We start from the raw sequence: 57,671 nt of genomic DNA, 5'->3' as shown, positions 1-57,671 counted from the left end.
AAGACGAAACATGAATTTGGAAAATCTATTAGTTGGAGTATTCCAATGCACAAAGCACACCTTGGGCATATGGGCTTAGGCAAATTGGTTGGGATGCCTGTTGCCGGAACCATGACTTCGGTTTGGTGGGAAGAATTGGATAAATAATACCAGGAGTCGAAGCCCAAAACTTCACTTTACCTCAATTGATTTGGGCTTCGTTCTCCTGATTTTATAAGTATAAAAACTTCCGGAAGCTGAATATTAATAAAACCAGAAATAGGGTTATTAACCTACCAGCGGAAGGAAGAATAGGGGTCTGTTTTCCAAGAAAACCATTTTCTGGTTTTTAAATAGACAATTCCCTGGCCGAAAATTGCACGGAAAATAGGGGCCGTTGTGATTTTCGGCTTTTTATTTTTTAAATATCAAGCATTACACAAAATTGGCGACCACCTCTTGAGACAAAATCATCAAAAACCTCTGAAAGCCCCGCGATGAGTAGCTACTTTATGCGATGAGCAGCTCCCAAGTGCGTAGAGGGCTTACTTTATGCGTAGAAATGGTTTCCAGAGGCGATGAGCGGGTAAAAAGTGCGTAGAGATGACTACTTAATGCGATGAGCAGCTCCCAAGTGCGTAGAATAGCTTACTTAATGCGTAGAAATGGTTTCCAGAAGCGATGAGCGGGTAAAAAGTGCGTAGAGATGACTACTTAATGCGCAGCAATAGTTTCTAAATACGCAGAGCCACTTATATTCATAAAACTGCATCTGATCATTTTAATTTAGATTTAAAGGCAAAATCTAAGCTATTCCGGGAAAGGAAAAAACAAAAATGCTACTTTTAGCAAATCCAAAAATCAAATTAAAGACTCATGCAATATACCATTGTAAAAGCTGATAAATTCGAAACCATTAATTGGTCTGGAGGAACCAGTACCCAACTCTATATCTATCCCGAAACAGCTAATTATCAGGCTCGGGATTTCGATTTCAGAATCAGTTCGGCCAAAGTAGAGATGGAGCAATCGAGCTTTACGTCCCTGCCGGGAATATCTCGTAAGATTATGATTTTAGAAGGAGAAATTACCATTGCACACCAGAATCATTACACAAAAAAACTGGAGCAATTTGATTTAGATGCCTTCGAGGGCGATTGGAAAACTACCTCGGTAGGTAAATGCACCGATTTTAATCTGATGACTGCCAGAAATGCCAGGGGAGAACTATCCTGCCAGCAGCTTTTAAAACAGGAATTGCTGGATTATGAGGTAGACAATAACTGGGAGATGGTCTTGATTTATGTGCATTCGGGAAAAATCAGCCTGTCCCATCCCAAAGGGAATCAACATCTGGAAAAGGATGACTTATTAGTGATTCACCAAATAAAATCGGAAAATATCCGACTAATCGCTGCCGAAGACAGTATGCTTATAATCTCGAAAATAAGCAGAAATTAAAAAGCCTGACAAATTTAATTTACGGATAGTAAATCAATCTGTCAGGCACCTAATCTATAACAATATTATTTTCCCAAACGCTCGGTTAGTTTGCTGATGATCTGTTTGGCATCTCCCACAATACCCAAGTCGGCAACCTGGAATATGGGAGCATATTTATCTTTATTTACAGCGATAATCAAATCAGAATCTTCCATTCCGGCAACATGCTGAATGGCTCCTGAAATACCAAATGCAAAATACAAGTCAGGACGAACGGTTTTACCTGTTTGCCCCACCTGGCGCTCGTGTCCGATGTAACCAGCATCCACCATAGCACGCGAAGCCGAAACTTCCGCCTCTAAGGTTTTAGCCAATCCGTCCATAGCAGCAAATCCCTCCTTATTACCAATACCACGTCCGCCGGAAACTAAAATTTTAGCTTCGGTAATATCGATCAAATCGTTTTCCTCCTTCACGGTCTCCAATAGTTTCACTCTAAACTTACTGGAATCAAATTTCACCTCGTAATTCACGATCTCCCCTTTGCGATTTGCATCTGCATCCATGGCAAATAGTACACCCGGACGCACAGTACCCATCTGCGGACGATGATTTTTACAAACGATAGTAGCCATCAAATTCCCACCAAAAGCAGGACGAGTCATCAACATTTCATTCTTTTCGCCAATCTCAATTTTTGTACAATCGGCAGTTAAACCAGTACCTACACGAGCCGATACTCTCGGTCCTAAATCGCGACCAATGGTAGTAGCACCAATCAATAAAGATTCTGGTTTTCTTTCGCGGATAATCTGGCAGATAGCCTGCGCATAAGGTTCTGTTGTGTAATCTTTCAATTCAGGAGCATCCACAAGCAACACCTCGTCTGCTCCATGAGCGATTAACGCCTTTGCTTTGTCTGCAATTTTATGACCAAATAGCATGGCGTAAACCTTATCATTAAGCTGATCAGCCAATTTTCTGGCCTGCCCTAATAATTCCAATGCTACATTCTGAATTTCGCCTTCCCGTTGTTCGATGAAAACGTATATGCCTTTATATTCTTCTAAGTTCATAGCCACCCCCTAATTAAGAATAAATTTCTCTTTTAATTTCTTGATGATGATACCCACAGCCTCGTCGGTTTCCACTTCGTACAATTCACCAGCAGGTTTCAGTCCACGAGCAAAAGCCTTATAAACACTTGTTGGTGATCCTTTCAGACCTAAATTAGCCTCATCCACCTCAATTTCGTTGAAGCCCCAAACTTCCACTTCTTTTTGATAAGCATCCACAATACCACCAACGCTCATGTATCTGGCCTTATTAGCCGATGAAAGTACGGTTACCACACAAGGAGCATCTACCTCAAGCATTTGGTATCCCTCTTCGATATGACGTTTCATGGTAAAGGTCTTTACCCCATCAAATTTCAAATCCTGTAGATAGGAAACCTGTGGTAAATCAAGATGCTCTGCAATTTGAGGACCCACCTGAGCAGTATCCCCATCAATCGCCTGGCGACCGGTAATCAACAAATCGAAATCTATTTTTCGTAATGCACCAGCCAAAGCATGCGAAGTTGCTAAGGTATCGGCACCTGCAAATTTCCTATCGGTAAGATGAATGGCACGATCAACCCCCATGGCATATGCTTCGCGAAGAATCAATTCGGCCTGAGGAGGTCCCATGGTAATCACTGTTACATGCGCTCCATATTCGTCTTTCAACTGCAATGCCATTTCCAAACCGCTTTTATCATCCGGATTCATGATACTTGGCACTCCATCACGAATCAAAGTTCCTGTTTTAGGATCTATTTTTATTTCAGTAGTATCCGGTACTTGTTTAATACAGACAACTATTTTCATTTTTCTTTCAGATTTTAGATATGAAACCTATTTCAACATATTTGCAGAAATCACCATTCTCTGAACTTCTGAAGTTCCTTCGTAGATCTCTGTAATTTTTGCATCACGCATCATACGTTCTACCGGATATTCTCTAGTATATCCATAACCACCATGAAGCTGAACTGCCTTATTGGTAACTTCCATTGCAGTTTCTGCAGCATACAATTTAGCCATAGCAGCATCCACAGAATAAGGCAATTTCTTATCCTTTTTATTGGCAGCTTTACGAACCAACATACGCGAAGCTTCGGTTTTGGTATTCATATCTGCTAATTGGAACTGTGTGTTCTGAAAACCTGAAATCGGACGACCGAATTGCTTTCTTTCCTTCACATACTTCACTGTTTCGCTGATAGCTCCCTGAGCAATTCCCAATGCCTGAGCAGCAATTCCAATACGACCGCCATCTAAAGTCTTCATGGCAATTCCGAAACCTTTATGCAATTTCCCCAGCAAATTCTCCTTTGGTATCACTACATTTTCGAAAATCAGCTCGCAAGTTGCAGAACCACGAATACCCATTTTCTTTTCTTTCTTACCGATAGAAAATCCCGGAGTATCCTTTTCGATGATAAAGGCAGAGATACCACGAGTACCTTTCGATTTATCAGTCATTGCAAAAATCACATAAACATGAGCAAATTCGGCATTGGTAATAAATATCTTACTTCCATTGATAATATAATTATCACCATCTTCTACTGCTATCGTCTGCTGTCCGGCAGCATCGGTACCAGCATTTGGCTCGGTTAATCCAAAAGCACCAACCCACTCGCCGGAAGCTAGTTTTGGTAAATATTTTTGTTTCTGAGCTTCGGTACCATTCTCCAATATAGGAGCAGCACACAAAGAAGTATGAGCAGATACAATTACACCGGTAGTTGCACAAACAACAGATAATTCCTCTACTGCCATAGCATACATTAAATTGTTTCCGCCGGCACCACCATATTGTTTTGGAATTGGAATACCCATAATTCCAATCTTGGCCATTTTCTCTACCGTTTCAATGGGAAATCTCTCCAGATCATCCACTTCTGCCGCCAAAGGTTTCACCTCATTTTCAGCAAAGTCCCTAATCATTTGCTGAAATAATTCTTGTTCGTTAGTTAGGCTAAAATCCATGTCTTTTATTAAAATAATATCAAGATATAAACAATAAGACTCAAGAAAACAGCTCTTGAGTCTTAATTAAATATTCAATTATCAGATACTTTAGTTCACATTTTTCAAAATGATGGCAGTCCCCATTCCGCCACCAATACATAAGGAAGCCAATCCGTATTCGTTACCACTTCTTTTCATTTCGTGTAGTAAGCTAACAGTAATACGAGTTCCCGAAGATCCAATTGGATGACCTAAAGCAATAGCTCCACCATTTTTATTAGATCTCTCCTTAAAGAATTCTGCATCCACGTTATGATCTTCACTTAATTGTTTGATCACACCTAAAGATTGAGCAGCAAATGCTTCATTCAGTTCCAATACTTCCATTTGCTCCAATTTCATACCCGATTTCTTCAATACATTGGCAACAGCAGGAACTGGTCCCATTCCCATGATTGCAGGATCCACACCACCTTGTCCGGTAGCTACGATTTCAGCCAATGGAGTTAAGTTATGCTCTTTCACAGCCTCTTCCGAAGCAAGTAAAACGAAAGCAGCACCATCATTAATTCCTGATGAATTTCCGGCAGTTACAGTACCATCTTTTTTAAAGGCAGGTCTTAAACCAGCAAGCTTTTCGGCACTGGTTCTACGATTAATAAACTCATCAGCATCGAATAGGATCGTTTCCTTACGGGTTTTGATCTCTACAGGAACGATTTCTGCTTTGAAGTTTCCCTTATCCTGAGCGGCCATTGCTTTTTGCTGAGAAGCAAGTGAGAATGCATCCAGCTCCTCACGAGTTATATTGTATTTTTCCACTATATTTTCAGCAGTAATTCCCATATGATATCCTCCGAAAGCATCGGTTAAGCCATCATAAACCATGTGGTCAACAGCTTTTAAATCCATCATTTTATGACCGGTACGAACCGTACCTGGCATCACAAAACCTGCATTCGACATATTTTCGGTACCACCGGCAAGAATCATTTTTGCTTCTCCGGCTTTAATGTTTGCATAGGCCAAATTGATGGCTTTCATTCCCGAGCCACAAATCATATTCACTCCATAAGCTGGCACTTCCTGAGGTACACCGCCCTTAATGGCAGCTTGACGAGCAACACCTTGTCCCTGACCAGCCATTAGAATATTTCCTACAACTACCTCATCAAGTTGAGCGGCATCAATACCAGTTTCTTCAATGATGTTTTTGATAACAGTAGCTCCCAAATCGGCAGGTTTCACAGGAGTTAATGTTCCTAAAAATTTTCCGATTGCAGTACGTTTGGCTGCAACAATATATACTTTGCTCATATCTTTATTTTTTAAGATTGATCATTAATAATCTATGGAATATTTAGCTATGACAAGGGATGTTCTGGCCTTGAATTTTCATTTCAATTAAATCCTCAGCAATGATTAATTTGGCATCAGTAGCATTCTGGATTTCTTCCAAGGTAAAGACCGGATTATATTCCTTCAAGAGAATTCCTTCCGGAATAATTTCCATAACACCCATTTCAGTAATAATCATATTCACCTGTCCGGCTGCTGTTAATGGAAGGTTACATTCCTTCATGATTTTATGGTTGCCACGGGCAGTATGTTCCATGGCAAGAATAACACGTTTTGCTCCTACAATAAGATCCATAGCACCTCCCATTCCAGGAGTTTTTTTACCCGGAATAATCCAGTTGGCAAGATTTCCCTTTTCATCCACCTGAAGAGCTCCTAAAACAGTAACATCTACATGTCCTCCTCTAATGATACTAAAAGAAACAGAACTATCGAAACTACTAGCTCCGGCCTTGCAAGTGATGTAACCACCACCAGCATTTACAAAATCAGGATCTTCCTCTCCTTCGGCAGGAGCAGCACCCATTCCGAGTAATCCATTCTCCGACTGAAGAATTACATTCACTTCCTCAGGAACGTAATTTGGAATAATTGTAGGTAAACCAATGCCTAGATTTACCACATCACCGTCTTTTAATTCGAGAGCAGCTCTTTTGGCAATCACCTCTCTGATTTCTTTCTTATCCATGTCTTATTAGTTATATCGGTCATTAGTCACTATTCAATAGCGAAACTATCAATGGCCATTGAATTCGGTAATATTTTAATGACCTGTAACAAGTGACTATATGCTATCCATTCAATCTTCTACTTAATTCCTGAGCCGCATAAGAAGCGACATCATCAGCATATTTATTCATTCCAAAACCTGCATCGTAACCAAGTTCTTTTGCAAGCTCATGAGAGATTCTAGGTCCACCACAAATCAAAATTACCTTATCGCGTAGTCCTTCTGCTTCCATTAATTCTACTAATTCAGTAAGATTTTTAATGTGAACATCTTTTTGAGTTACCGTTTGAGAAACCAATAAAACATCAGCTTTTAATTCAATTGCTTTAGCGATAAACTCTTCGTTTGGTACCTGACTACCCATATTTAAAGCCTCTATCATATCATATCTCTCCAAGCCATAGTGACCTGCAAATCCTTTCATGTTCATGATCGCATCAATTCCAACTGTATGAGCATCGCTCCCGGTACTCGCTCCAATCACACGAATAGAACGACCAATATTTTCCTTTATAAAATCGTCTGTTTCGTGCATATCCATAGTAGTAGATTCTACTTTTGGAACATCAATATCTGTAAAATCAACAGTGTGTGTGCAATTGCCATAGCAATTGAAAAATGTAAATCCTTCCATCAATTCCTGCACGTAAACAACCTGAGGATTCTCAAAACCCATTTTTCTCATCAATTGTTTAGCCGCTTCGATTGCTTCCTCTCCTTTAGTTACCGGAAGGGTAAAACTAAGCTGAGTTTTACCATCGTTCATGGTATCCCCGTAAGGTTTTATCTTAGTTAGATCCAGGGTTTTATCAAACTCATTTGATTCTGTTGAATAAAGACCTCCACTCATTTTTTTTGTCTCCTATATATTTAGATCTGAGGCCGGAAACATTTGATTGAATCGCTTGTTCCGATACTCAGCACTCTAGTCTAATAATCTATTTACCTAGCATTAATTCAATAAAAGGATTGAGGTAGTTGCTTCCTTTTTCTACAACTCCATCTAAACCTTTACCTCCATTTTTAGGACGTTTAATATCCGCAAAAATTCCTTTTTCAAGAGCATTAAATAATCCTTCTTTTTCGATGCTCTCCACCAAGGTAATTGCATCATCCAGAACCTTTGCAGCTCTCTTGCGAATGATTCCACCTTCTTTGAATTCCATCTCATCCCCAATGCTTTTCATATTATTGAAGATATATTTGGCATTCTCTATGGAAAGGTATCTGTCCGACATAAAAGGAGTATGAATTGCTTCGGTAAGCATTCCCAATAATTGAATTCCCTGTCCGGTCCAAATAGAAATCTGGTTAAATAAAGCATCCTGAATATTTCCTTTAAAGATATTCCCGGTCATAAATTTTGTTGGTGGCATATATTTCAAAGGCGCTTTCGGGAAAATCTCTCTGATCATCTGTGCCTGTGCCAGCTCATAAAGGAAACCATTTTCCAAATCAGGAGTCATCTCGAAAGCATGACCCAATCCCATCTGTTCTTCAGGTAATCCTGCTACTAATGCCAATTGCTCGTTAATAAAATCTGAAGCCAAAACGGTATGTGCCTCATCAAAAGCATCTGCAGTAGTAAGGTAATTGTCTTCGCCGGTATTGATAATAACACCTGCAAAACCATTCAATATTCTTGAAAAGTATTGATCTACAATGGTGCGTTGCATATTAATATCACGGAAAAGAATACCGTATAAGGCATCATTCAACATCACATCCAAACCTTCAATCGCACCCATGGCAGCAATCTCCGGCATACACAAGCCAGAACAATAGTTACATAAACGGATATAACGTTTTTCCTCTTCTCCAACTTTATCTAAAGCAGTACGCATGATATGGAAATTCTCCTGAGTAGCGACAGTACCACCAAAACCTTCGGTAGTTGCACCGTAAGGAACGTAATCCAACAAACTTTGTCCTGTGGTACGAATTACTGCAATAATATCTGCACCCTGACGAGCAGCAGCTTCCGCCTGTACCACATCTTCGTAGATATTACCAGTAGCTACAATTACGTATAAATATGGTTTACTTCCTTCTCCAATAGTATCCAGATAATTATCTCTTTTTGCCTTACGATCTTTGATCATCCGGATACTTTTCTCTACCAAAGGCTGAATTGTCTGATGAATTTCTTCTTTAGTATGTACCGGAATTTTAGTGATATCCAACTTCCCATTTGCAATTTTTTCTGCAATTTCCTGTGGATTTAATCCTGTTTCCAGAACAGCATTCCCTAAAAAGAACATTACGCCTTCGCTCAACACTCCTTTTTCCTTCAACTCATCCACCAATATATTGGGTAATGGCACCTCATTTTTGTCCACTCCATCAATACCTAAAAGACGACACAAAGTACGCTCAACAGCTACTGTTGAGTAATTGTCTACGAATTTTTGAACATCGTCAGCAATTCGCTTCGACACCTCTTTTGCATGTCCTATTTTTTCAAAATCAAGACCTAGTTTGCTCCTTTGCATTTCAATTTATTCTTTTTCCTGATAGATTTTAAGATCTAACATTTATTAATAACTAGCTTTCCATTCAATTGGTTCTGCGCTTTTTCTACAATTTCCTTATTGATTCCCAACAAGGAGGCAATGCGAAGCGCTTCGTGAGGAACTTCCCCATTGTAATCCTCTACCAATGAATAATCCATATAACTGTTAATATTTTTTTGGGTGATCAAATTATCTCCCAATTCCTTATCCAGACCAACTACCCGTAGTTTTCTGAAGTAAGGATTTAATCCACTATAATGAGTAGTAATTACACTACATATTTTATTTTGATGAAAAATATCAGCCACAGCATTAACTATTGCCAATCCTTCTACTGGATTTGTTGTTCTTGCCAATTCATCAATTAGGATCAGTACATTTTCATATTTTTGAGCGTCTTCAACCATCTCACTTACTTTTAGCATCTCCGAAGCAAAAGAAGAAAGTCCGTTTAGTTCACTCTGCTCATCCCCAATTGAAGTGCTTATTTTGTCAACAATTCTAATTTGAGCGGAATCTGCCGGCACAAAAAAACCAAATTGAAACAAATACTGACAAAGAGCCAGTGTTTTTAAAACTACTGTTTTGCCTGCCATATTCGCACCAGTAATCAAACAAACCGATTTCTCCAATTCAATATCTATTGCTTGATATTTTCTATCCTTATTTTCAAGTTCATTTTTTATCATTGGGTTGAACATTCCCTTATAATTTGTATTCTTTTCGGATATTTCTGCTTGATTCAAATTCAAATTCAAAACTTGAGCTGCCTTTGCAATCAATAAATCCAAATGTGCAAGCTGATTTAATGATTGTGCCAGATTATTACCAAACATCTTAATCTTCGCACAAAGATCTTCCCGAACCAAAGCTTCAATTTTTTGAACCTTATCAAAACACACTTCCACTTCTTTATCCGAAACCCCGTCCTTTGCTTTCGTTATCTTTAAAGCTTTACGAACGTTTGCCAATTCCTCAGAGTAGTTATCGTAAATATAAAAAGATGGGATTTTTGTATTCTGAGGATCAAGAATTCTTATTAATGGTTGAAGATCCGGGATTTCAAGAACAACATTCTTCAACTCTTTTTGCAATACTTTAATTTCCTGCGTAAGCAAAGCAAAAACTTTAATTTCGAAAAGCTCCACATCGTCCAACACCAAATTAGCTTGCAAATTATTTACGGTTCCTCTAATATCTCGCAACTGGCTTAACTTATGCTGAATTTTGGATAGGATCTCTGCATTTGGTTCGAAAGCCAGGAGTTGTACAAACTGATTTACCAAATTCAATTCTGCTGCAATTTCGAACTCCTCATACATCATTTTCGAATTCAGCAGAAATCTTCTTCCCAAAGAAGATTTCAGATCCAAATTCTCTACCAGAAATTGCAATCCGCTTGTGTTTAATATGGCTTCTCGAAATAACATGCTATATTCTTTTAATATCGTAAACCGGAATATCTAATTTACGCTCTAATGCCTCTTTTAACTCATCCGAATTTAAGGTATAACCATCAGGTGAAACTGGATTTATTGTAATAGCCAATAAATTTGTATGATTCAAAACACGAATACTTCCGCCCCTCTTTACAAATGCATAATAAGTTTCCGGACTCGCAAAAATACTGGTGAAATCCCGAACAATCAATTGAATTTCTGCAATCTGTTTTTGAATCTTCAGAAAACCCAAGAACTTATCCGTTACCGCTCCACTTACAAAAAAACGATGACCATACTTAAAAAGCTTATCCTTTTCCTTATCAATCAATAAAACCGAGCTAATTCCTATATCCTTTATATTCTCCTCTGCATCAACCGACCAAATTCCACTTCCCACTTCAGATAGCTTTGTTTTAAGCTTGCTGTTTATCTCCGGCAATTGAATTAAATCATACACATACTGTGTTTTGAAAACCAACTGTGAAATACTTACCGAAAGAGCTGCTCCTGTCGCCAAAATCATAGCCTCAGTTACAGCCGGAGAACCCAAGCTCTTGCGCGATAATGCTCCATCCACAATACTCAAATCAACCCCTTTATTTCTCAAGTCAGCTAAAAGTTCCTTTATGGCATGATTACTTGCAGGACCAGATAAAAGCACTTTCCCCTTACTTAAAACTTTGGCTGTCACTAATCGCCCTAAACTGGTAGATTGACGAGAAACATCCAATACTTCAGAAAGTAAATTTCGTTTCTGATAATGCAGTTCCGAAGTCACAAAAACCATCCCTTCACTCAATTCAATTTCTGGTTTATGCGTATGTGTAACCTGATCGCGGCTTTCCCCGTCAATACCAATCGAAGTAACAGCAATTTGTTTATGGCTGCCCCTTAAACGGGACAGCACATAATTCAAACACTCGGTCTTACCAGTATTTTTTTCAAGTCCTACAATCGAAAGACTGCTATAGCTCTCTATATTATTAAGAAACGGCATGCGTTTTTTTGTTCCTGTCTTTTCGTGCTAAATGATCCGGTTCAATAGATAAATTCTCCCCGTCTAAAAGAGAAGCAACACCTTCATTTTTATCCTGAATCAAACAATCCGGACAAGTACATTTATCCTCGTAATAGGTTGGTTCAGTATAGGTAGTTATCACCCCTTCAAAATTTCTCAAAACCACTTTATGAGGACTCTGAGAAATTACATATTGTGGCATAACAGGTATTTTTCCACCTCCACCCGGAGCATCCACTACAAAAGTAGGAACTGCAAATCCGGAAGTATGACCACGAAGACTTTCAATAATTTCGATACCTTTTGATACCGGAGTTCTGAAATGCTCTAATCCCATGGAAAGATCACACTGATAAATATAATACGGACGAACACGGTTCATCACCAAATTGTGCACCAGTTTTTTCATGATATGCACACAGTCATTCACTCCTTTTAACAATACTGATTGGTTTCCTAAAGGAATCCCAGCATTTGCCAAACGAGCCAAAGCAGCTTTTGCTTCTTCGGTCATCTCATCAGAATGATTGAAATGTGTATTTAACCAAATAGGATGATATTTTTTCAACATATTCACCAAATTCTCGGTAATACGCTGTGGTAATACCACTGGAGTACGACTACCAATACGAATAATTTCAACATGAGGTATGTCTCTCAATCGGCTAATGATATATTCTAATCTATCATCACTTACCAATAGAGCATCTCCTCCAGAAAGTACAACATCGCGCACCTGCGGTGTATTTGCAATATACTCGATGGCTTTTTCAACATTATCTTTTGGAGTAGAAGCATCCGACTGGCCTGCAAAACGACGACGAGTACAGTGACGACAATACATAGAACACATATCGGTAATCAAAAACAATACTCTGTCCGGATATCTGTGAGTCAATCCCGGAACTGGAGAATCCTCATCCTCGTGAAGTGGATCCAATAGATCAGCATCCGCTTGATGTACTTCCGCAGCTGTTGGAATAGCTTGCTTTCTAATCGGACAATTTGCATTATCCGGATCAATTAAAGTCAAATAATAAGGAGTTATTGCCATGCGAAGTGTTGCCAATGATCTTTTAACTCCTTCTTCTTCCTCTTCGGTAAGTTGAATATATTTTTTTAACTGATCTAAAGTTTCGATACGGTTGCGAACCTGCCATTTCCAGTCATTCCACTGTATGTCGGTTACCTCAGGAAACAATTCTTTGCGTCTGTTACTATTAGTCATTACACGTATAATTTTTCGAACAAATCTCTAATTCCTTCTGATTTTCTGATAATATCTAAAGTAAGATCGGCATGACCAAGAGCATAACCATTTCCTACAATCATATCCACATCCTTACCAACACCCTCAGCACCTAATGCTGCTTTGCTAAATGAGGTAGCCATGGAGAAGAAATAAACACATCCTCTATTTTTTGTAATCAGGATAGAAGTCATTTCTGTAGAAGGAACATTTACATTATTGATTACCACATCACAAGAATCTTCCCCCGTAATTTCAGTAACTCTGTTATAAACATCCATAACGTTAGTTGCATCACCAACCAAAACGTGAGTTGCCAATCCAAGTTCCTTGATTCGTCGCGCATTCTCTTCGGAATATTCTACAACGATCACTTTTCCGTTTGGACCAATCTTTTGCATTGCCTGATAGCAGCATAACATACCGGATTTTCCACCACCACCAATAATACAAACGGTATCGCCTTCTTTAACCAGGCGATCCACCTGAGCAGGTGCGCCCGCTACATCTAAAGCAGCCAAAGCCAATTTTTCAGGAATATCCGAAGGTAAAACCGCATACAAACCACTTGCAAAAAGAATTGCCTGTGCATCTGCATCCACCTGATCGTTAGACAAATTGATATTCTTGATTTTATTAATTTTTAACGGTGTTAAGGATAAAGAGACCAAAGTTGCAATCTTATCTCCCACCTTCAAATTCTGATTTGGAAAATTTGGACCAACCTCTTTAACTGTACCAATCAACATTCCTCCGGATCCGGTAACCGGATTTTGCATTTTTCCGCGTTCTCCAACAATAGAAAGAATCATCTCCTCCATTTTTGCAGTATCTGCATTGCAAGCACCTTTGATCTGTGTGAAACTTGCCGAATCGATATTTAAAGTCTGAACATCAATCAAAACTTCATTATCGTAAATCGACATTGTGTTATCCAGCTTTTGTGCTGGTTGTGGAAGAGTGCCTTTTGGTTCCAGCACTCTATGAGTTCCATATTTATTTCCTTTATTCATTTTACTATCTGATATCAAAAAGTAAGTATCTATTTAAAAGACTTACTTTTGTTTTAAACCCAATATTTTTCTAGCTTCAGCAGGAGTAGCAATTTCGCGTCCAAGTTCTTTTGCAATGCGCACCACTTTAGCCACTAACTCTCCATTTGATTTTGCAAGCACACCCTTAGCAAGCATTGTATTATCTTCGAATCCTACACGAACATGACCGCCATCAATAATAGCAGCAACCGCCAATGGAAATTCAAAACGACCAACACCAGCAACCGTATAAGTTGCATCCGCTGGAATACTTCCTCGTAGGAATACAAAATCACGAAGTGTTCCGGCAATACCACCATTCACACCCATCACAAAATCGAAATGCATGGGAGCTTTAATAAAGCCCTTCTTATTCAGACGAAGTGCCATATCAATCATTGACTTATCGAAAACCTCAAGTTCAGGCTTAATACCTCTCTCAATCATTCTTTCGCCAAAATACTTGATTGTATTCTCCGTATTCTCAAATATTTCGTCACCACCAAAATTTAGAGTTCCACAATCCAATGTTGCCATTTCCGGATTCAGCTCTGTTGGTTGTAGTCTTTCGTCATTAGTCATTCCTACAGCACCACCTGTTGAAGGCTGAACGATTACATCAGGATATTTTGCATGAATAGCATCCATTACCGCCTTAAAACGATTCTTATCCTGAGTAGGAGTTCCATCATCTGTTCTCACATGAAGATGAATGATGCTTGCTCCTGCTTCATATGCCAAACCAGCCTCACGAACACATTCTTCTACCGTATAAGGAACAGCAGGATTATGCTCTTTTGTTACTTCGGCGCCACATATCGCAGCTGTGATGATTAGTTTTTCCATAGCATTTTACTTATTTCGTTGACAATCCTTAGGAGTAACACATGTTCCTGAAGCTCTGCACACCACAATTGGCTCAGCCAAAACATCAGCAGCAGAATCAGAAATATCTGCACGAGGAACGATTACTTTTCTTGCTTCAAATGTCATCTTCCGACTAGAATTTCCTGCATGAGTAATTTCACCAACAGCCTCGATAAAATCACCGGCATAAACAGGTGCCATAAATTCAACCATATCATAAGCTTTAAACAATCCTTCATCCCCATCGTGACGAATCAGAAGCTCGGTTGCAACATCTCCAAATAATTGAAGCATTTTTGCTCCATCTACTAGATTACCACCATAATGCGCATCATGCGAACTCATTCTTACTCTAATAATTGCCTGTTCCATTTGTATCTGTTAGTTTAATTATTTACAATATAATCCACGAAAATTGAAGGTGTCTTAATTTCTTCTGGTTTAAGATCTCCTGCTTTAACCATTTCTTGTGCTTCCACAATTACCAAGTCGGCTGCGGTTGCCATTAATGGATTGAAATTCTGCGTGGTTCCACGATAAGTTAAATTACCAAGCGTGTCACTAATACTGGCACCAATCAAAGCAACATCAGCTCTCAAAGGTTTTTCCAACAAGAAATCTTTACCATCTACTGTTATAATTTCCTTTCCCTCTGCTACCATTGTTCCTAATCCGGTTGGTGTTAATACACCGCCCAAACCAGCTCCACCAGAACGCACACGCTCAGCCAAGGTGCCTTGAGGACTAAATTCTACAGTAATTTCACCGCTATTCATTTGCTCAATAGTAGCTGGATTTGTTCCGATATGAGAAGTAATGACCTTAGTAACCTGCTTATTCTCGATCAGCTTTCCAAGACCTTTGTCAGCAAAAGCTGTATCATTACAAATGATCGTTAAATTTTTAACATCAGAAGAAACGATTTGATCAATCATATTATTTGCAGTTCCTACCGAAAGAAATCCTCCGATCATGATGGTCATTCCATCTTCTAATTTTGCTACTGCCTCGCCAAGTGAGATTATCTTGTTCATTGAAAAAAATTTTATCTATCCATCGAAATACTCCTGTACTATTACCTTCAGAAGTTTTTGTTTAATTTTCGGAACAAAGATAATTTTTTTAATCAAGGATGAAAACGATTGCACTTTCCCATATAAAGATCAATTCTAAATGAATAAGGAAGACTTACAAGACATCTGTTTATCCATTCTAAATAGAGAGAATTATTAGGGTAAATCAGTTAAAAAAACAGAAATACTTGTTTTATTTTTAACTTTAGTTGAGATTATTCACAAATAAGTTTATTTGGAGATTATGTTTTTGTGTTGCAGAACATGTTCGTCCATTAAAATATTAGGCATGTTATACAGCACCAATAATCACTATTGAAGTTTTTATAGGATCATTCTTCTTTAATGGCTAGTAGTAAATTTGTCAAATGTGCTATAATATCGGCTATTTCGAAGGAATTCAAAAGATCTTTTGCTTTCTGCACCTTTACTGGAGCATCTCTGTCTTTTTTTGAAAATTCAAAACCTAGAATTTCCCTTAATTGATTTTGGAAATGGATACAAATTAGATTATTGCCTACATAATGAGAAATGAAAGCTTCTTCATCCTTATCGGGCAAATTCACAATGAAACAATCAAGCTTTCTTCCATAAATTCACCTGCCTAAATCCTAAAACAAATAATGCAATTAATTTTACGATTTCCATTCCAACATACAAGTGATGAGAGGAACTCTTCTCTGGTTCCATGCCTTGCATTATCAATATTGCATGATCATTCAACTCTGGTAATAGATAACCGGATTGGGCCACAATAAAAGTAAAAATAGTTAGTCCCGTTACAACTACGACCTTATCGGTATAATAGATAAACACATACACTAATAAAGCCGCAGCAAAAAAACGTTCCACTAGATTAAGCGCTCCAAAAACATGCACTCCTACATCCAAGCCTGTCGCAAAATCAAGAGAAGTAGCTCTAAATTTAACCCAAGCTTCCATAAAACTAATTGCAAGTAAAAACCCAGCCCACACAAAGGAGAGAACAAATCCGTATTTAGCAATTTTGCCCATATCAGTTATTTTTATTTTGAATGATTAAAAATAAGAAAAGAAAATGGAACTCAAAGTCCAATAGCTCCAAGAAGAAAAAATAAATTAGAAAGAAGAGCTGTAGACATTAATATTGTCTTCCAAATTCCGCACTGTACAAATTAAAATGAGCTCCCAAAAAAAGAAGCTCATCTAATTTGAACAAACTATGATAGACTTTGCAGAAATACTACGAAGATTCTGTTAATTCCTGCGTCCCATATATAACATCACATAATACAATAGGGTAGCCAAAGAAGCAAGTGCCGCGACAAAATAAGTATATGCTGCCCAACGCAACGCATCCTCTGCTTTTTGCTGCGATTCGTAATTGGTTATTCCGGTAGTTTTCAGCCATTTTATGGCACGCTGACTTGCATCCACTTCCACGGGTAAGGTAATAATACTGAACAATGTTGTTACTGCAAACATAACAATACCTGCCAACAGTAATTGAGGAAAGGTGTTCATCAATAAAATCCCGGCTAACAAAACCCATTGCATCCATTTCGAACTAAAACTTACAATTGGCACCAAAGCAGATCTCATATTTAGCCATGTATAAGCCTGAGCATGCTGAATAGCGTGACCTGTTTCGTGAGCCGCAACAGCTGCGGCAGCCACGTTTCTGCCAAAATAAACATCCTTACTCAAATTGATTGTTTTCTCAGCAGGGTTATAATGATCCGACAATTGTCCCTGAACAGAACCAATTCGAATACCCATAATCCCATGATCCCGAAGCATTTTTTCTGCCACCTCCTTACCACTCATGCCATTAGAGGTGGAAATATGAGAATATTTTTTAAACCTCGACTTTAATTGATTACTTACCAGCCAACTGATAAGCATAAAAACAATAAATATCAACCAAATACCAATCATATCTTTTCGCTTATTAATTTAGAATTTATTAGGAATCATCAACTCTTCACAAACAAATTCTTTGCCAATAGAATAATACTTCAAAAGAATGTCTAATTGGCAGCCTAAGAGCATCTATTCCAATCCTCAACATGTATTTTTCATCAACAAAAACCTATCAATAGAAATATTCAAATATTTGAATTTCAGTCAGATTAATAAACATTACTGGTAAAAAGTAATACGCATTCCTTAGACTTTCCATATAATTTGCGTATTTTTGGCACTCCTTAAAAAAACAAAATCAACCAAAGAATGATCACCGAATCAGATTTTGATGCCATTCGTCCGTACAAGGATTCCGAAGTAACTGGTGTTATTAAAAGACTGTTAACAGAAGAGGCATTTATTCGTTTTGCACAACAATTGTTTCCCGGATTTTCAAGAGAAATGATTGAAAAGGCAATAAGCGAAGTAAAGACCATCAATGATTTTCAAACCAAATTCATTGTTCTTTTAGCACAACACATTATCGATAATACCACCAAAGGAATAAGTATTGATGGGTTAGATAATTTAGATCCTAACGAAAGCTACCTCTTTATTTCAGATCATAGAGATATCATTTTGGATTCTGCACTTTTAAATGTGATGCTCCATAAGAATGGTTTCGATACTACTGAAATTGCAATAGGAAGTAATTTATTAATTCAACCATGGATTGAAGACTTGGTTAAATTAAACAAAAGCTTTGTAGTAAAAAGGAATGTTACTGTTCGGGAAATGCTAACTTGTTCCAAGTTGCTATCCGATTATATTTCGTATGCTTTAAATACGAAAAAATCATCGATCTGGATTGCACAAAGAGAAGGAAGAACCAAAGACGGGGATGATCGTACGCAACAAAGCCTGCTCAAAATGCTGCAAATGAGTGGCAAAAAAGAATTTGCAAAACACTTTAAGAGCCTGAGAATAGTTCCTGTTGCTATTTCATACGAATATGAACCATGCGATGCAATGAAATCATTGGAAGTCTATTTAAAAGAAAGCGACGAAGGTTTCCATAAAACCGCCAAGGATGATTTACGAAGTATGATTAAAGGTATAACCAATGAAAAAGGCAGGGTTCATTTTGCAATAGGTAATCCCATTTCTGAGATACTTGATGTAATTGAAGAAATGGATGATAGCAGAGATAAATTTAAAGCTTTAGCTGAAGTAATTGATTATAGAATTCATAAGAACTTTAAACTTTGGCCAGACAATTATATTGCCTTCGATATTATCAACAATTCCAATGAGTTTTCAGAGAAATACACTTCCGAGGAAAAAGAACTTTTCCTAAAGCACATGGAGAAAAAGCTGGGAACTGTCGAAGGCAATCGAAAAAGATTAGATGAGATTTATTTCGAAATATATGCCAATCCGGTTAAAAATCAATTGGAATTATCAAAACCTGATTTTATACCAGAATCATAAACTAAAAAGGCTTTCTATCGAAAGCCTTTTCTATGCAATAGACTTTCTGTTATATCCTGAAGAATACTTCGTTTAAAAAAGATGTTAATAAATTAATTGAAACGGATCAATTAGAGTCTCGGAAATATCAGTAAATTAAAACCATCAAAAAAATACAATAGCAATAGAATGAAACTTACTTGTATCGTTTAATATTTTAAAATATGAAACTTATAAAACTCCTTCTTATCCTGTCCACTTTTTTAATAATGGTGGCTGCAATTTTCAATCTATTAAATTCCTCGGCAGAAATACCTGATAGAACAGGAATTTACATCGAACTGGTTGTGATGTTTATACTTACTTTATCCATGGTATTATTAAGTAACCAAGAGAAGAAAATTAAAGAATTAGAGAAAAACAAAGAAGAGGAGCAAGAATAGCTCCTCTTTTTTATGCTATACAACGGTTACAAATCAGAAGGATAGTTGCTAAGATTCCAAATCGTAAAAAATGTTAAGGCTTGTTAATCTACTCCATAGTTTTCTCATTAATTAGTAGATTCGTACAAGAAGGTTTACAAACCCAACAAAAACAAACAAGATGCTTGAACAAACAAAAATCGTCCTTGCTAATGTGAGCTTCGATTTTGGGCTTTTCCGAAAAGAATTAGCAAAAGCCATCCAGTGGCTTAAGCCATCAGAAATTGAAGCCCTTAAAAACTGGTGCTACCAAAATTACTCCGGCAAGTTTAATGAAATTGCCTCGGAGCTATTAAATCCACAAGTTTCCTTATAAGAATACAGAATTATACATTATTTAAAATGAGAATCTTATCCCGATAAGGTTCTCTTTTTTTATATATCTAAAACCAAAGAATAGGTGCATTTATTTAAAAATTTGAATTAAATTCGCAGCGGAATAAAACGATTTAAGATGATAAAATTTAAACGCCATGTCAAAGTAGACGATCAGGTATTTGAAACCTGGTTTGGATTGGATATCAAGAAAAAAGGAGGCAGACCAAATGTAAGCATCTATTACTATACAGACGATCCAAACGAAGATGCCAGTGTTAACCAATTAATAAAAGCTAGTTTCACCAGCAAGGATGAAGCCGTTCGCTACGGAGTAAAATTCATGCGTACCATGTATAAGGAAATGATCAAAAGAGAAGCATCATTACCAAAAGAGGACGAGAAAACCGAAGAATAAACCATATTACTGCATAAAAAGAGGCTGTCTAAATCATTAGACAGCCTCTTTAAGTATTAGGATATTATCTTATTTTTTTCTGTAATCTAAGCCCAACTCAATCATTTGTTCTTCGGCAATAGTCGAAGGAGAATCAATCATTACATCACGACCGGAGTTATTTTTTGGGAAAGCAATAACATCACGAATCGAATCAATACCTGCAAACATAGATACCAAACGATCAAAACCAAAGGCAATTCCACCATGTGGAGGCGCACCAAATTGAAAAGCGTTCATTAAAAATCCAAATTGCTCTTTGGCTTCTTCTTCCGTAAATCCAAGATGCTTAAACATCTCTGCCTGTAAATTGGTATCATGAATACGAATAGAGCCACCACCAACTTCAACACCATTGATTACCAAATCGTAGGCATTGGCACGAACAGCTCCCGGATCAGTTTCCAACAAATGGAAATCCTCCTGTTTAGGAGAAGTAAACGGATGGTGCATAGCATGGAAACGTTGAGAATCTTCATCCCACTCCAAAAGAGGAAAATTCACCACCCAAAGTGGTTTGAATACATTCTTATCTCTTAAGCCAAGCTGCGATCCCATTTCCAAACGTAATTCGCCTAGCTGCGTTAGCGTAGCACTTTTATCGCCAACCAAAACCAAAATCAAATCACCAGGCTTGGCATTACAGGCATCAGCCCATTTCTGCAATTGCGCAGCGTCATAAAATTTATCTACCGATGATTTGAAAGAACCATCTTCATTATATTTTACGTAAACCAATCCTTTGGCCCCGATCTGTGGTTTTCTCACGAAATCAGTCAATTTATCTAATTGCTTACGAGTATAGTTTGCACAACCTTCGGCACAAATTGCTCCAATATATTCTGCCTCATCAAAAACTTTAAATCCGTTTCCTTTAGCAACAACGCTTAAATCAACGAATTTCATTTCGAAACGAATATCAGGCTTGTCGCTACCGTACAACTCCATCGCATCGGCATACTCCAATCTTGGAAAATTATAGTCGAATATAACATTTCTCAGTTTTTGAAACAGATGCCTGGTTAAACCTTCGAAAGTATCTAAGATATCCTCTTGTTCTACAAAGGCCATTTCACAATCAATCTGAGTAAATTCAGGCTGACGGTCGGCACGCAAATCTTCATCCCTAAAACATTTTACAATTTGATAATAACGATCGAAACCCGAGATCATCAACAATTGTTTAAATACCTGAGGCGACTGAGGCAAAGCGTAAAATTGTCCGGGATTCATTCTCGAAGGAACAATAAAATCACGAGCACCTTCCGGAGTTGACTTAATTAAAACAGGAGTTTCTGTTTCAATAAAATTCAATTGATCCAGATAATTACGTACTTCAATTCCCAACTTATGACGCAAAACCAAGTTCTCACGTACACAGCTACGACGCAAATCAAGGTAGCGATACTTCATACGCAACTCATCCCCGCCATCCGTATCATCTTCAATGGTGAAGGGAGGAATAGCTGATTTGCTGAGAATTTCCAATTTATCGGCAATGATCTCAATATTTCCGGTAGGAATTTTGTTGTTTTTACTTTGTCTCTCCGTAACCTTTCCGGTGATGGCAACAACAAATTCGCGTCCCAGTTTACGGGCTTTATCGCAAAGCTCAGCATTGGTTTCCATATTGAAAACAAATTGGGTAATGCCATAGCGATCGCGAAGATCGACAAAGGTCATTCCACCCAAATCGCGTGCTTTTTGCACCCATCCGCTTAATGTTACCGTTTGATTTATCTGCTCAATTCTTAATTCTCCACAAGTATGAGTTCTGTACATCTTTTACCTTTTAATGATTCCAACCAATAAGGTGATATTCCATCCCGTTTATCGGGATACTATCACCACAAAAAAACCATTGTAAATGATTAATAATCGGTATTATTCCTATTTTGTTAACTTTGCGAAAATACTAACAATTTGCGAAATTGAGTAGTGTTTTATTTAATAGATTGATAGATTCTTAGAATAGGAATGTGGATTTAGTTTAAATTAGTTCTAAATCAAATAATAAACAGCTGCACTAAGTCAAGTCTATCCCTAAATATCAAGCAATTGTTACAATCAGAATTTCTAAAATAATTACAAACCAAAAAATATGAACGAAGACGCGCCGATCTCCCCTTTTTCTGATGAATATTTTATGAAGCAAGCCATACAGGAAGCGCAAAAAGCTTTCGATGCTAATGAAATTCCCGTTGGCGCAGTAGTGGTCTGTAACAACCGTATAATTGCCCGTGCCCATAATCTTACCGAACGCTTAAACGATGTTACTGCCCATGCCGAGATGCAGGCAATTACGGCCGCAGCAAACTTTCTGGGAGGCAAATACCTTATCGATTGCACCCTTTACGTTACGCTCGAACCCTGTAATATGTGTGCCGGAGCGCTAGCCTGGGCGCAAATCACCAAAATAATTTACGGAGCAAAAGATGAGAAAAGAGGATTTACGCGATTTACTCCCAGTCCTTTGCATCCCAGAACCGAAGTTGTTTCGGGGATAATGAAAGAAGAAAGCAGCGAGTTAATCAAGGAATTTTTTACCAAGAAAAGAATGTCGCTATAACAGAAATAAAAGGCAATGAACATATTACTTTTGTTGTTTTTTGCCTTAATGTGATTAATTTCTTACTAGTCCTCAAGCCGGACAGGCTTTTCCTTTTTTATTCATCAAATTATTTTCACGGGCATTCATGAGCTCACTCCGTTCGGTTCTTAGATAAAAAAGGAAACAAAAAATCAAGCCAATCGGATGCTGTTCGGCATTTCATAGCAGCAGTATCTCCCGCATCTCGCCCGATTGGCGATACCCACATTAAGAGAATAGCTTAATTCAGTTTTTAAAGATATGTAGTTGTTTTGAGCAGGGATTTTCCCTGAGGAGGGAAGAATGCTGGTGTTAGGTTGGCATTCGGCGAGCCTGAAAGGCTCTAATCCCCTAACTAGGGGCATCGCCCCTAGTATAATAAAACTGTAAATCATTAGGCTGAAGGTCTGGAATATATCAGGCCTTCAGCCTGAATTAATCGTGACACATAAATACTAGGGGCGATGCCCCTAGTTCTAGTATATGAGCCCTTCAGGCTTCGGGATTAGCTGAATTGTGTGATGTTTTAGTCTGAAATGATTGTTCGCGACGGAATAGCGATTCTGTTCAGAGATAAAAATTGCAATTATAGTATTATTTCATTTAAAATATTATTTTTGCAATCAGTTGATCGATTTCGATTTGAAAAGTTTTATTAGGGGTAATTTTACTTTATCAAACAATCGCGATACCACTACCATCCAACCAATTTTATAATCCATTCTCTTTTTTATTTGAAACGAGTAAGCGTAATGCTTTCTGTGTCTTTATGCAGAAAACCATTATCTTTATTAGTCTATAATTAAAACAAAATATCATGAGTGCACACAACGAAGCCAAAATGGGCGACATTGCCGAAACTATTCTATTGCCAGGAGATCCTTTAAGAGCAAAATACATTGCCGATAACTTTCTTGAGGATGTTGTATGTTATAATAAAGTAAGAGGAATGTTAGGATTTACCGGAACCTACAAAGGCAAACGTATTTCGGTTCAGGGAACAGGTATGGGTGTACCATCCATTTCCATTTACACACACGAGCTAATCACTCAATATGGTGTTAAAAACCTTATCAGAATAGGAACCTGCGGATCGTTCAACCATGATGTTAATGTTCGCGATGTAATATTAGCGATGACATCCAGCACCGATTCCGGTATCAACAAAAATAAATTTAAAGGCATGGATTACGCACCATGTGCCGATTTTAAAATGTTATCCGATGCACATCAGGTAGCTACTTCCAAAGGCATTCATGTAAAGGCCGGAAATATATTAACCTCAGATGTGTTCTACCACGATTTGGAAAACAATCCGGAGCCATTTAAAATCTGGGCAGATTACGGTGTTTTAGCTGTTGAAATGGAAACAACCGCTTTATATACCATCGCTGCTCGTCAAAAAGCAAAAGCATTGTCCATTCTAACCGTAAGCGATCATATCCTTACCGGCGAAGCAACCAGTGCAGAAGAACGCCAAACCACCCTTCATACTATGATTGAATTGGGTTTGGAAACAGCAATAAGGCAATAATTTTAGATCAGATACATTTATGTAGGGAATGGAGGAAGTTTGCAAGCTTCCTCTTTCTTTTTTTATACAAGCTCCAATAAATTTCAGGGCGTGCCCCTCCCAAAACTCGGGTCAGGCTTTCCGCTGCTACTCCTCGCCCCCATCACACCACCCAAGCCTGCTGCGGGGTATCCGCTGCAATCCTTCACGCAGCCCGCTTCAATAAAACAGCCAATCTGGCAACAACACCTCACGATTCAACCAAACTCAGGTACATTTACATTATTACCTCAGCATATTTCAGTAAAAACTACCTTACATTTTAAAAGTTTGATGTACATCAAAATAAATTTTCACCTACATCATATTTATTTTTCATCTACATCAAAAATAATTAACTTGTACATGATAACTTTTACTTAAGCTTATCTTTTAATTAAAAGGTACTGTCCTTTTCAGGAAAACATCCTTAGCATTAACCCAAATCATCAGAACATGACCATAGAATACAAAGTAGTACAAATCAAAACCCCAATAAAAAAAGAAGGTGAAGACCATTTATTCTATCCAAGAGTATGCAATCGTGAAAAAATAAATTTGCGGGATATGGCCAAAAGAATAGCATCCATCTCAACCTTTAGCGAGATAGATGTTCAGGGAGTACTCACTGCTTTTGTAACAGAGATCCCCTATTTTTTGCTGGACAATCATAGCGTAGAATTAGGAGAGCTTGGCACCTTCTCCCTGCATATTACCGGCAAAGGAGTACAAAAACCCGAACAGATAAATACCCGCAATATCCATACGGTTAAAATGGCATTTCGTCCGGGAACCAGAATTAAGGAGGAATTAAAAAAAGCGGAGTTTAAAAAGAGAAGGAAATAAGCAGCTATATCCGAAAAAACAAACCCGTCCGATTTTTGAATCCCGACGGGTCGATAAGTGAATTAGACTTCTTTAATTTCGAAATCCAATTGTTTTAGTTGCTCCCAAAAATTGGGATAAGATTTTTTCACCACATCGGGCGAGTCGATAACAATATCAGCGCGAAGCATAGCTACAGGAGCAAAAGCCATTGCCATTCGGTGATCGTGATAGGTTTCGATTACAATATTTTCGGCAGCTTCTTTTCTTTCACCATCCCAAGCCAATTCGCCTTGCTGAGGCTCAAAAAGCACATATCCTAATTTTCCCAATTCGGTAATTAGCGCATAAATACGATCTGTTTCCTTAATCTTCAATGTTTCCAGTCCGGTAAAATGGAATGGAATTCCTTTTAGAGCAGCACATACAGCAAAAGTCTGTGCCAAATCGGGCATCTGATTAAAATCGAATCGCAGTTTTTTACAATCCGTATCCATTTTTTCGATAAACATCCCCCGCTTAGAGAATTGTGCCTTCACGCCAAGCTTTTCAAAAACGGGAAGCAAACCGGCATCTCCCTGGAAAGAATGTCGACGTAAACCATCCAAATACAACTTTCCTTCGCTAGCCAATGCCATAAATGCAAACCAGTATGATGCACCCGACCAATCGCCTTCAACGGTATAAGGCATTCGCTGATACTGCTGTTTGTCAACGAATATCTCCTGTCCTCTAAATTCCGATTTCACACCAAACTCTTTCATAATATTCAGTGTCATCTCGATATACGAGCGCGAAACAATTTTTCCTTTCAACTTAATTTTCAAACCACTCTCCAGAGTAGGAGCAATCAGTAATAAGGCAGTTATATATTGTGAGCTGGTATCACCAGCCAATTCCACCTCTTTACCTGTGATATTCGAGCCAAATATTTTTAAAGGAGGGTAGCCTTCCTTTTCCAGATAGGAGATTTGAGCACCAATAGAATTAAGTGCATCCACCAAAACACCTATTGGTCGTTGTTTCATTCTATCCGATCCGGTCAAAGTCCATTCCCCAACAATCTTAGCAAGATAAGCCGTTAAAAAACGCATACTTGTACCTGCATGCCCCACATCAAAAGTATTGGTATTCGAAAATAATATTTGCTGCATTACTTTCGAGTCGTCGCAATCCGACAGATTCTTAATCGGCTCAAAACTATTACTAAGTGCATTGATTATCTGCACCCTATTCGAAATACTTTTGGAAGCAGGTAATACCACTCTGCCATCCAGATGTTTTAATGATTTAGAAATGGAGTATTGCATGCTTGCTTAATTTTAATGGGAAAAATTAGGAATAGAACAAAACCAGCCAACAATGAAAACAGATATTGTTGGCCGATAATCAATATTTAAAATCTTTATTTAAAAATGAAATAAAGAATCTACCTCATATTTTGTATTCAATTTATTGCGCCCTTTCAGAAAATCCAATTCCACCAAAAAGTTCACAAAAACATTTTTCAGATGGAAACGATTCAATAAATCGATAGAAGCCTTTGCGGTTCCTCCGGTTGCCAATAAATCGTCGTGTAGCAACACTACATCGTCAGCAGTTAAAGCATCCTGATGGATAAAAATCTCATCCTCTCCATACTCAAGTGAATATTTTTCGGAGTAGGTAGGTGCAGGTAATTTACCAGGCTTACGAACAGGAACAAAACCAGCTCCTAATTTATAGGCAAGCACGGTTCCTAAAATAAAACCACGGCTTTCCAATCCCACCACTTTGGTAATTCCTTTTCCTTTATATTGTTGATATAATGTTTCCACCAAGGTATTCAAGTGTTTTTCACTTTTCAACATGGTGGTGATATCTTTAAAAACGATTCCCTCTTTCGGAAAATCAACTACATCTCTAATCGAATCTTTTGCTTCTTGAAGTCTTGCTTCCATCTTATTATATTTTTCTAAAAAGGTGTCTTACAACTCTCTAATAAACTTCCAAGCTATTGCTTTTAAAACGCAAAAACCCGGAAGAAGCGGGTCATTCACCTCTTCGTCGCTTAATTACTCAAAAAATTAACTTGATAACATGCGGGAAAATCCCCGGTAAAAATAGAAAAGTCTGCCTAAATAATCATTCTATATTAGAAATAATCTGGAAAGCTTTTTACCAGGTTCAAATTTCATGCTGCGAAAACGCCTTCAAAATAAATAAGACTACGAAACTAGTCGAGCCTTGATTGTCCAAATCAGCATTAGTTTCTACCTTTAGAGCATAAATTATAATTTTTGCCCCACAACCATGACTATTAACAATCAGAACAGAGCAGCCTGGATAAAGCTCTCCTATTATCTTGGTACATTTATCTACCTAAGCTTAACCATATTATTAATCTACTTAAGCATTCCCAACATCTATATTATTTTAGGAGCAATGAGCATACTATTCTTCACGCTTATAATATTTAGCCTATTCTTAAATTATAATTTTATCATCTTTCAGGAATCGGATGACTTTATTATCCTCCGATATTATCCGCTTCACCCGTTTCATGATAATTTTAAATCAATAGAAATCTCCAGAAATAGTCTTTCTCATTATGACTGGAAAAATAAAATATTTGGTTTAAGACCTGAGCTCACCTTATATCAGCAAACCACAAAGGGAGTTGCAAAATATCCGGCAGTAAGCCTTTCGGCAATTACAAAAGCAGACCGTAAGAAGGTTAAAGCCATTTTAAATAAAAATATTTTGACTCAAAAATAATATCCTGCAATACTATATATAACAACATTGCGTTATCATCAGAAATTAAAGTATTACAATCAATATTCCATTAAAAATGAAAAAGTACACATTACTCCTATCCATATTATTAGTATTTACTACAAGTATATTTGCACAACAGAACAACACCCGAATTAATATTGGTATCCCATTGGGAAAATACGGGAAATTTGATCACAATTTTGCCGGTTCAAACGAAACCAATTCTCCATCTCTGCTGGTTGAAGTGCAACAAAACTGGAAAAAGGATTTAAGCATTGGAGCCTACATTGGCTATGTGGGGCAAAAACAGGAATTCAATTTGGGCTTTAGTGAGGTGAAATATAATTACTATCGGTTTGGAACATCACTTACCTACGAATTAAATCACTGGCTATCGGGAATGAATATTTTTCCGGAATACGGAATTGAAATATATACCAATATGAAAGTTGGTTTTTCGATGGAGCACAAAAAAGCCTCCTCCACCGACCCGGATGCAAGCAACAATCCTATCTACAGAAGCAATAGCAGCAATGATTTGCTTTTAGATTTGGGAGTTCTCCTTGGAACACGTTATCATTTTACCGATCAATTTGGCATTTTCTCGGAATTTGGATGGGGCAATGGCGGATTTTTAACCATTGGTACTACGTTTACTTTATAAGTATTTTGTAAATTTATCTCCTTTCATGACCCAAAAATCATCTATGAAAGAGATATATAAAATCGCCTTTAGCTTTCTAAACGGTCTTGGCCCTGTAAACAGCAAAAAAGTAATCGCTTATACTGGCAGTCCGGAAGCTTTTTTTACTGAGAAAAAACAAAATCTACTGAAAATCCCAGGCATAGGCAATTCCTTTCTCAGTAAATTAGATCGTAGCAATGCACTTCTATTAGCCGAAAAGGAATTGGAATTTCTGAAAGATAACGATATAAAATACAGCTTTTACCTGGACAAAACTTATCCGCAACGCTTGCTTCATTGTGCCGACTCGCCTTGCATATTATATTATAAAGGAGAAACTGATTTTAATGCAGAAAGAACAATCAGTATTGTAGGCACCAGAAATGCCAGCGATTACGGCCGGGAGATGTGCAATAAATTAATACAAGACCTATCTGAAAAAGAAATTAAACCAACTATTATTAGCGGCTTAGCTTATGGTGTAGATATTTGTGCTCACAAAGCGGCATTACGCTACAACTTACCAACCATTGCCGCGCTAGGTCATGATTTGAACCAAATGTATCCTGCGCAGCACAAAAAATATGCAGCTGAGATTACCAATCATGGTGCCATTGTCAGCGAATTTACCTCAAAGAGTAAGTTTGATCCTAAAAATTTCGTTCGTCGCAACAGAATTATTGCTGGCATGGCAGATGCAACAATTGTCATAGAATCGGCTGCAAAAGGAGGTTCTCTGGTTACAGCTGATATAGCCAATTCCTACAATCGTGATGTGTTTGCCTTTCCCGGAAAAACTACTGATCGATTTTCAACAGGTTGTAACCAATTAATAAAAACCAATCAGGCTCATCTTATAGAGAGTGCAAAAGATTTAGAATACATTCTGGGATGGGAAAACAGGACACCTAAGAAGAAAGAAATCCAGACACAGCTTTTTGTAGAGCTTAGCAAAGAGGAAGAAATAATTGCGAATATACTCAAACAGGAAAACAAAACTCCTATCGATATTCTATGTATGAAAACATCCTTTCCCATGAGCAAAGTTTCCAGCCTTCTCTTAAAACTAGAATTTAATGGCATCGTTCAGTCGCACCCGGGTAAAATCTACTCTTTGAATTCATGAATTTTGTCATCTTTTCAAGTCTAATGTTATAAAGCAGATCTGTCATCATTATATAAGGTTGATTTTCCGCCACTTACGTTTTACGAAAACGTTATAAAATATTTACACTTTTAATTTGAGGTTTTAAAAAAATATATACATTTGACCCCAAGAACTAATTATTATAACACAACAAACAATTTTAATTTCATAACATATTTTGGATATGGAAGCAAAGATTAATGAATTCATGGATAGCCTTAAGGCTAAAACTCCTGGAGAAGCAGAATTCCATCAGGCAGTTCAAGAAGTAGTCGAAACAGTTTGGGAAACATACGATTCAAACCCAAAATATAAAGCTGCAAAAATTCTTGAAAAAATGTGTGAACCTGAACGTACTATCATGTTCCGGGTACCATGGATCAATGACAACGGTGAGGTAGAAATCAACCGTGGTTATCGTGTAGAATTTAATAGTGCAATTGGACCATACAAAGGTGGATTACGTTTTCACCCTTCAGTAACTCTAAGTGCTTTAAAATTCTTAGGATTCGAACAAACATTCAAAAACTCTTTAACTACTCTACCTATGGGTGGTGGTAAAGGAGGATCTGACTTTAACGCTAAAGGAAGATCAGACAATGAAATTATGCGTTTTTGTCAAAGTTTCATGACTGAGCTTTGCAAACACATTGGTCCTAACACAGATGTACCAGCTGGTGACATAGGTGTTGGTGGACGTGAAATAGGATATCTTTTCGGCCAATACAAAAGAATTCGTAATGAATTTACTGGCGTATTAACTGGTAAAGGTCTTGCATTTGGTGGTTCATTAGTTCGTCCGGAAGCTACTGGTTTTGGATCTGTTTATTTCGCTCAACATATGTTGGCTGAAAACAATCAAGATCTTAAAGGTAAAACTGTTGCACTTTCCGGATTCGGTAATGTAACTTGGGGTGCTGCTCTTAAATTAGAAGAACTAGGTGCTAAAGTAGTAACCATTTCTGGTCCTGACGGATATATCTACGACAAAGATGGTATTACTGGTGAAAAAGTTGAATACTTACTAGATCTTAGAGCAACAAACAATGATGTTGTTGCACCATATGCTGAGAAATTTGGTGCTCAATTCTTCGCTGGCAAAAAACCATGGGAACAAAAAGTTGATATTGCTTTCCCTTGCGCAATTCAGAATGAATTGAACCTAGACGATGCAAAACAATTAGTTGAGAACGGATGTAAATTTGTTGTTGAAACCTCTAATATGGGTTGTACTGCTGAAGCAGCTTTCTACTTGGTTGATGCTATTGCATTCGCTCCTGGAAAAGCAGCTAATGCTGGTGGTGTTGCAGTATCCGGATTGGAAATGTCTCAAAACTCTATGCGTTTCAATTGGTCTGCTGAAGAAGTAGATGAAAAATTGGGTCGCATCATGAAAGACATTCACGATACTTGTGTGCTTCACGGAAGAGAGAATGGACACATCAACTACATTAAAGGTGCTAATATTGGCGGTTTCGTAAAAGTTGCCGAAGCAATGCTAGCTCAAGGTTGCGTGTAATTAAATAAATGCCATATATTGAAAAAGCCGGCAATGCCGGCTTTTTTTTAGTTTCAATTTTATTCAAAAAAGCTTTTGACTATCGCTGTTCAATTACCTATGTTTGCAAAAAAAATAGAATAGTAATGAAATTAATTGACACACATTCCCACATCTACGTAGATGATTTTAAATCTGAAATAGAGGACATTATTTCCAGATCAAAAGAATGTGGCATAGATAAAATTCTCCTTCCTAACATTGACTCCAAATCCATCCCACAATTACACAATTTAGTGGACAACTTTTCGGAAACATGTATTCCCATGATGGGCTTGCATCCGACATCGGTAAAAGAAAATTACAAGGAGGAGTTACAATTATGCGAACAATGGCTTTCCAAAAAAAAATACATTGCAATTGGTGAAATAGGAATAGATTTATATTGGGATAAAACTTTCCTCGAACAACAAAAAGTTGCTTTTACAACACAAATTAATTGGGCCATTGAATTAGATTTACCAATTGTAATTCATTGCAGAGAATCATTTAATGAAATTTTTGAAATTCTGGATAATCATCCAATCAAGAAATATAAAGGAGTATTTCATAGTTTTACCGGTAATGAGGAACAAGCAAGGCACGCCATTGATTTAGGATTTCTTCTTGGAATTAATGGAATCGTTACTTTTAAAAATGCTGGTGTAGACAAAACCATATCTAAAATACCACTACAAAACCTTGTTCTGGAAACGGATTCACCTTATTTAGCACCAGTTCCCCACAGAGGGAAAAGGAATGAAAGCTCTTTTTTAATACATATAGCTCAAAAATTATCAGAAATATACAATATAAGTATAGAGGATATTGCAAAAGCCACAAGCCACAATGCTAAAACATTGTTTAATTTTTAAATAAACAACTATTAAATGACATCAAAGAAAACCTCCATATTAATACTATATACTGGTGGAACAATCGGCATGGTTAATGATCCGATAACAGGCTCTTTGAAACCGTTTGACTTTGATCATATCCTAAAACAGGTTCCCGAACTTAATGAATTTGGCTTTGATCTTCATTCCATTCCCTTTGAACCATTAATTGATTCTTCCAATCTTAACCCGCAAGTATGGGTGAAAATTGCAGAACTAATCAAGGATAACTATTCACTATATGATGGATTTGTTGTTCTACATGGAACCGATACAATGTCTTTTACAGCATCTGCACTAAGTTTCATGCTTGATGATTTACAAAAACCTATTATTCTTACAGGATCACAATTACCCATTGGTACGCTACGAACAGATGGTAAAGAAAATTTAATAACAGCAATAGAAATTGCAGCAGCAAGACAAAATAACCAGGCAATGGTTCCTGAAGTATGTATTGTCTTTGAAAATAAATTGTTCCGCGGTAATAGAACAACCAAACACAATGCAGAACATTTCAATGCATTTTATTCTTACAATTATCCTGATCTGGCAAAAATCGGAATTCATATTAATTACAATTACGCAGCAATACATTACCCAAGCCATCAAAAGAATCTGCAAATATCTACCAAGCTTGACACAAATATTGCTATTCTAAAATTATTTCCGGGCATCACAAAACAGGTAGTCGAATCAATATTGAATATCGAAGGTTTAAAAGGAGTGGTAATGGAAAGCTACGGGGCAGGGAATGCACCAACTGATATTTGGTTCATTGATGCTCTTAAAAAAGCTATATCTAAAGGAATAGTAATCTATAATATTACCCAATGTGCTGCCGGAAGTGTAGAAATGGGACTCTATGAAACTAGCCTTGAGTTACTAAAAGCAGGAGTGGTAAGTGGACACGATATAACCACAGAGGCTGCACTAACCAAACTAATGTATTTACTAGGAAAAAACCTATCGAAAGAACAAATAATATTGCTTTTAAATAAATCCCTTAAAGGTGAAATAAGCCAATAGAATATTTGTTTTTCACATTTTTTTTGTAATTTGGTGCACTGTTTAAGCCCCTCTGTATTACATAAGAAGGTGAGAGCCAAATAGGCAGGAAATCTGGTATTTCCCGTAAAAAAGTAAGAATTTAGAACAAACAAAAAATTATATTTTATTGTTAATTCACAATCGTTTAAATTTGTAAAAATAATTTCGTTAATTAAAATTTGAAAAACAGACTATGAAAAAGTTATTTGCATTTATAGCAGTTATTGGGATGCTAAACATTGGAGCATCATTTAATGTAGTTGCTCAAGATGAGACAGCAGAAGCTACTGTAGATACTACACAAGTTGACACAACTGCTACAGAAGAAGTTGCTCAGGAAACTGCTACACCTCCAGCATTTGAAGATGAAGCAATTGAAAGCACATCTTTCCATCAGGTAGTTAAAAAACAATTCATCCAAGGTGGTGCAATGTTTATGAGCTTTGTGTTATTAACACTTATTTTAGGTTTAGCTCTTTCTATCGAAAGAATTATTTACTTGAACTTATCTTCAACTAACACCAAAAAATTAATTGCAAGCCTTGAGGATGCATTAAACAATGGTGGTGTTGACGCGGCAAAAGAAGTTTGTAGAAATACTCGTGGTCCAATCGCAAGTATCTTCTATCAAGGTCTTGATCGTATTGATGAAGGTATTGAAGTTGTTGAAAAATCGGTAGTTTCTTACGGTTCTGTTCAGATGGGTCTTTTAGAAAAAGGTTTATCTTGGATTGGTTTGATGATTGGTTTGGCTCCAATGTTGGGTTTCATGGGTACTGTAATTGGTATGATTGACGCTTTTGACTCTATCCAATCAATGGGTACTATCTCTCCAGCAGCGGTAGCAGGTGGTATTAAAGTAGCATTGATTACAACAGTATCAGGTTTGATCGTAGCAATGATCCTTCAAGTTTTCTATAACTACTGTACTGCAAAAATTGATAGCATCGTGAATAACATGGAAGATTCATCAATCACGCTTATTGATATTTTAGTAAAATACAACCTAAAAAAATAATATTAGACTATGTCAAATACATTGAGTAAATATTTAGATATTCTCACCTATGTAATGATTGGTCTTACTGCAATTTTTGTGGCCATGTTTTACTTGGGTGGTGACATTCCAAATCAAGCATATGATACTCCAGTTTATACTGATCTTTTGATCAACTGGACCAAAGTATTGTTTATTGTTTCTGCAGGCTTAGCTGTTGTTTTTCCTATTATCCAATTAATAGTAAACCCTAAAGGTGCACTTAAAGGATTAATCGGATTGGTCGGACTAGGACTAATAATCCTTATCTCCTATTCATTGTCAGACGGTACTCTTTTAAATTTACCTGGATATACTGGTGTTGACAACAATCCTGGTTCATTGGAATTCGCTGATACCATTTTGTACACTATGTACATTTTAGGTATTGGAACTGTTGTTGCTATTGTAGTAACCGAAGTGATCAGAAAATTACGTTAGGAAAATGATCCGGTTCTAATGCCGGATCAAAATAAACTTAAGAAATAATACTATGGCAAGAAAAACACCAGAACTTAATGCGAGTTCGATGGCCGATATTGCATTCTTGTTGTTAATTTTCTTCCTCGTTTCTACAACAATGGATATTGATACTGGTATCTACAAAAAGTTACCTCCAATTCCAGAAGATGAAACACCAGAAAATGAACCAAAAGTTAAGCAACGTAATGTTTTAGCTATTTTGGTTAACCGTAACAACGAGTTGTTGGTTAATGGAGAACTTCTTGATATTTCACAATTGCGTGAAAAAACAAAAGAGTTTATCCTGAATCCTAAGAATGACAAGAACCTTCCTGAAAAGAACGTAAAAACCATCCCTTATTTTGGTGATGTTATGGTTTCGAAAGGATTGGTATCTTTGCAGAACGACCGTGGAACGAGTTATGAAACATACATTCGTGTTCAAGATGAGCTTGCAGCTGCATCTCGAGAACTGAAAGACGAGAAAGCAATGTTAAAATGGGGCAAAAAATTCAGAGACTTGAATGATGATCAACAAGCTGCTGTTAAAAAATACGTTCCAATGCAGATATCCGAAGCAGAACCTAAAAATGTAGGAGGAGGAAGATAATGTCAAAATTTAGAAAAGAAGGTGGAAAAGAAACACCTGCAATATCTACAGCTTCCCTTCCTGACATTGTATTCATGTTGCTATTTTTCTTCATGGTTAGTACAACCATGCGCGAAGTAGACTTGAATGTTAGTGTTTTGGTTCCGGAAGCAAAAGAAATCGTAAAATTGGAGAAGAAAGATCTTGTAAGCAACATTTATGTAGGTGTTCCTATGAGAAAATTCCAGAAAACATTTGGTACTGAACCAAAGATTCAGTTGAATGATCAATTTGCTACTGTAGACGATATTCAATCTTTTATTGCATCAGAAAGAGAAGCAAGAAAAGAAGAATTACGTAACAAACTAACGACATCTCTTAAAGTTGATCAATACACCAAAATGGGTGTTATTATTGACATTAAGCAGGAGTTAAGAAAAGCGAGTGCTTTAAAGCTTAACTATTCAACACGTCAAGCTGCGGAATAATATTCCAAACTCAGATAAAAAAAAGGAGTCCAGTTGGACTCCTTTTTTTATTTCCTAATTGACCATTTTAATAACTAAATAAGTGATACACTCATTTATAATTATTTCTTAGGCTCAATTAAATCAAAAAAAAATAGCCCGGAATATTATCCAGGCTATTTGTGATCCCGGCGGGATTCAAACCCACGACCTTCAGAACCGGAATCTGACGTTCTATTCAGCTGAACTACGGGACCAATTAGAGCTCAAATTTAAAAAAATAATTGGTTCCTAACCATGCATGCTTAGACTCAAATAATAAATAGTTGCGAACTACTCACCTAAACAGCTAGAATCCAATTTTTAATAAAAGTTCACTTCCCTTAAAATCAAAGGAAATATTTACAAAGTTTTACTAATTTTGCGATCTGAACGAAAGAAACAAGCATTTTTTATCGAAAATACCATGGAATACACATTTAAAGAAATAGAAACTAAGTGGCAAAAATATTGGCTCGAAAATAAAACTTATCAAGTGGAAGTTGATACAGCCAAGCCCAAATTTTATGTACTTGATATGTTTCCCTATCCTTCTGGAGCAGGATTACATGTTGGTCACCCTCTTGGCTATATTGCATCAGATATCTATTCCCGGTATAAAACGCTTCAAGGATTTAATGTGCTTCATCCAATGGGCTATGATGCCTATGGTCTGCCAGCAGAACAGTATGCTATCCAAACCGGACAGCACCCTGCTGTTACAACAGAAAAAAATATTAAACGGTATAAAGAGCAATTAGATAAAATTGGCTTTTCCTACGACTGGAATAGAGAAATTCGTACATGTAATCCGGATTATTATAAGTGGACTCAATGGGCATTCATACAAATGTTTAATCATTATTTCGATAACAATACAGAAAAAGCTGAACCAATCACAAGTCTAATAGAAGAATTTGAAATAAACGGAACCTCAAATATTAATGCTGCTTGCACTGAACTTTTAAGTTTTACAGCAAAAGATTGGAAGAATTATTCAGAGAAAGAACAACAATTGACTCTCCTTAATTATCGCTTGGCCTATTTAGCAGAGACAATGGTTAATTGGTGTCCTGAATTAGGTACAGTTCTCGCTAATGATGAGGTAAAAGAAGGCCTTTCGGTTCGTGGTGGTTTTCCTGTAGAACAAAAGAAAATGCGACAATGGTCATTGCGCGTTTCTGCTTATGCTAAAAGATTACTTGACGGATTAAATAATTTGGAATGGACTGAATCCTTAAAGGAAATTCAGAAAAACTGGATTGGACGTTCTGTTGGAGCTGAGGTTAATTTCGAAATCCAGAATTCCGAACAGAAAATGGAAATCTTCACCACCCGGCCTGACACAATATTTGGGGTGACTTTTATGGTACTCGCACCCGAAAGTGAATTGGTCCAGAGTATTACGACTCCTGATTGCAAAGAAAAAATTGAAACTTATATCGAAGCTACTAAAAAAAGAACTGAAAGAGAACGCTTGGCTGACGTAAAAACAATTAGTGGTGAATTTACAGGCGCTTATGCTATACATCCTTTCACAGGCGAAAAAATACCTGTATGGATTAGTGATTATGTTCTTGCAGGATATGGAACTGGTGCTATTATGGCTGTTCCTGCTCACGACAGCAGAGACTATGCCTTTGCAAAACATTTTGATCTTCCCATTATCCAAGTAGTATCCGGCGGAGATATATCAGAAGAATCTTACGATGCGAAAGAGGGAAATTCAATGAATTCTGATTTCTTAAACGGATTAGATGTTAAACATGCTATCGAAAAAGCAAATGAAGAAATTGAAGCAAGAGGATTAGGAAAACAAAAGATTAACTACAGATTAAGAGATGCAATATTCTCCCGCCAACGATATTGGGGCGAACCTTTCCCTGTATATTTTAAGGATGAGATCCCTTATGTATTGGAAGAAAATCAATTACCTCTGGAACTTCCGGAAATTGACAAATACCTACCAACCGAGAGCGGAGAACCACCATTAGGTCGTGCTACCAATTGGAAAACGGTTGACGGATATCCTTTAGAATTAAATACCATGCCTGGATTTGCTGGATCATCTGCTTATTATTTACGCTATATGGATCCCCAAAATAATAGTGCATTGGTTTCAAAAGAAGCGAACGAATACTGGCAGGATGTCGATTTATATATAGGTGGTACAGAGCATGCCACTGGTCACTTGATCTATTCCCGATTTTGGAACAAATTCCTTTATGATATCAATGAGGTTTGTAAGGATGAACCATTTAAGAAATTAATCAACCAAGGGATGATCCAAGGAAGATCAAACTTTGTTTATCGAATTAAGAATTCGAACAAGTATGTTTCCTATGGTTTGAGAAAGGACTATGAGACCACACCTATTCACGTAGATGTAAATATTGTGAAAAATGACATTTTGGATACCGTAGCCTTTAAAGAATGGCGCCCTGAATTCAGGGATGCTGATTTTATTTTAGAAGATGGCAAATATCATTGTGGATGGGTCGTTGAAAAAATGTCTAAATCCATGTTTAATGTTGTTAATCCTGATGTGATTGTGGACGAATATGGTGCGGATACTTTACGTTTGTATGAAATGTTTTTAGGGCCTTTAGAAGCACACAAGCCTTGGGATACAAACGGAATTGACGGTGTTTATAAATTCTTGAAAAAATTATGGAGACTATTCCATAATGAAGAAAATAAATTTTACATATCAAATAGTGAACCTACGAAAGAAGAATTGAAGGTTCTGCACAAGACTATTAAAAAAATTCAAGATGACATTGAAAGATTTTCTTTTAATACAGCCATTTCTGCTTTCATGATTTGTGTAAACGAATTGAACAGCTTAAAATGTAACAATAAGCAAGTTTTAGAAGAGTTATTGATTCTTTTGGCTCCATTTGCACCACATATTGCGGAGGAACTTTGGGCAAAGGCAGGAAATACAGCAAGTATTACAAAGACAAAATTTCCCGAATTTCAACAACGCTTTATACAAGAAGATACCCATGAATATCCAGTTTCTTTTAATGGTAAGATGAGATTTAAACTCAACTTGTCGCTAAACCTAAGCAAGGAGGAGATTGAACAAGCGGCTTTAAATTGTGAACAAGCTCAAAAATGGTTAGATGGTAAAAATCCCAAAAAAGTGATTGTGGTACCCAAGAAGATCATCAATATTGTAGTCTAAGAAATAAGTTCAACCTATAGCAAAAGAGCTTTAACTTCATTGACTATCAAGCAATGAAACTTAAAGCTCTTTTTGAATTAGGAAATTCTAATTACTATTCCTTCTCATTCTAAATCGCACAATTCAATTTTTCGTATTAACTCATTACTTCATTTTTAGATCAAATGAAAATAAATTATTCCGAAATCAAATCATTTGTAATTATAGCATTAGGTCTTGCCATTTACAGTTTTGGTTGGACAGCTTTTTTAATTCCATCCGGACTAATTGGAGGAGGAGTAAGTGGTATAGGTACTTTGATATTTTACGCTACAAATAAGCTGATACCTGTTGGATATTCTTTCTTTATCATTAATGTTTTTTTAATTCTGATAGCTCTAAAAATCTTAGGCAGTAAATTTGGAGTAAAAACCATTTTTGCAATTATTGTTGGTTCCATACTATTATCAACTTTTCAAAAATATATTACAACCCCTTTAGTACATGAAAAATTTATGGCTGCGATAATTGGAGGTATTTTAAGTGGCGTTGGAGTTGGAATAACAATATCACAAGGAGGAAGCTCTGGAGGGACAGACATTATCGCAATGATCATTAATAAATATAAAAACATTAGCCCCGGGCGAATCATATTATACATTGATATTTTCATTATTGCTTCCTCCTATATTGTATTTGAAGATATTCCAACTGTTGTTTACGGCTATGTTGTAATGTCTGTGGCATCCTACTCTATTGATATGATTATTTCCGGATCAAAACAATCAGCTCAAATGTTTATTATCTCTTCGGAATATGAAGAAATAGCTAACCAGATATGTTACGGATTAGGAAGAGGAGTTTCAGTAATTGACGCAACAGGATGGTACTCTAAAGATTCGCGAAAAATATTGATGGTTATTGTTCGTAAATTCGAAACACAATCCATTTTTAAGATTGTAAAACAGGTTGATTCAAATGCCTTTATATCCATGGGATCGGTAATGGGAGTTTATGGTTTTGGATTTGAAGAGATCAGAGCATAGATCGGCAAAAGATTCTAAATAATAATTTTTGAAATTTCTCGGAGTTTAGAAAGTTTCATCTGTCAGAAAATTTAAATAATATGAAAATAAACGTAAGCGAACTCAAGTCCTATTTAATCATCACATTAGGTCTACTAATTGGTTCATTGGCATGGACAGGATTTATAATTCCATCCGAAATAGTTGGATCCGGAGTAAGTGGAATAGCTACTATTATTTATTATACCACAGGATTTAAAGTTGGATATAGTGTATTTCTAATTAACACTCTATTTCTACTGGTATCCTTAAGAGTGTTAGGCTTTAGCTTTGGAATTAAAACCATTTATGGAATTACTGTACTTTCCTTTTTTCTTTGGTTATTTCAGACACTTATTACAGAACCTTTGGTTTCGGATAGGTTTATGTGTTCTATCATAGGAGGAATTCTTTCCGGTGCCAGTGCCGGAATGATATTATCAAGAGGTGGAAGTACTGGCGGCACTGATATTCTGGCAATGATGATTAATAAATACCACAATTACAGTCCAGGGCAATTGCTCCTTACTATTGATGTTGTTATTATCTCCTCCTCCTATTTTATTTCGAATTCCATTGAACAGGTAGTATATGGATTTGTAACCATGGGAGTTAGTGCCTACTGTGTTGATATGATTATTGAAGGAAGTAAACAGTCCGTTCAAGTAATCATATTTACAAAACACCCTGAACTAATTCGCAAAGAAGTTATCCATACATTAGATCAAGGAATCACAATGTTAAACGGTATTGGAGGATACAGTCAAGACAAGGTTAATGTAATGCTACTTTTGGCAAAGAAGAAAGAATCACAAGCAATTCTTCGAATGATTAAGTTAGTGGATCCTGAAGCCTTTATATCGATGGGAAGCGTTATGGGTGTTTACGGAAAAGGATTTGAGAAAATTAAATAAAAATTCCTTAAAAAATCATAAAAGTGCTACGCACATAACCTATAGGTTGGGTGAAGCTATAATATCTTCTACCTTTAAAGCTTTAAAATTTGATATGAAAAAATTACTCAACTATAATTTTCTTTTTCTAATTCTCACTATTTGCATTACGATTTTTGCACTAAAACATTCTGGTGATAAAAGAATAAATCCAGAATCAAATGAATTAGGCATAGTAGATTCAACAGAAAAAGAGCAAATCCATTTGAAATATGGTTTCCCAATCAATGACTTCGAAGTAGAAACTCATCGAGTAAAAAGAAATCAAAATTTGTCAAAACTACTTCGTAATTACCAAATACCCTTTTCTACTATAGATAAAATTGCAAGAAAAGCAAAAAAGGTATTTAACGTTCGACGAATAAAATCAAAACATGAATTTTCGGTCTTATTTTCGAAAGATAGCATTCGTGAACCAGAATACTTCATTTACGAAAACACACCTATTGAATATATTGTTTTTGATCTCCGCGACACTTTAAATGTTTACAAAAAACAAAAAGAAATTCAATACGTTCAAAAACAAATTGATGGCGTTATTGAATCTTCACTTTGGAATGCTATGGTACATTCTAATGCGGATCCATTGCTATCTATAGAACTATCGGAAATTTATGCATGGACTATCGATTTCTTTGGAGTTGGTAAAGGAGATAAATTTCATATAATTTACCGGGAAGCATTTGTTGATGACAAACCAATACACGATATAAAAGTTTTAGCAGCTAATTTTATTCATCGCAATACAAATAATTTTGCATTTGCTTTTAACCAAAAAGACAAGAAAGGCTACTTTGATGAAGATGGAAATAGTTTACAGAAAGCATTTTTAAAAGCTCCTCTAAGGTATTCCCGAATTAGTTCAAGATTTTCCAATAACCGATATCATCCTGTATTAAAAAGATACCGGGCACATCATGGTATTGATTATGCTGCACCAACAGGTACTCCTGTTCACACCATTGGAGATGGACTTATCATTAAGAAGGGCTATCAAAAAAATGGAGGTGGACGTTATCTTAAAATCAAACACAATAGTGTCTATACCACTACCTACATGCACTTTTCTCGTTTTGCAAAAGGAATGAAATCTGGAATTCGGGTCAAACAAGGTCAAACTATAGGTTATGTTGGCGCAAGTGGATTAGCAACAGGTCCACATTTAGATTTTAGGGTATATAAAAACAATACGCCTATTAACCCTTTAAAATTAAAATCTCCTCCTATAGCACCAGTGGAAACAGAGAATAAGCAAGCATTTGAAAAGTTGAAAGATTCTCTTCTGATTGAATTAGAAAAATCAGAAGAGACAAAATCTACAATAGTTGCTCAATAATTTTAGGGAAATACTCATATTCTAATTGATGTACTTTTTCAGCAACCTGTTCTGGAGTATCATCTGGATTCAATTTACATTTCGACTGAAAGATAACTTTCCCTTCGTCATAGTTTTCGTTCACTAAATGAATAGTAATACCACTTTCCTTTTCCTTATTCCGAACCACAGCCTCATGAACTTTCATGCCAAACATACCTTTACCGCCATACTTTGGTAAAAGAGCCGGGTGAATATTGAGAATTGAATCGGGGAATTTACGAAGTAAATTAATTGGAAGAAGCCATAAAAAGCCCGCTAAAACAATAAAATCTATCTCTTTTTCAGTCAAATATCGTATAATATCATCCGATTTATAAAATTCATTCCTCGAAAATATGTAACTTGGAATTTTTAAATCTTTTGCTCTGGAAAGCACGAAAGCATTGGGATTATTGGTCAAAATAACAGAAACTTCAACCTTAGAATTTCCCTCAAAATAACGTGCAATATTTTCAGCATTACTACCTGAACCTGAGGCGAATATGGCAATTTTTTTCATGTTTGCGGATAAAATAAAATGGAAGTACAAAGATATGCAAAAGGCAAAACGAAGAGAAATAATTTCGCAGGAAAAGGAAAAAGAATTACCTTTGACCGCAACTTTGTAAAAAAATTTGAATTTTTTCAAGTAAATGTATTTCTTTGCACAGTTGACAATTTATAAGTTTTAATATTAATCATTTAAAAATTTAAAGTTATGTCTGATATTGCATCTAGAGTAAAAGCTATCATAGTTGACAAGTTGGGTGTGGACGAAACTGAAGTAACTCCAGCAGCTAGCTTCACTAACGATCTTGGAGCTGACTCATTGGATACAGTTGAGCTAATCATGGAATTCGAAAAAGAATTTAACATCGCTATTCCTGACGATCAAGCAGAAAACATTGGTACAGTAGGTGACGCTATTTCTTACATCGGAGAAAACGCCAAGTAATTATTAACCAGAACCTTTTTTATGAAACTTAGAAGAGTAGTAGTAACTGGGCTTGGAACAATTAACCCAATCGGGAATAATATTGCCGAATTTTGGGATAATTTAGAGAAGGGAGTAAGTGGCTGTGATAAAATCACCCATTTCGACGCCTCTAAGTTCAAGACTCGGTTTGCTTGCGAAGTTAAAAATTTCGAGCCTAAAGATCATTTCGATCGAAAAGAGGCACGAAAATTAGATTTATATGCTCAATATGCTTTAGTTGCCTCAAAAGAAGCAATTGAAGATTCTAAGCTAGATCTTGAATCTGAAGATTTAACTAGAGCTGGAGTAATTTGGGGTTCTGGAATTGGCGGTATAAATACTTTCTTAGAAGAAGTAAAAGGATTTGCAAACGGGGATGGAACTCCTCGTTTCTCTCCTTTTTTTATTCCTAAGATGATTTCAAATATCGCTGCTGGCCATATTTCAATGAAATTTGGATTCCAAGGACCAAACTATAACACAGTATCGGCATGCGCCTCTTCTTCACAATCTATCATTGATGCGATGAATTATATCCGCTTGGGTAAAGCAGATTTATTTATCACGGGAGGATCCGAAGCATCAATAAATGAAGCAGGAGTTGGTGGTTTTAATTCCATGATGGCAATGTCAACTAATAATGAAGAATATAAAACTGCATCTCGTCCTTTCTGTAAAACTCGTGACGGTTTCGTTATGGGAGAAGGAAGTGGTTGTTTAATTCTTGAAGAATTAGAACACGCACAAAAACGAGGAGCAAAAATATATGCTGAAATTGTTGGTGGTGGAATGTCTGGTGATGCCTATCACCTTACAGCAACTCATCCAGAAGGAAGAGGTGCCATTAGTGCAATGAAAATGGCCTTACAGGACGCAAATTTAAATCCGGAAGATGTTGATTACATCAACGTTCACGGAACATCAACACCTGTTGGTGATATTCCTGAATTAAGAGCCCTTAAAGTTGTATTTGGAGAGCAGATATACAAATTGAATATTAGTTCAACAAAATCGATGACAGGTCACTTGTTAGGTGCTGCAGGTTCGATTGAAGCAATTGCTAGTATTTTAGCAATGAACAATCAAACCGTACCACCAACCATTAATCACACGGAGCAAGATCCTGAGATTGATGAAAAGTTGAACCTTACACTTCACAAAGCTCAAAAGCGCGAAATCAGAGCTGCATTGAGTAATACATTTGGTTTTGGAGGACACAATGCCTCTATAATTTTCAAATCATTCACCGAATAATTTGTGATTAAATCTATTTATCAATCCATAAAACTTTTAATCTTTCCTAGAAAGGAGTTTTATGGATTGTTATTTGACATTCTGGGATATTATCCCAACCGGACAGATTTATATGAATTGGCTCTAATTCATAAATCTGCCACCATTCAAAAAGACGGTCTTAGTCTCAATAATGAAAGACTGGAATATTTGGGTGATGCCATTTTGGGTGCCATCATTGCAGATATTCTATACAAATACTTCCCGAATAAGGACGAAGGTTTCCTCACTCAAATTCGTTCAAAAATCGTAAGCCGCGAATCCTTAAATAAACTTGCCATAAAAATTGGTTTAGACAAGCAACTTATTTCCAGCGTAAATCTGAATAATAATAAGCACATCTACGGAGATGCTTTTGAAGCTCTAATTGGAGCAATATATTTGGATCAGGGATACTTAAAAACAAAAATATTTCTTGAAGATCAGATATTCAAAAAGCACATCAATATAGAAGAGGTAGTTAATGTGGAGACTAACTTCAAGAGTAAATTGATTGAATGGGCACAAAAAAATAAGAAAGAAGTCTATTTTGACACCCACGAAGATGGTATGGACAAATCTTTACACTTGCCATTATTTAGTTCGGAAGTTGAAGTAGAAGAAGTAAAATTGGGAAAAGGATTGGGTACTTCAAAAAAGGAAGCCCAACAGAAAGCGGCCAGAGAAGCCTTAAAACGCATCAACCAAAGAGAACTTGCTTCCTAGCATAAACTCTCCGATAATCTAATTCTAATCTATAATAGTATTGATTCTGGTTTTGACTTCTCACGAAACAGAAGAAGAATGCACTTTTATCTCCTCCTACTCTTTTAGGCGTGTAAATTAGTAATACAAAATTCTAATTGTACTAAACGATTCCTTAAGATCATTTAAGTCGATCTCTTCAATTATTAAATTACGTTAATAAGCACAAAAAAAAAGGACGGTAACCACAACCGCCCTTTCATCTAACTATTAACCAAAATTTTTAATCAAGGAGATTGTCCCTTATAGATTCACTCTCCAGAGGCAAATATAGTATCAAATTATTAACTTCAAAGGCTTAAATGGTGAAAATTTGTTAAAAACAGACTTTTTTACCCTTAAATATATTTAATCTAGATATCTTTTAACTTATGTTATTTAAAGAGGTGTTTAGACAGCTAAAAAACAATATCTCTACTTGTGTTAAAGATTGTTAAGCGAGGATAGCAGGAATAGGTTTTTTTTATATTTGTGATATGAATCAAAAATATATTTGGCTTGTAACCATTGTCCTGTGTATATCCCTATTTGGATTAATTCTGGTACAGATTAAATACTACCAATCTGCTTCAAAAATAAAAGAAGAACAGTTTACACTTACAGTCAGTAAGGCCTTAGATCAAGTAGTTTCTAAACTTGTGACGGATGATTTGGAAGCAATGATTTTGCAGGGAGGATATACGCACAATTCAAATGGCCTTGTTTCAAGCAAGATAAATATTAAGGGATCAAGACTAAGTCTTGATATTCCTATGGATCCTACCCGTCACGAGAAGGTCAAACTAAGCGTATATTCTGAAAACAAACAATATAATATTGCAGAAGGTTATTTAAATCCGGAAGGATTAACAGGACTTTCAAAGCTTCAATCCCAATTCAATCAAAATTTAATTTCCGGCAATTCCCGTTTTGCACAAATCGCAAATCAGATGGCAAGAACACGCCTGCCTCTAAGCGAAAGAATAGACATGGAGCATCTCCCTAAATTAATTGCGGAGAAGTTAATTGATAATGGCATTAAGCTGAAGTTTGAGTATGCCGTAAAATCGGATAACAAGTTTGAACGAAGATCAAAAAATTATTTCCGCAATCCATCTTTCGAAAAATACAGCAAACAACTATTTCCTGAAGATTTATTTTCTAATTCTAATTTCCTATACATCTATTTTCCTGGCAAGGATAGATATATCATACAATCCTATTCCATGCTGGTGCCCTCGTTTATTTTAACTTTGATTTTAATATTGAGTAGTGCATTTACCATTTTTATCATTTTCCGGCAGAAGAAACTCTCGAAGATAAAAAATGATTTTATCAACAATATGACCCATGAGTTTAAAACGCCAATTTCAACCATTTCCTTAGCTTCACAGATGTTGAAAGATCATACCGTGACCACTACAGCATCTACCATCGATCATATTGCCAAGATAATAAATGATGAAAGCAGAAGACTAACTTTTCAGGTAGAAAAAGTTTTGCAAATGGCTGTTTTTAATGAAGTTCGGATGAAACTGAAATTGAGAGCAATTAACATTCATAAGATTATTCAGAATTTATTACCTAACTTTACTATTCGCGTGGAGGACAGGAATGGTAATATGTATCAAAATCTGGATGCGGATGAAGATTTGGTGTTTGCGGATGAAGTACACATCAGTAACGTCATCTCAAACCTATTGGATAATGCCATAAAATATTGCCAGGACGCGCCTGAAATAAGTATCAGTACAAGAAACAAAAACAAAGGAATTGTTATTGCCATTACCGACAATGGAATTGGAATCTCCAAAGAGGATCAAAAAATGGTTTTCGAAAGATTTTACCGGGTTCATACAGGTAATGTTCATGATGTAAAAGGCTTTGGGCTGGGCTTGTCGTATGTGAAGAAAGTATCAGATGCCCATAATGGCCAGGTGAGTGTGGAAAGCATTCCTAATAAAGGTTCTAAATTCGAAATATATCTTCCTCTTAAAAAATAAAAACAATGGAAAACATTAAGATCTTACTCGCAGAAGATGATGCAAATCTGGGACTTTTGCTTAAAGAATACTTAGTAGCCAAGAACTACAACACTACGCTTTGCGAAGATGGTGACAAAGCATATGACGAATTCTTAAAAAATCCATATGACATTTGTATTTTCGATATCATGATGCCTCATCGTGATGGATTTACTTTGGCAAAAGACATTCGCCTTATCAATAGTGAGATGCCAATTATTTTTCTTACTGCAAAATCGATGAAGGAAGATGTGCTGGAAGGCTTTAAGATTGGTGCCGACGATTACATGACCAAACCATTTAGCATGGAAGAACTTTTGGTACGTATCGAAGCTGTTTTGAGAAGAACCGGCGGTATCGGTTCTGAAAATACACAGGAAGAATTTAAATTAGGGAGATTAATATTCGACTCGAAAAAGCAATTCTTAAAGGATGGGGAAACATCTATTAAACTAACCACCAAAGAATCGGAACTTTTAAAATTACTTTGCAATAATGCAAACAAAGTATTGGAACGTAATTTAGCACTTCGCACGATCTGGTCGGACGACAACTATTTTAATGCCCGCAGTATGGATGTTTATATTACCAAACTGAGAAAGCACTTAAAATCGGAGCCGGATATCGAAATAATAAATGTACACGGAAGAGGTTACAAACTAATCATGTAAGTGTAGATTTGATATAAAAGCAAAAGAATGCCTCCCAATTGCGGAGGCATTTTTTATAAAGGAAGCTTACTTCTTTTTCCTGCGTTTTTCTTTTTTTACTTTATGCTCTTTGCCTGATTTCTGAAACATCAGGTAGCCGTGGCAATCCGTTCAAATACACTGCAATTAGCAGCAGATTGCCGCAGTCACTACCGTTCCTTCGCAATGACAGTCATTATTAAGTGTCATTACAATTAGCATAGTAATCGTAACTAAACAAGCTGTGTCTAAACAAAAAAGCTGTCCGAAAATCGAACAGCTCTTAATATTTTGTGATGAATTTGATTGCTACGAATACAAGTCATCCTATTTGCAGATCATCTTTAATCGAGTTTAAGAACAGCAAGGAATGCCTTTTGAGGAACCTCCACATTACCCACTTGTTTCATCCGTTTCTTACCCTTTTTTTGTTTTTCGAGCAATTTACGCTTACGGGTAATATCACCACCATAACATTTAGCCGTTACATCTTTACGAACAGCTTTTACCGTTTCGCGGGATATAATTTTAGCTCCGATAGCACCCTGAATAGCTATATCGAATTGCTGACGGGGAATTAGTTCCTTTAATTTCTCGCACATTCTACGACCAAAGGCTTGTGCATTATCAAAGTGAATCAAGGTAGATAGCGCATCCACTCCTTCTCCATTTAAAAGAATATCCAGTTTCACCAATTTACCAGGACGAAATCCAATCTGGAAATAATCAAAGGAGGCATACCCTTTCGAAATGCTCTTTAGCTTATCGTAGAAATCAAAAACGATCTCTCCCAAAGGCATCTCGTAAGTAAGCTCTACCCTATCGCTGGTAAGATATTGCTGATTGGTCATCACTCCCCGCTTACTCATGCAGAGTGTCATTAGCGGACCAATATATTCCGATTTGGTGATAATTTGAGCGCGAATATATGGTTCTTCGATATAATCCAAGGCATTGGGATCGGGCATATCCGAAGGATTATGCATCTCGAACTCGTCCCCTTTTTGGGTATGAGCAACGTAGGAAACGTTTGGTACGGTTGTAATCACATTCATATCAAACTCACGATCCAATCGTTCCTGCACAATTTCCATGTGTAACAGCCCCAGAAATCCGCAACGAAAACCAAAACCAAGTGCCAGCGAAGATTCCGGCTCAAAGGTAAGCGACGCATCATTCAGCTTCAATTTCTCCATAGCGGCACGCAAGTCTTCGTAATCTTCGGTATCAATCGGATAAACTCCGGCAAATACCATTGGTTTTACCTCCTCAAAACCATCAATACCAGCGGCGCAAGGATTTTCGACCTGTGTAATAGTATCTCCAACCTTTACTTCGGTAGAAGTTTTAATACCCGATATAATATAGCCAACATCACCGGTACTCAATACCTTTCTTGGCTCCTGAATCAATCGCAAAACACCAATCTCGTCAGCCTGATATTCCTTATCGGTATTCAAAAATTTAACCTTATCGCCCTTTCGAATCTCTCCATTCATAATACGGATATAGGTAATGATACCCCTAAACGAATTAAATTCGGAATCGAAAACCAAAGCCTGTAAAGGTGCATCCTTATCTCCTTCGGGAGCAGGAACACGATCGACAATAGCTTCCAGAATATCAGGCACACCTTCGCCTGTTTTTCCGCTGGCAGATAAAATATCATCCACATCGCAACCCAGTAAATCCACAATCTGATCCTTCACATCTTCAGGATTAGCATTTGGAAGGTCTATTTTATTCAGCACCGGAATAATCTCCAGATCATTCTCAATTGCCAAATACAGGTTAGATATGGTTTGAGCCTGAATTCCCTGCGTAGCGTCCACAATCAGCAAAGCACCCTCGCAGGCCGCAATCGAACGCGACACCTCATACGAGAAGTCAACATGACCGGGAGTATCAATCAGGTTCAGCACATATTTTTCTCCATTGCGGAGATAATCCATCTGTATGGCATGACTCTTAATGGTGATTCCCCGCTCGCGCTCCAGATCCATATCATCCAATACCTGCGCTTGCTTTTCGCGATCGGTAATGGTATGGGTAACATCTAATAAACGGTCGGCCAGGGTCGATTTCCCATGATCGATATGGGCTATGATGCAAAAATTTCGAATGTTCTTCATCAGTTAACTTCTAGTTTTGGTACTTATTGCGAAAAGCTTCCCTATTCCTTATTAAAAAACATTGTTTTTCAATTCCTTCACGCTTCCAAACAGGCGCTTTCGCATCAACTGACAAAGATATTTAATTCCGTTGAATAATTATAGGATTTAGATTTAAAGAAAAGAGCTGCCAAATCCGTTTTATCTGCGTGCTATCAGAAGAGACAAGGAGAAAAACACTCTCAGAACCCTCCCCTTAGCTCTTCACTAAGTGTGAATTGCCATTGATTTGGATATCCCTGACCTATTGGAAGTGTAATTCTAAATCGAGATTACCTGTAAGCTACAAAATTTTATTCCAAACTAATTTAGATTCAAATCCCCGATACTCAAGTTTGTCCGAAACCAATTTGGTTTAGCGTTCCTGTGCCTCTAATGAAGCCAATCGGATTGTAGAATTGGACAAACAACAATCCAATGGACCAAAACTAATTTAGTTTGGCAGTCCAGAGTCTCTAATGTAAGCATTCAAACAGCGGAATTGAACAAATGACAATCCAATGAAGTGAAACTAATTTTGCCTGGCGTTCCCGAGCCTCTAACAAAGCTGTTCTAATTGTAGAATTGTACAAACGACAAACTGCTGAGACAATATTCAACGACTTTACACAAACCTCATATTTGAAAAGAGGAGATTTAAAATCGTGAAACGCCCATCAGGAAAATAATTATTTCATTCCTGACAGAACCCAAATTAAGTTGAGTATGAAAATTACAAAAATAAATAATTTAGAATGATTATGAATACTTGCTGCAAGTTTGAATTTAACAGGGATTAGGAACATTACAATGCTTTTCATCCACGCAACAAATTAACATTAAATAGTTATTACGGTTGGATATTTGCCGCATTAATCCTAATTTAACTGTTCATAAATAAATTAACCTACATTTAAATTTTAAAAAAATGATTAATAAAATTAAATTCTACCTTATGCATTTAGCAGAGTATCTGCTATTATCCACTAAAGTTTCCAGTATTCTCAACAAATATGACGAAACTGAATTACAATTAACAGTAGCTAAAACGAAAGTGCAACAATCTTCGGATTATCTACAAAACAACATGAAGCTTGTAAAAGCTAATTTGCGAACCGAGGAAATGCTTAATTTAGATGCCAACCGCGACAATGCCTGGAAAAGTTTTAACTATTTCGTGCTTTCCCAAGCCTACTGCCTAAATGCAGAAAAGCGCGAGTATGCGAACAAATTACTAACGCTTATTCGCACACCGGAAATGCGTATTTATAAAATGGGCTATCAGGACGAAACAGCAAGTTTGATTAATTTTTTTAATCGCATAGATTCTAATCCTGAATTTGCAGAGGCCATTGAAAAAATATCGGCACAACAACGCTACACACAATTAAAAACTGCTCAAAAAGCTTTTACCGATAAAGAAGCCGAAAGAGTGGACGAGGAAGCGGATAAACCCAATGCCAAGGGGAAAGAAGCAGCCAGGCAAGTACGTGAATCTATCGAATCACTTAATCGCTTTTTAGCCGTAATGAAAGACATGACGGGCAAGGAAGAATACGATAAAATAGCTGCTGAAGTTAACGAAGTTGTAGTTGAAATTAATAGCCGGGTAAATTCCCGAACCACTCGCCACAGAAACGCTAAAGAGGAAGAGGAAGTAACAGAAAATTGATTTGTTTTATTTTAATTTTTGGGATTCTTAGAAGGATGGCTTTAACCGGGCATCCTTCTTTTTTTTCTGAAAATCTTTATTGTAGAGAGTTGCTAAGCAACTTTTAATATGAAATTATACTACTATTGGTGTTTCCATCTTAATCCTGAATGTTTTTATTTGTTACTCCTACTAAAACAATTAAAATGCAAACCTAATTCCGGCTTTTAAGTAAAAGTCATCAGTATCGAAAGTGGTTTTAATGGTTTGCATACCATTTTCGAAATACTTAACCGATGAATCACTTAGAGAAATATCAGTCTTTTTACGGGCGAAAATGAAACCCGATTTCTCACGTATAAATAACCTGTCTCTTTCCGACAAATTCAATTGATAAGCTCCTGATAAAAATATACTATAACCCCCATGCAATTTTGTTTTCAAACCTATATCGAGCGAAATACCCTGCTTCTTTTTACCTACAAACAATCCAATTTCATCTGCTCTTATTTTCTTACCTCCGGCACGAAAAGATCTCTCATTTTTAAAATCCCCTATATGATAACCTGAATTGAAAAAAAAGTAGTTTACACCACCCATCATCAGCAATTGTCTCCCCCTATTAATTATTGGGGTCTCGTAGGCAATACCAAAAGATTGCTTTTCGGATAAGTACTTCCCGATCGATTCTGAACTGTAATAATTAATATCCATTTTTCGATTCAACTTATATCCCATTTTCATACCGTAGGAAAAAGAATGCGATTCACTTATTTGTTTAGAATTAGCAAAATTGTGTTCCGCTGTTGGGGTATAGCTTAAATTTATATTAGACGGATGCGTTGTGCTTGTATATGCAAAATCTAAATCGAAATATGTTCTGAATAGAATATCTATAAGCTTCCGTTTAAAACGAATATTTTTGGGAATAGCATATTTTTTTTTCAACAAAGTATCGGCTTCTGTGGTGTTGTATGTCATTAATTTATTTACGGCACTATCGGCAACAAGTATTGTTTCATCTTTCCAATCGGTATCAGCATAATTTTTTGCTTCCAGATAAAAAACATCTCTCAATTGAACCTGTTCATCGTAATCTATTGGCTTCGCATTAGTATCTGAAATATCCTTTGTAAGATATTCATCAACACTTATTAAATCCTTGCCAATTCTACTATTGAATAGTTGTTCACGATAAGAGTTATATGCCAGGTAATATTTATTCCCATTTTTTAAATATTTCACTTTAAACTGTGTTGCCAAAGATTTTAATTCATTCAAGAATAGCTCCTTGTTTCGTTTTTTCTCGCCGTTTTTAGATCTGGAATAATCAAAATAGACATAAGCTAAGGTTTCCTCATCCAAATAAAATGCACCTTTATAACTTGCACCACTATCTTTTTGAGGAAGAAATTCAATTTTATAAGCTTTTCTCCCATCAATAACACTTTTACTGATGCTATACTTATAGTCTTTAAAAGCAACAGGAGAAATAAATTCTTTTCTTCTTTTTACAACATCCCCTCTTAACGAACGCAGTAAACCGCCATACCACATTATTCTGCTTAGAGAATCGTACATGGGATGCTTATTCATTCTGCTATTTAAGACTTTTACTTGTCCTGCCGAACTTGTTTTATAAGAGGTCTTAAAAATATCAAGCAATGCTTCCCCAAAATATAGATACTCTTTGCTATCAGCCAAAAAAAATGTTTCTCTGTAAAAGCCTTTCATTCGGGTATCCTCATCCAGATAATTATCTTTTATTTTTCGGTAAGCCCTTCGCAACAATGCCAGTAAAGTATCTTTGGGCATTACCAACACCTCATTCAAATCGCATGTGTCTTTTTGAAGATTTACCTTTAAAGAAGATTTTATTTTATCCAAGCTTACTTCTTTAGTTTTATATCCGATACTACTAAAACAAAGTTTACCAAAGCGATAATTCTCAGGAATTTTTATTCTAAAATCACCTTGGTTATTGGTTACAGTTCCCCAATAATTATCCTTAATAAAAACACTACTACCAGGCAATGCCTTATTGCTGCTTTTATCGGAAACTTTACCGGAGATTATTGTTTGGGAAAAAGCACTCGTTGCAAATAAAATAAAAAGTAGACTTATTAAACGCATATTTAAAATTGTCAATTTGTAGGAACGGGAGAATTCTTTTTAACCAGACATTCATCTTTTTTTTGATGCAAATCTTTATAAAACAGACTTGCTAAGCATCTTAAAGATGCTAAGCAACTTTTAATACGAGACGCGCATGTAAATTTAATCGATACATTTTGTTTGGGTAGGATGTCATGAGTGATATTCTTCTTTTTATTGTCTTTGCAAAATAATTACCCAATAGTTTGCCATTCAACTAATGCTCACATCAACAATTTTAAAACTAAAAATGAGACACCGATTCCATTAATTATAATATGAAATAAGACAGAATAAAAAAAGCCGAACCTCATTCTGATAAATCCTAAAATACTACCCAACACAATTTGCGGTGCTACTAGTAAGGGACTAATTAAAACGATCCAAAAATTGAAATTAGTAAATGTGAAATTTGAGATATGGAGGAATCCAAAACTCAGCATGAACAAATAAAAAATGTATGGGAAATACTTAATGAACTTACGTTGCAATTTAAACAAGAAATTTTTTCTCTTATACAGAAGAAGAAATGCAAATAATTCAATCGGCACTAAAACTATAAACAGAAAATATTTTCCTATTACTAACCAATAACCCAATAGCAGTAGGACGATAACACTAAAAAAAATCAGATTTTTTAATTTGGGTTTTAACAGTAATCGAAATAATACTTCCTCAACAAATGGACCCAATAACACAGCTTTAATCAATAATGTTTTCACACTCTCATTATTTACTGCATTTTCAAATTTTAGGAATATTGCAAGAACCCCAATAAAAATGGAAATTGATATTGACAATACTAAATAAAAGAAAACCAATAATACAAGTTCATTCCAATTGATTTTAGTCGCTCTTATGTAATGTGGATTTCTAATATAAATACTAATAAATTCTATATTCATAATAAAATAATGAGAACTATATTGAGATTAAATAAATCATTTAATTATTATTCTAGCCATAACGATAATTGCATATACGAATTATTCTTTTAATCTTAAATTACAATATAATAATAACGACATCATTCAAATTGCAAATAATGTCGTTATCTAGTTGTTATAGTAATGCGATTTAATTATAAAAAGCGCGCGAAAAGCCCAAAAAATCCAAACGCTTTTCTTACAATAGCTCCAGCTTCGTAACCAGCATCATATGCCTCTTGTTTAAACCCGCCATTAATTTCCTCTAATTCAACAATATTTAGCTCTATCATTTTTTTTTAATTTTAAAACATTATTTAATATTCAGAAATAAAACATAAAAAGAAATTTAAAATATTGTCCGAATAAATGTTTTTAAGTATAAAATATCCTCTTATTGGACTCCCCTTCGCTGCCGCACGAATCCTTTCGTGTGGCTTGTAACTTCTACAGAATTACGACAACCCCCTCCAACATACCTTTGTCACCTCGGTAATCTCTCGCACTGCTATACACATATTCTTCAGGGTAAGTAACCAATCCTTCTTCTACCGGATTATTATGGATGTAATTAATTTTTTCATCGATTACTTTGTTACTCCACAGTTCTATGGGGCGATTATCATGCCTCCAAAACTGATAATGCTTTACATTGGAAGATTGTTCTGCTGCTTTTTTAAACTTTTCAAGCAGCCATTCTTTTCTACTTTCCCGCGGATTTACTTTAATAGCTTTAACTAATTTATTGCTGGTGAATCGCTTTAAATCTCCCAATAACAGTTCCGGATTTTGACCATTTACACTTTTATATACCAAGTGAATATGATTAGTCATAATACACCATGCAAAAATTTCCATCCCTTTATGGTGTTGACAATAACGCAAACTATCAAGCAAAATTTCCTTGTATTCTAGCCTGGTAAATACATCTATCCATTCGACCACGGCAAAGCTTACAAAATAAACACCTTCGGGATTTTTAAATTTATAATTTCTACTCATAAGTAATAAAATAAATTACTAATGTAGAAAATTCGTATTGTTTAACAAGCAATTACAGTAACAAATATGAGATAGAAAGCCACACGAAAGGATTCGTGCGGCAGCGGGGTGGCCTCTCGTGTGGCTTAAACAAAAAAGGCAATTAAATTATTCATCATATGAATTGCTATAACAAACAATGTTGCAGATACTTTTCGTTTTTGTGCAACATAGTATGCTATTACGAACAAACCACCAACATAAATACCAAAGAAAAAATATGCTATGCTATAAATATGATTTAAAGCAAACAAAAGAGATGAAACAATAAGAGAAAGCCAAAATCTTTTAAGCTTATTTTGAATTGCAAATTGAATTATAAAAATAATTGCCGTCTGAAAAATCAATGTTTCAAAAATAGGAGCCACAATTACACTCATCACAAATAAGGCTCCTTCACTTACATCTTCAAACATTGAAATGACTGGGTTCTCAAAAATATTTGGGAAAAATAAAACCAAGAAATTTGGAATTAACACCAATGCTAGAAATAATAAATAAACAACAACAATATTTGTCTTCTGAAAAAATCGGATCATTACATTATTCACTTTACTTATCAAATTTTTCTACAAGGCACTATTTATGAGAAAAGCAATCAAATTCTGCATACTATGGATACATATTACTAACCAAAATGCTCTTCTTTTATAAATTGCAATATAGGTGGCAAAAGCCAAAATTAAACCTATTAAAAAAGCATAAACCATATAGGCAATACTATTATCGTGAATCCAGCCAAAAACTATAGCGGACGATAAAATTGCAGGTAGTAAATTATATCTCGGCCTATTAATTACTTTACGAACAAGAAAAATAATTCCAATTTGAAATATATAGGTTTCTATAATAGGATCAATAAAAACTCCGGTAATTACAGTAAATACAGTGCCAAATTCCCTAAAAGACATCTCTACTCCAGGATTAATAAACCAAGTTTCAGGAAGAAAAACAGCTGTCAAATCAACTAAAACTATAAGACTAAGAAAACCAAAAATAAAAATAAATGATCTAGCTTTGATAAAATAGGCAATTATAGGATTCATTTAAAAAAAATAATATAAGAAATGCCATCTCAATAAAACACACTGAGATGGCTTATTTTAATGATTACATTCCACCTCTTGTAGTCCACATAAGATCAGGATCTGTAGATGCACATATTCCAGCGTTCTTATTAGCCATATAGCCAAAAATATATCCAACCCAACCGGCACATGTACGTCCACCTTCCAATTCTCGAAGTTCTGTTTTTGATAATTCTTTTAGTGTCATAATTTTATTTTTTATTAATTTTTATTAGCAGCTTCCCATCCATCTTTTATTCCTTCAACGAATTCCCAAAAAGTATCCTTTGCATCATCAATTATAGGAATACGACCGCCATCAGTAATTTTAAGTTCCTGAGCATTCATCTTCTGAACTCCAAACTCTTCTAAATTTTTCATTTTCACAAAATTTTAAATTGTTAATAAATCAATTAATTTTGTGCAGGCTTTGCCTTAGCTCGATTAACAGCAATGTATTTTCG

57 protein-coding genes and 1 tRNA gene are annotated in these 57,671 nt (G+C 36.2%); 28 read left to right on the top strand and 30 right to left on the bottom strand.

What is annotated here, in order from left to right; all coding sequences use genetic code 11:
- The first annotated feature begins 855 nt into the window (after positions 1-855).
- A complete protein-coding gene (locus DLK05_RS09640; RefSeq protein ID WP_127343796.1) occupies positions 856-1,440 on the top strand; it encodes a HutD/Ves family protein in 585 nt (194 codons plus the stop codon).
- A 65-nt stretch (positions 1,441-1,505) separates the two neighbouring features.
- Here the strand turns inward: DLK05_RS09640 and DLK05_RS09635 are convergent, their stop codons facing one another.
- The 17 genes from DLK05_RS09635 to DLK05_RS09555 form a co-directional block, all read right to left on the bottom strand.
- On the bottom strand, positions 1,506-2,498 hold the full coding sequence (locus DLK05_RS09635; RefSeq protein WP_127343795.1) for an electron transfer flavoprotein subunit alpha/FixB family protein: 993 nt from the start codon (positions 2,496-2,498) through the stop codon (positions 1,506-1,508).
- 9 nt (positions 2,499-2,507) lie between these two features.
- On the bottom strand, positions 2,508-3,293 hold the full coding sequence (locus DLK05_RS09630; RefSeq protein WP_127343794.1) for an electron transfer flavoprotein subunit beta/FixA family protein: 786 nt from the start codon (positions 3,291-3,293) through the stop codon (positions 2,508-2,510).
- A 27-nt stretch (positions 3,294-3,320) separates the two neighbouring features.
- Positions 3,321-4,460, bottom strand: coding sequence for an acyl-CoA dehydrogenase (locus tag DLK05_RS09625; protein WP_127343793.1), 1,140 nt, complete (start codon positions 4,458-4,460; stop codon positions 3,321-3,323).
- Between the two features lie 90 nt (positions 4,461-4,550).
- Positions 4,551-5,759: an acetyl-CoA C-acetyltransferase gene (locus DLK05_RS09620; protein ID WP_127343792.1), complete on the bottom strand. Its 1,209-nt coding sequence runs from the start codon at positions 5,757-5,759 to the stop codon at positions 4,551-4,553.
- 43 nt (positions 5,760-5,802) lie between these two features.
- Positions 5,803-6,489: a 3-oxoacid CoA-transferase subunit B gene (locus DLK05_RS09615; RefSeq protein ID WP_127343791.1), complete on the bottom strand. Its 687-nt coding sequence runs from the start codon at positions 6,487-6,489 to the stop codon at positions 5,803-5,805.
- A 103-nt stretch (positions 6,490-6,592) separates the two neighbouring features.
- Complete coding sequence (kamE, locus tag DLK05_RS09610; protein ID WP_127343790.1) at positions 6,593-7,381, bottom strand: lysine 5,6-aminomutase subunit beta; 789 nt, start codon at positions 7,379-7,381, stop codon at positions 6,593-6,595.
- An 88-nt stretch (positions 7,382-7,469) separates the two neighbouring features.
- On the bottom strand, positions 7,470-9,023 hold the full coding sequence (kamD, locus tag DLK05_RS09605; RefSeq protein ID WP_127343789.1) for a lysine 5,6-aminomutase subunit alpha: 1,554 nt from the start codon (positions 9,021-9,023) through the stop codon (positions 7,470-7,472).
- Positions 9,024-9,058: 35 nt separating this feature from the next.
- A complete protein-coding gene (gene kamC, locus DLK05_RS09600; RefSeq protein ID WP_127343788.1) occupies positions 9,059-10,474 on the bottom strand; it encodes a lysine 5,6-aminomutase reactivase ATPase KamC in 1,416 nt (471 codons plus the stop codon).
- 1 nt (position 10,475) lies between these two features.
- Complete coding sequence (kamB, locus tag DLK05_RS09595) at positions 10,476-11,483, bottom strand: lysine 5,6-aminomutase reactivase subunit KamB (protein WP_127343787.1); 1,008 nt, start codon at positions 11,481-11,483, stop codon at positions 10,476-10,478.
- Positions 11,470-12,732 (bottom strand): lysine 2,3-aminomutase, encoded by a 1,263-nt coding sequence (gene kamA, locus DLK05_RS09590; RefSeq protein WP_127343786.1) that lies wholly within the window; start codon positions 12,730-12,732, stop codon positions 11,470-11,472. The genes kamB and kamA overlap by 14 nt, the downstream gene beginning before the upstream one ends.
- Positions 12,732-13,766 carry an L-erythro-3,5-diaminohexanoate dehydrogenase gene (gene kdd / locus DLK05_RS09585; protein ID WP_127343785.1) on the bottom strand — a complete coding sequence of 345 codons (1,035 nt, stop codon included), beginning with the start codon at positions 13,764-13,766 and terminating at the stop codon, positions 12,732-12,734. The genes kamA and kdd overlap by 1 nt, the downstream gene beginning before the upstream one ends.
- Before the next feature lie 42 nt (positions 13,767-13,808).
- Positions 13,809-14,633 (bottom strand): 3-keto-5-aminohexanoate cleavage enzyme, encoded by an 825-nt coding sequence (gene kce, locus DLK05_RS09580; protein WP_127343784.1) that lies wholly within the window; start codon positions 14,631-14,633, stop codon positions 13,809-13,811.
- 6 nt (positions 14,634-14,639) lie between these two features.
- Positions 14,640-15,026, bottom strand: a complete 387-nt coding sequence (gene kal / locus DLK05_RS09575) for a 3-aminobutyryl-CoA ammonia lyase (protein ID WP_209319815.1) — start codon at positions 15,024-15,026, stop codon at positions 14,640-14,642.
- A gap of 14 nt (positions 15,027-15,040) precedes the next feature.
- Complete coding sequence (locus DLK05_RS09570) at positions 15,041-15,688, bottom strand: CoA transferase subunit A (protein ID WP_127343783.1); 648 nt, start codon at positions 15,686-15,688, stop codon at positions 15,041-15,043.
- 371 nt (positions 15,689-16,059) lie between these two features.
- Positions 16,060-16,293, bottom strand: a complete 234-nt coding sequence (locus DLK05_RS09565; RefSeq protein ID WP_127343782.1) for a hypothetical protein — start codon at positions 16,291-16,293, stop codon at positions 16,060-16,062.
- A gap of 10 nt (positions 16,294-16,303) precedes the next feature.
- Positions 16,304-16,741, bottom strand: a complete 438-nt coding sequence (locus DLK05_RS09560; RefSeq protein ID WP_127343781.1) for a hypothetical protein — start codon at positions 16,739-16,741, stop codon at positions 16,304-16,306.
- A gap of 222 nt (positions 16,742-16,963) precedes the next feature.
- Positions 16,964-17,644, bottom strand: a complete 681-nt coding sequence (locus DLK05_RS09555) for a zinc metallopeptidase (protein ID WP_127343780.1) — start codon at positions 17,642-17,644, stop codon at positions 16,964-16,966.
- Positions 17,645-17,938: 294 nt separating this feature from the next.
- Between DLK05_RS09555 and DLK05_RS09550 the strand changes: the two genes are divergently transcribed.
- The 4 genes from DLK05_RS09550 to DLK05_RS09535 all read left to right on the top strand — a co-directional run bounded on the left by DLK05_RS09550 (position 17,939) and on the right by DLK05_RS09535 (position 20,296).
- On the top strand, positions 17,939-19,102 hold the full coding sequence (locus DLK05_RS09550; protein WP_127343779.1) for a 1-acyl-sn-glycerol-3-phosphate acyltransferase: 1,164 nt from the start codon (positions 17,939-17,941) through the stop codon (positions 19,100-19,102).
- A gap of 203 nt (positions 19,103-19,305) precedes the next feature.
- Positions 19,306-19,524, top strand: coding sequence for a hypothetical protein (locus DLK05_RS09545; RefSeq protein ID WP_127343778.1), 219 nt, complete (start codon positions 19,306-19,308; stop codon positions 19,522-19,524).
- Between the two features lie 160 nt (positions 19,525-19,684).
- Positions 19,685-19,879: a hypothetical protein gene (locus DLK05_RS09540; RefSeq protein ID WP_127343777.1), complete on the top strand. Its 195-nt coding sequence runs from the start codon at positions 19,685-19,687 to the stop codon at positions 19,877-19,879.
- A 138-nt stretch (positions 19,880-20,017) separates the two neighbouring features.
- On the top strand, positions 20,018-20,296 hold the full coding sequence (locus DLK05_RS09535; RefSeq protein ID WP_127343776.1) for a hypothetical protein: 279 nt from the start codon (positions 20,018-20,020) through the stop codon (positions 20,294-20,296).
- Positions 20,297-20,365: 69 nt separating this feature from the next.
- Here the strand turns inward: DLK05_RS09535 and aspS are convergent, their stop codons facing one another.
- Positions 20,366-22,117, bottom strand: coding sequence for an aspartate--tRNA ligase (aspS, locus tag DLK05_RS09530; RefSeq protein ID WP_127343775.1), 1,752 nt, complete (start codon positions 22,115-22,117; stop codon positions 20,366-20,368).
- Positions 22,118-22,436: 319 nt separating this feature from the next.
- Between aspS and DLK05_RS09525 the strand changes: the two genes are divergently transcribed.
- From DLK05_RS09525 to DLK05_RS09515, 3 genes are all read left to right on the top strand, one after another.
- On the top strand, positions 22,437-22,904 hold the full coding sequence (locus DLK05_RS09525) for a nucleoside deaminase (protein ID WP_127343774.1): 468 nt from the start codon (positions 22,437-22,439) through the stop codon (positions 22,902-22,904).
- A gap of 838 nt (positions 22,905-23,742) precedes the next feature.
- The gene (gene deoD, locus DLK05_RS09520) at positions 23,743-24,459 is read left to right on the top strand and encodes a purine-nucleoside phosphorylase (protein ID WP_127343773.1); all 717 of its coding nucleotides are present in this window, start codon (positions 23,743-23,745) and stop codon (positions 24,457-24,459) included.
- A 474-nt stretch (positions 24,460-24,933) separates the two neighbouring features.
- A complete protein-coding gene (locus tag DLK05_RS09515; RefSeq protein ID WP_127343772.1) occupies positions 24,934-25,323 on the top strand; it encodes an HU family DNA-binding protein in 390 nt (129 codons plus the stop codon).
- A 62-nt stretch (positions 25,324-25,385) separates the two neighbouring features.
- On the opposite strand, the gene DLK05_RS09510 is transcribed toward DLK05_RS09515, so the two are convergent.
- On the bottom strand, positions 25,386-26,612 hold the full coding sequence (locus DLK05_RS09510; protein WP_127343771.1) for a 3-phosphoshikimate 1-carboxyvinyltransferase: 1,227 nt from the start codon (positions 26,610-26,612) through the stop codon (positions 25,386-25,388).
- Between the two features lie 99 nt (positions 26,613-26,711).
- Complete coding sequence (locus DLK05_RS09505; RefSeq protein WP_127343770.1) at positions 26,712-27,242, bottom strand: adenine phosphoribosyltransferase; 531 nt, start codon at positions 27,240-27,242, stop codon at positions 26,712-26,714.
- A 352-nt stretch (positions 27,243-27,594) separates the two neighbouring features.
- On the opposite strand from DLK05_RS09505, the gene DLK05_RS09500 reads away from it, so the two are divergent.
- The 10 genes from DLK05_RS09500 to DLK05_RS09455 all read left to right on the top strand — a co-directional run bounded on the left by DLK05_RS09500 (position 27,595) and on the right by DLK05_RS09455 (position 35,952).
- Positions 27,595-28,059 (top strand): hypothetical protein, encoded by a 465-nt coding sequence (locus DLK05_RS09500; RefSeq protein ID WP_127343769.1) that lies wholly within the window; start codon positions 27,595-27,597, stop codon positions 28,057-28,059.
- A 76-nt stretch (positions 28,060-28,135) separates the two neighbouring features.
- Complete coding sequence (locus DLK05_RS09495; RefSeq protein ID WP_127343768.1) at positions 28,136-28,726, top strand: hypothetical protein; 591 nt, start codon at positions 28,136-28,138, stop codon at positions 28,724-28,726.
- A gap of 43 nt (positions 28,727-28,769) precedes the next feature.
- On the top strand, positions 28,770-29,873 hold the full coding sequence (gene dprA, locus DLK05_RS09490) for a DNA-processing protein DprA (protein WP_127343767.1): 1,104 nt from the start codon (positions 28,770-28,772) through the stop codon (positions 29,871-29,873).
- Positions 29,874-30,078: 205 nt separating this feature from the next.
- Complete coding sequence (gene gdhA, locus DLK05_RS09485; RefSeq protein WP_127343766.1) at positions 30,079-31,413, top strand: NADP-specific glutamate dehydrogenase; 1,335 nt, start codon at positions 30,079-30,081, stop codon at positions 31,411-31,413.
- Positions 31,414-31,538: 125 nt separating this feature from the next.
- Positions 31,539-32,306 carry a TatD family hydrolase gene (locus DLK05_RS09480; protein ID WP_127343765.1) on the top strand — a complete coding sequence of 256 codons (768 nt, stop codon included), beginning with the start codon at positions 31,539-31,541 and terminating at the stop codon, positions 32,304-32,306.
- A gap of 15 nt (positions 32,307-32,321) precedes the next feature.
- Positions 32,322-33,356 carry an asparaginase gene (locus tag DLK05_RS09475; protein WP_127343764.1) on the top strand — a complete coding sequence of 345 codons (1,035 nt, stop codon included), beginning with the start codon at positions 32,322-32,324 and terminating at the stop codon, positions 33,354-33,356.
- Positions 33,357-33,570: 214 nt separating this feature from the next.
- Positions 33,571-34,395, top strand: coding sequence for a MotA/TolQ/ExbB proton channel family protein (locus DLK05_RS09470; protein WP_127343763.1), 825 nt, complete (start codon positions 33,571-33,573; stop codon positions 34,393-34,395).
- Positions 34,396-34,404: 9 nt separating this feature from the next.
- Complete coding sequence (locus tag DLK05_RS09465; protein WP_127343762.1) at positions 34,405-34,854, top strand: hypothetical protein; 450 nt, start codon at positions 34,405-34,407, stop codon at positions 34,852-34,854.
- Between the two features lie 52 nt (positions 34,855-34,906).
- Positions 34,907-35,485: an ExbD/TolR family protein gene (locus DLK05_RS09460; protein WP_127343761.1), complete on the top strand. Its 579-nt coding sequence runs from the start codon at positions 34,907-34,909 to the stop codon at positions 35,483-35,485.
- Positions 35,485-35,952 carry an ExbD/TolR family protein gene (locus DLK05_RS09455; protein WP_127343760.1) on the top strand — a complete coding sequence of 156 codons (468 nt, stop codon included), beginning with the start codon at positions 35,485-35,487 and terminating at the stop codon, positions 35,950-35,952. The genes DLK05_RS09460 and DLK05_RS09455 overlap by 1 nt, the downstream gene beginning before the upstream one ends.
- 162 nt (positions 35,953-36,114) lie before the next feature.
- On the opposite strand, the gene DLK05_RS09450 is transcribed toward DLK05_RS09455, so the two are convergent.
- A tRNA-Arg gene (locus DLK05_RS09450) sits at positions 36,115-36,188 on the bottom strand.
- Between the two features lie 209 nt (positions 36,189-36,397).
- Here DLK05_RS09450 and leuS point away from each other — a divergent pair.
- The 4 genes from leuS to DLK05_RS09430 all read left to right on the top strand — a co-directional run bounded on the left by leuS (position 36,398) and on the right by DLK05_RS09430 (position 42,492).
- On the top strand, positions 36,398-39,160 hold the full coding sequence (gene leuS, locus DLK05_RS09445; protein ID WP_127343759.1) for a leucine--tRNA ligase: 2,763 nt from the start codon (positions 36,398-36,400) through the stop codon (positions 39,158-39,160).
- A 164-nt stretch (positions 39,161-39,324) separates the two neighbouring features.
- The gene (locus DLK05_RS09440; protein WP_127343758.1) at positions 39,325-40,185 is read left to right on the top strand and encodes a YitT family protein; all 861 of its coding nucleotides are present in this window, start codon (positions 39,325-39,327) and stop codon (positions 40,183-40,185) included.
- 80 nt (positions 40,186-40,265) lie between these two features.
- Complete coding sequence (locus DLK05_RS09435; protein ID WP_127343757.1) at positions 40,266-41,117, top strand: YitT family protein; 852 nt, start codon at positions 40,266-40,268, stop codon at positions 41,115-41,117.
- A gap of 94 nt (positions 41,118-41,211) precedes the next feature.
- The gene (locus DLK05_RS09430) at positions 41,212-42,492 is read left to right on the top strand and encodes a peptidoglycan DD-metalloendopeptidase family protein (RefSeq protein ID WP_127343756.1); all 1,281 of its coding nucleotides are present in this window, start codon (positions 41,212-41,214) and stop codon (positions 42,490-42,492) included.
- Here the strand turns inward: DLK05_RS09430 and purN are convergent.
- Positions 42,473-43,033: a phosphoribosylglycinamide formyltransferase gene (purN, locus tag DLK05_RS09425; RefSeq protein ID WP_127343755.1), complete on the bottom strand. Its 561-nt coding sequence runs from the start codon at positions 43,031-43,033 to the stop codon at positions 42,473-42,475. The two genes, DLK05_RS09430 and purN, sit on opposite strands and share 20 nt — an antisense overlap.
- 198 nt (positions 43,034-43,231) lie before the next feature.
- Here purN and DLK05_RS09420 point away from each other — a divergent pair, with 198 nt between their 5' ends.
- From DLK05_RS09420 to rprY, 5 genes are all read left to right on the top strand, one after another.
- Complete coding sequence (locus tag DLK05_RS09420; protein ID WP_127343754.1) at positions 43,232-43,468, top strand: acyl carrier protein; 237 nt, start codon at positions 43,232-43,234, stop codon at positions 43,466-43,468.
- Between the two features lie 21 nt (positions 43,469-43,489).
- The gene (fabF, locus tag DLK05_RS09415) at positions 43,490-44,743 is read left to right on the top strand and encodes a beta-ketoacyl-ACP synthase II (RefSeq protein ID WP_127343753.1); all 1,254 of its coding nucleotides are present in this window, start codon (positions 43,490-43,492) and stop codon (positions 44,741-44,743) included.
- 3 nt (positions 44,744-44,746) lie between these two features.
- Positions 44,747-45,487, top strand: a complete 741-nt coding sequence (gene rnc, locus DLK05_RS09410) for a ribonuclease III (protein WP_127343752.1) — start codon at positions 44,747-44,749, stop codon at positions 45,485-45,487.
- Positions 45,488-46,002: 515 nt separating this feature from the next.
- Positions 46,003-47,508 carry a sensor histidine kinase gene (locus tag DLK05_RS09405; protein WP_127343751.1) on the top strand — a complete coding sequence of 502 codons (1,506 nt, stop codon included), beginning with the start codon at positions 46,003-46,005 and terminating at the stop codon, positions 47,506-47,508.
- Between the two features lie 5 nt (positions 47,509-47,513).
- A complete protein-coding gene (gene rprY, locus DLK05_RS09400; RefSeq protein ID WP_127343750.1) occupies positions 47,514-48,200 on the top strand; it encodes a response regulator transcription factor RprY in 687 nt (228 codons plus the stop codon).
- 362 nt (positions 48,201-48,562) lie between these two features.
- Here the strand turns inward: rprY and lepA are convergent, their stop codons facing one another.
- On the bottom strand, positions 48,563-50,350 hold the full coding sequence (gene lepA / locus DLK05_RS09395; protein WP_127343749.1) for a translation elongation factor 4: 1,788 nt from the start codon (positions 50,348-50,350) through the stop codon (positions 48,563-48,565).
- Positions 50,351-51,296: 946 nt separating this feature from the next.
- Here lepA and DLK05_RS09390 point away from each other — a divergent pair.
- Complete coding sequence (locus tag DLK05_RS09390; RefSeq protein ID WP_127343748.1) at positions 51,297-52,040, top strand: DUF6261 family protein; 744 nt, start codon at positions 51,297-51,299, stop codon at positions 52,038-52,040.
- A gap of 180 nt (positions 52,041-52,220) precedes the next feature.
- Here the strand turns inward: DLK05_RS09390 and DLK05_RS09385 are convergent, their stop codons facing one another.
- From DLK05_RS09385 to DLK05_RS17505, 7 genes are all read right to left on the bottom strand, one after another.
- Complete coding sequence (locus DLK05_RS09385) at positions 52,221-54,152, bottom strand: carboxypeptidase-like regulatory domain-containing protein (protein WP_127343747.1); 1,932 nt, start codon at positions 54,150-54,152, stop codon at positions 52,221-52,223.
- Between the two features lie 1,102 nt (positions 54,153-55,254).
- Positions 55,255-55,392, bottom strand: a complete 138-nt coding sequence (locus tag DLK05_RS17515) for a hypothetical protein (RefSeq protein ID WP_209319814.1) — start codon at positions 55,390-55,392, stop codon at positions 55,255-55,257.
- Positions 55,393-55,546: 154 nt separating this feature from the next.
- Positions 55,547-56,101, bottom strand: a complete 555-nt coding sequence (locus DLK05_RS09380) for an REP-associated tyrosine transposase (RefSeq protein ID WP_127343746.1) — start codon at positions 56,099-56,101, stop codon at positions 55,547-55,549.
- A gap of 125 nt (positions 56,102-56,226) precedes the next feature.
- On the bottom strand, positions 56,227-56,679 hold the full coding sequence (locus tag DLK05_RS09375) for a CPBP family glutamic-type intramembrane protease (RefSeq protein WP_127343745.1): 453 nt from the start codon (positions 56,677-56,679) through the stop codon (positions 56,227-56,229).
- A 30-nt stretch (positions 56,680-56,709) separates the two neighbouring features.
- Positions 56,710-57,186: a CPBP family glutamic-type intramembrane protease gene (locus tag DLK05_RS09370; protein ID WP_127343744.1), complete on the bottom strand. Its 477-nt coding sequence runs from the start codon at positions 57,184-57,186 to the stop codon at positions 56,710-56,712.
- Between the two features lie 64 nt (positions 57,187-57,250).
- Positions 57,251-57,415 (bottom strand): hypothetical protein, encoded by a 165-nt coding sequence (locus tag DLK05_RS17510; RefSeq protein WP_209319813.1) that lies wholly within the window; start codon positions 57,413-57,415, stop codon positions 57,251-57,253.
- Positions 57,416-57,429: 14 nt separating this feature from the next.
- On the bottom strand, positions 57,430-57,588 hold the full coding sequence (locus DLK05_RS17505; protein WP_209319812.1) for a hypothetical protein: 159 nt from the start codon (positions 57,586-57,588) through the stop codon (positions 57,430-57,432).
- Positions 57,589-57,671 lie beyond the last annotated feature (83 nt).

It is taken from the genome of Ancylomarina longa, assembly GCF_003996985.1.
Classification (GTDB): Bacteria; Bacteroidota; Bacteroidia; order Bacteroidales; family Marinifilaceae; genus Ancylomarina_A; species Ancylomarina_A longa.
Note: the sequence above shows the minus strand (reverse complement) of the source record. Positions and strands in the feature narration are given on the sequence as shown.

What these genes read in the sequence shown, in the direction of transcription:
- DLK05_RS09640 (WP_127343796.1), top strand. Translation starts at nt 856, where the DNA reads ATGCAATATACCATTGTAAAAGCTGATAAATTCGAAACCATTAATTGG.
- DLK05_RS09635 (WP_127343795.1), bottom strand. Translation starts at nt 2,498, where the DNA reads ATGAACTTAGAAGAATATAAAGGCATATACGTTTTCATCGAACAACGG.
- DLK05_RS09630 (WP_127343794.1), bottom strand. Translation starts at nt 3,293, where the DNA reads ATGAAAATAGTTGTCTGTATTAAACAAGTACCGGATACTACTGAAATA.
- DLK05_RS09625 (WP_127343793.1), bottom strand. Translation starts at nt 4,460, where the DNA reads ATGGATTTTAGCCTAACTAACGAACAAGAATTATTTCAGCAAATGATT.
- DLK05_RS09620 (WP_127343792.1), bottom strand. Translation starts at nt 5,759, where the DNA reads ATGAGCAAAGTATATATTGTTGCAGCCAAACGTACTGCAATCGGAAAA.
- DLK05_RS09615 (WP_127343791.1), bottom strand. Translation starts at nt 6,489, where the DNA reads ATGGATAAGAAAGAAATCAGAGAGGTGATTGCCAAAAGAGCTGCTCTC.
- kamE (WP_127343790.1), bottom strand. Translation starts at nt 7,381, where the DNA reads ATGAGTGGAGGTCTTTATTCAACAGAATCAAATGAGTTTGATAAAACC.
- kamD (WP_127343789.1), bottom strand. Translation starts at nt 9,023, where the DNA reads ATGCAAAGGAGCAAACTAGGTCTTGATTTTGAAAAAATAGGACATGCA.
- kamC (WP_127343788.1), bottom strand. Translation starts at nt 10,474, where the DNA reads ATGTTATTTCGAGAAGCCATATTAAACACAAGCGGATTGCAATTTCTG.
- kamB (WP_127343787.1), bottom strand. Translation starts at nt 11,483, where the DNA reads ATGCCGTTTCTTAATAATATAGAGAGCTATAGCAGTCTTTCGATTGTA.
- kamA (WP_127343786.1), bottom strand. Translation starts at nt 12,732, where the DNA reads ATGACTAATAGTAACAGACGCAAAGAATTGTTTCCTGAGGTAACCGAC.
- kdd (WP_127343785.1), bottom strand. Translation starts at nt 13,766, where the DNA reads ATGAATAAAGGAAATAAATATGGAACTCATAGAGTGCTGGAACCAAAA.
- kce (WP_127343784.1), bottom strand. Translation starts at nt 14,633, where the DNA reads ATGGAAAAACTAATCATCACAGCTGCGATATGTGGCGCCGAAGTAACA.
- kal (WP_209319815.1), bottom strand. Translation starts at nt 15,026, where the DNA reads ATGGAACAGGCAATTATTAGAGTAAGAATGAGTTCGCATGATGCGCAT.
- DLK05_RS09570 (WP_127343783.1), bottom strand. Translation starts at nt 15,688, where the DNA reads ATGAACAAGATAATCTCACTTGGCGAGGCAGTAGCAAAATTAGAAGAT.
- DLK05_RS09560 (WP_127343781.1), bottom strand. Translation starts at nt 16,741, where the DNA reads ATGGGCAAAATTGCTAAATACGGATTTGTTCTCTCCTTTGTGTGGGCT.
- DLK05_RS09555 (WP_127343780.1), bottom strand. Translation starts at nt 17,644, where the DNA reads ATGATTGGTATTTGGTTGATATTTATTGTTTTTATGCTTATCAGTTGG.
- DLK05_RS09550 (WP_127343779.1), top strand. Translation starts at nt 17,939, where the DNA reads ATGATCACCGAATCAGATTTTGATGCCATTCGTCCGTACAAGGATTCC.
- DLK05_RS09545 (WP_127343778.1), top strand. Translation starts at nt 19,306, where the DNA reads ATGAAACTTATAAAACTCCTTCTTATCCTGTCCACTTTTTTAATAATG.
- DLK05_RS09540 (WP_127343777.1), top strand. Translation starts at nt 19,685, where the DNA reads ATGCTTGAACAAACAAAAATCGTCCTTGCTAATGTGAGCTTCGATTTT.
- DLK05_RS09535 (WP_127343776.1), top strand. Translation starts at nt 20,018, where the DNA reads ATGATAAAATTTAAACGCCATGTCAAAGTAGACGATCAGGTATTTGAA.
- aspS (WP_127343775.1), bottom strand. Translation starts at nt 22,117, where the DNA reads ATGTACAGAACTCATACTTGTGGAGAATTAAGAATTGAGCAGATAAAT.
- DLK05_RS09525 (WP_127343774.1), top strand. Translation starts at nt 22,437, where the DNA reads ATGAACGAAGACGCGCCGATCTCCCCTTTTTCTGATGAATATTTTATG.
- deoD (WP_127343773.1), top strand. Translation starts at nt 23,743, where the DNA reads ATGAGTGCACACAACGAAGCCAAAATGGGCGACATTGCCGAAACTATT.
- DLK05_RS09515 (WP_127343772.1), top strand. Translation starts at nt 24,934, where the DNA reads ATGACCATAGAATACAAAGTAGTACAAATCAAAACCCCAATAAAAAAA.
- DLK05_RS09510 (WP_127343771.1), bottom strand. Translation starts at nt 26,612, where the DNA reads ATGCAATACTCCATTTCTAAATCATTAAAACATCTGGATGGCAGAGTG.
- DLK05_RS09505 (WP_127343770.1), bottom strand. Translation starts at nt 27,242, where the DNA reads ATGGAAGCAAGACTTCAAGAAGCAAAAGATTCGATTAGAGATGTAGTT.
- DLK05_RS09500 (WP_127343769.1), top strand. Translation starts at nt 27,595, where the DNA reads ATGACTATTAACAATCAGAACAGAGCAGCCTGGATAAAGCTCTCCTAT.
- DLK05_RS09495 (WP_127343768.1), top strand. Translation starts at nt 28,136, where the DNA reads ATGAAAAAGTACACATTACTCCTATCCATATTATTAGTATTTACTACA.
- dprA (WP_127343767.1), top strand. Translation starts at nt 28,770, where the DNA reads ATGAAAGAGATATATAAAATCGCCTTTAGCTTTCTAAACGGTCTTGGC.
- gdhA (WP_127343766.1), top strand. Translation starts at nt 30,079, where the DNA reads ATGGAAGCAAAGATTAATGAATTCATGGATAGCCTTAAGGCTAAAACT.
- DLK05_RS09480 (WP_127343765.1), top strand. Translation starts at nt 31,539, where the DNA reads ATGAAATTAATTGACACACATTCCCACATCTACGTAGATGATTTTAAA.
- DLK05_RS09475 (WP_127343764.1), top strand. Translation starts at nt 32,322, where the DNA reads ATGACATCAAAGAAAACCTCCATATTAATACTATATACTGGTGGAACA.
- DLK05_RS09470 (WP_127343763.1), top strand. Translation starts at nt 33,571, where the DNA reads ATGAAAAAGTTATTTGCATTTATAGCAGTTATTGGGATGCTAAACATT.
- DLK05_RS09465 (WP_127343762.1), top strand. Translation starts at nt 34,405, where the DNA reads ATGTCAAATACATTGAGTAAATATTTAGATATTCTCACCTATGTAATG.
- DLK05_RS09460 (WP_127343761.1), top strand. Translation starts at nt 34,907, where the DNA reads ATGGCAAGAAAAACACCAGAACTTAATGCGAGTTCGATGGCCGATATT.
- DLK05_RS09455 (WP_127343760.1), top strand. Translation starts at nt 35,485, where the DNA reads ATGTCAAAATTTAGAAAAGAAGGTGGAAAAGAAACACCTGCAATATCT.
- leuS (WP_127343759.1), top strand. Translation starts at nt 36,398, where the DNA reads ATGGAATACACATTTAAAGAAATAGAAACTAAGTGGCAAAAATATTGG.
- DLK05_RS09440 (WP_127343758.1), top strand. Translation starts at nt 39,325, where the DNA reads ATGAAAATAAATTATTCCGAAATCAAATCATTTGTAATTATAGCATTA.
- DLK05_RS09435 (WP_127343757.1), top strand. Translation starts at nt 40,266, where the DNA reads ATGAAAATAAACGTAAGCGAACTCAAGTCCTATTTAATCATCACATTA.
- DLK05_RS09430 (WP_127343756.1), top strand. Translation starts at nt 41,212, where the DNA reads ATGAAAAAATTACTCAACTATAATTTTCTTTTTCTAATTCTCACTATT.
- purN (WP_127343755.1), bottom strand. Translation starts at nt 43,033, where the DNA reads ATGAAAAAAATTGCCATATTCGCCTCAGGTTCAGGTAGTAATGCTGAA.
- DLK05_RS09420 (WP_127343754.1), top strand. Translation starts at nt 43,232, where the DNA reads ATGTCTGATATTGCATCTAGAGTAAAAGCTATCATAGTTGACAAGTTG.
- fabF (WP_127343753.1), top strand. Translation starts at nt 43,490, where the DNA reads ATGAAACTTAGAAGAGTAGTAGTAACTGGGCTTGGAACAATTAACCCA.
- DLK05_RS09405 (WP_127343751.1), top strand. Translation starts at nt 46,003, where the DNA reads ATGAATCAAAAATATATTTGGCTTGTAACCATTGTCCTGTGTATATCC.
- rprY (WP_127343750.1), top strand. Translation starts at nt 47,514, where the DNA reads ATGGAAAACATTAAGATCTTACTCGCAGAAGATGATGCAAATCTGGGA.
- lepA (WP_127343749.1), bottom strand. Translation starts at nt 50,350, where the DNA reads ATGAAGAACATTCGAAATTTTTGCATCATAGCCCATATCGATCATGGG.
- DLK05_RS09390 (WP_127343748.1), top strand. Translation starts at nt 51,297, where the DNA reads ATGATTAATAAAATTAAATTCTACCTTATGCATTTAGCAGAGTATCTG.
- DLK05_RS09385 (WP_127343747.1), bottom strand. Translation starts at nt 54,152, where the DNA reads ATGCGTTTAATAAGTCTACTTTTTATTTTATTTGCAACGAGTGCTTTT.
- DLK05_RS17515 (WP_209319814.1), bottom strand. Translation starts at nt 55,392, where the DNA reads ATGATAGAGCTAAATATTGTTGAATTAGAGGAAATTAATGGCGGGTTT.
- DLK05_RS09380 (WP_127343746.1), bottom strand. Translation starts at nt 56,101, where the DNA reads ATGAGTAGAAATTATAAATTTAAAAATCCCGAAGGTGTTTATTTTGTA.
- DLK05_RS09375 (WP_127343745.1), bottom strand. Translation starts at nt 56,679, where the DNA reads ATGATCCGATTTTTTCAGAAGACAAATATTGTTGTTGTTTATTTATTA.
- DLK05_RS09370 (WP_127343744.1), bottom strand. Translation starts at nt 57,186, where the DNA reads ATGAATCCTATAATTGCCTATTTTATCAAAGCTAGATCATTTATTTTT.
- DLK05_RS17510 (WP_209319813.1), bottom strand. Translation starts at nt 57,415, where the DNA reads ATGACACTAAAAGAATTATCAAAAACAGAACTTCGAGAATTGGAAGGT.
- DLK05_RS17505 (WP_209319812.1), bottom strand. Translation starts at nt 57,588, where the DNA reads ATGAAAAATTTAGAAGAGTTTGGAGTTCAGAAGATGAATGCTCAGGAA.